This is a genomic window from Butyricimonas faecalis, from assembly GCF_003991565.1.
Lineage (GTDB): Bacteria > Bacteroidota > Bacteroidia > Bacteroidales > Marinifilaceae > Butyricimonas > Butyricimonas faecalis.
This window is the reverse complement of sequence record NZ_CP032819.1, coordinates 288358-346028: the sequence shown is the minus strand read 5'-3', so window position 1 is coordinate 346028 and position 57671 is coordinate 288358. Positions and strand designations below refer to the sequence as shown.

At 44.9% G+C, this 57671-nt stretch carries 47 protein-coding genes, 1 tRNA gene and 1 other RNA gene (2 of these 49 only partly in view); 19 read left to right on the top strand and 30 right to left on the bottom strand.

The genetic code is table 11. The features are described from left to right. Positions 1–54, top strand: the end of a protein-coding gene (locus D8S85_RS01430) for an OstA-like protein (protein ID WP_106624484.1). Its footprint begins 1512 nt before the window's first position; 54 of the gene's 1566 nt are visible here — the last part of the coding sequence; its start codon lies off the left edge, out of view; it ends in the stop codon at positions 52–54. A 49-nt stretch (positions 55–103) separates the two neighbouring features. Continuing rightward, complete coding sequence (locus D8S85_RS01425; protein WP_106624483.1) at positions 104–421, top strand: MGMT family protein; 318 nt, start codon at positions 104–106, stop codon at positions 419–421. 37 nt (positions 422–458) lie between these two features. Here the strand turns inward: D8S85_RS01425 and D8S85_RS01420 are convergent, their stop codons facing one another. Then, positions 459–1307 carry an aldo/keto reductase gene (locus D8S85_RS01420; protein WP_106624482.1) on the bottom strand — a complete coding sequence of 283 codons (849 nt, stop codon included), beginning with the start codon at positions 1305–1307 and terminating at the stop codon, positions 459–461. A gap of 126 nt (positions 1308–1433) precedes the next feature. On the opposite strand from D8S85_RS01420, the gene D8S85_RS01415 reads away from it, so the two are divergent. The 8 genes from D8S85_RS01415 to D8S85_RS01380 all read left to right on the top strand — a co-directional run bounded on the left by D8S85_RS01415 (position 1434) and on the right by D8S85_RS01380 (position 10748). Next, on the top strand, positions 1434–2252 hold the full coding sequence (locus D8S85_RS01415) for a helix-turn-helix domain-containing protein (RefSeq protein WP_106624481.1): 819 nt from the start codon (positions 1434–1436) through the stop codon (positions 2250–2252). Positions 2253–2865: 613 nt separating this feature from the next. Then, the gene (gene thiS / locus D8S85_RS01410) at positions 2866–3066 is read left to right on the top strand and encodes a sulfur carrier protein ThiS (RefSeq protein ID WP_127074730.1); all 201 of its coding nucleotides are present in this window, start codon (positions 2866–2868) and stop codon (positions 3064–3066) included. 87 nt (positions 3067–3153) lie between these two features. Continuing rightward, positions 3154–4902, top strand: a complete 1749-nt coding sequence (thiC, locus tag D8S85_RS01405) for a phosphomethylpyrimidine synthase ThiC (protein ID WP_106624479.1) — start codon at positions 3154–3156, stop codon at positions 4900–4902. Between the two features lie 77 nt (positions 4903–4979). After that, complete coding sequence (locus D8S85_RS01400) at positions 4980–6968, top strand: thiamine phosphate synthase (protein ID WP_127074729.1); 1989 nt, start codon at positions 4980–4982, stop codon at positions 6966–6968. 161 nt (positions 6969–7129) lie between these two features. Then, a complete protein-coding gene (locus D8S85_RS01395) occupies positions 7130–7894 on the top strand; it encodes a thiazole synthase (protein WP_106624477.1) in 765 nt (254 codons plus the stop codon). Between the two features lie 220 nt (positions 7895–8114). Continuing rightward, positions 8115–9224, top strand: coding sequence for a 2-iminoacetate synthase ThiH (gene thiH, locus D8S85_RS01390; protein ID WP_106624476.1), 1110 nt, complete (start codon positions 8115–8117; stop codon positions 9222–9224). A gap of 139 nt (positions 9225–9363) precedes the next feature. Next, positions 9364–9969 (top strand): recombinase family protein, encoded by a 606-nt coding sequence (locus D8S85_RS01385; protein ID WP_106624475.1) that lies wholly within the window; start codon positions 9364–9366, stop codon positions 9967–9969. 32 nt (positions 9970–10001) lie between these two features. Continuing rightward, complete coding sequence (locus D8S85_RS01380; RefSeq protein WP_106624474.1) at positions 10002–10748, top strand: HesA/MoeB/ThiF family protein; 747 nt, start codon at positions 10002–10004, stop codon at positions 10746–10748. A 30-nt stretch (positions 10749–10778) separates the two neighbouring features. On the opposite strand, the gene D8S85_RS01375 is transcribed toward D8S85_RS01380, so the two are convergent. From D8S85_RS01375 to D8S85_RS01355, 5 genes are all read right to left on the bottom strand, one after another. Then, positions 10779–12077, bottom strand: a complete 1299-nt coding sequence (locus D8S85_RS01375; protein WP_106625223.1) for a glucose-6-phosphate isomerase — start codon at positions 12075–12077, stop codon at positions 10779–10781. A gap of 19 nt (positions 12078–12096) precedes the next feature. Beyond that, a complete protein-coding gene (locus D8S85_RS01370) occupies positions 12097–12687 on the bottom strand; it encodes a bifunctional nuclease family protein (protein ID WP_106624473.1) in 591 nt (196 codons plus the stop codon). Between the two features lie 90 nt (positions 12688–12777). Beyond that, positions 12778–13989: an L-serine ammonia-lyase gene (locus D8S85_RS01365; RefSeq protein WP_106624472.1), complete on the bottom strand. Its 1212-nt coding sequence runs from the start codon at positions 13987–13989 to the stop codon at positions 12778–12780. 134 nt (positions 13990–14123) lie between these two features. Next, positions 14124–14470: RNase P RNA component class A (gene rnpB, locus D8S85_RS01360), an RNA gene on the bottom strand. A gap of 216 nt (positions 14471–14686) precedes the next feature. After that, a complete protein-coding gene (locus tag D8S85_RS01355) occupies positions 14687–15277 on the bottom strand; it encodes a YqgE/AlgH family protein (RefSeq protein ID WP_106624471.1) in 591 nt (196 codons plus the stop codon). A 73-nt stretch (positions 15278–15350) separates the two neighbouring features. Between D8S85_RS01355 and D8S85_RS01350 the strand changes: the two genes are divergently transcribed. From D8S85_RS01350 to D8S85_RS01330, 5 genes are all read left to right on the top strand, one after another. Next, on the top strand, positions 15351–15947 hold the full coding sequence (locus D8S85_RS01350; RefSeq protein ID WP_106624470.1) for a DUF4294 domain-containing protein: 597 nt from the start codon (positions 15351–15353) through the stop codon (positions 15945–15947). A gap of 70 nt (positions 15948–16017) precedes the next feature. Next, a complete protein-coding gene (holA, locus tag D8S85_RS01345; protein ID WP_127074728.1) occupies positions 16018–17028 on the top strand; it encodes a DNA polymerase III subunit delta in 1011 nt (336 codons plus the stop codon). Between the two features lie 375 nt (positions 17029–17403). Next, entirely contained in the window at positions 17404–18402 is a 999-nt protein-coding gene (locus tag D8S85_RS01340) for an IS110 family RNA-guided transposase (protein ID WP_106625029.1), read from the top strand. A 73-nt stretch (positions 18403–18475) separates the two neighbouring features. Then, entirely contained in the window at positions 18476–18967 is a 492-nt protein-coding gene (locus tag D8S85_RS01335) for a D-glycero-alpha-D-manno-heptose-1,7-bisphosphate 7-phosphatase (RefSeq protein WP_127074727.1), read from the top strand. A gap of 17 nt (positions 18968–18984) precedes the next feature. Next, a complete protein-coding gene (locus D8S85_RS01330; protein ID WP_106624467.1) occupies positions 18985–20394 on the top strand; it encodes an L-lactate permease in 1410 nt (469 codons plus the stop codon). Here the strand turns inward: D8S85_RS01330 and D8S85_RS01325 are convergent, their stop codons facing one another. The 15 genes from D8S85_RS01325 to D8S85_RS01255 form a co-directional block, all read right to left on the bottom strand. Continuing rightward, complete coding sequence (locus D8S85_RS01325; RefSeq protein ID WP_106624466.1) at positions 20395–21615, bottom strand: alanine dehydrogenase; 1221 nt, start codon at positions 21613–21615, stop codon at positions 20395–20397. 10 nt (positions 21616–21625) lie between these two features. After that, positions 21626–22048, bottom strand: coding sequence for a tRNA (adenosine(37)-N6)-threonylcarbamoyltransferase complex ATPase subunit type 1 TsaE (tsaE, locus tag D8S85_RS01320; protein ID WP_106624465.1), 423 nt, complete (start codon positions 22046–22048; stop codon positions 21626–21628). Positions 22049–22165: 117 nt separating this feature from the next. Beyond that, positions 22166–23614 carry a flotillin family protein gene (locus tag D8S85_RS01315; RefSeq protein WP_106625222.1) on the bottom strand — a complete coding sequence of 483 codons (1449 nt, stop codon included), beginning with the start codon at positions 23612–23614 and terminating at the stop codon, positions 22166–22168. 40 nt (positions 23615–23654) lie between these two features. After that, a complete protein-coding gene (locus D8S85_RS01310) occupies positions 23655–24230 on the bottom strand; it encodes a hypothetical protein (protein WP_106624464.1) in 576 nt (191 codons plus the stop codon). Between the two features lie 277 nt (positions 24231–24507). Continuing rightward, on the bottom strand, positions 24508–25818 hold the full coding sequence (locus D8S85_RS01305; protein ID WP_106624463.1) for a hypothetical protein: 1311 nt from the start codon (positions 25816–25818) through the stop codon (positions 24508–24510). 25 nt (positions 25819–25843) lie between these two features. Continuing rightward, positions 25844–26050 (bottom strand): hypothetical protein, encoded by a 207-nt coding sequence (locus D8S85_RS01300; protein WP_106624462.1) that lies wholly within the window; start codon positions 26048–26050, stop codon positions 25844–25846. A gap of 17 nt (positions 26051–26067) precedes the next feature. Further along, complete coding sequence (locus D8S85_RS01295; protein WP_127074726.1) at positions 26068–27450, bottom strand: RagB/SusD family nutrient uptake outer membrane protein; 1383 nt, start codon at positions 27448–27450, stop codon at positions 26068–26070. 12 nt (positions 27451–27462) lie between these two features. Beyond that, positions 27463–31104: a SusC/RagA family TonB-linked outer membrane protein gene (locus D8S85_RS01290; RefSeq protein ID WP_240648785.1), complete on the bottom strand. Its 3642-nt coding sequence runs from the start codon at positions 31102–31104 to the stop codon at positions 27463–27465. A 77-nt stretch (positions 31105–31181) separates the two neighbouring features. Further along, positions 31182–31670 (bottom strand): FecR family protein, encoded by a 489-nt coding sequence (locus D8S85_RS22205; RefSeq protein WP_127074725.1) that lies wholly within the window; start codon positions 31668–31670, stop codon positions 31182–31184. Continuing rightward, a complete protein-coding gene (locus D8S85_RS22200) occupies positions 31657–32346 on the bottom strand; it encodes a FecR domain-containing protein (RefSeq protein ID WP_127074724.1) in 690 nt (229 codons plus the stop codon). Before D8S85_RS22200 ends, D8S85_RS22205 begins: the two co-directional genes overlap by 14 nt. A gap of 433 nt (positions 32347–32779) precedes the next feature. Continuing rightward, complete coding sequence (locus tag D8S85_RS01275; protein WP_158641680.1) at positions 32780–33325, bottom strand: RNA polymerase sigma-70 factor; 546 nt, start codon at positions 33323–33325, stop codon at positions 32780–32782. Between the two features lie 258 nt (positions 33326–33583). Further along, on the bottom strand, positions 33584–33805 hold the full coding sequence (locus D8S85_RS01270) for a DUF2795 domain-containing protein (protein WP_009135471.1): 222 nt from the start codon (positions 33803–33805) through the stop codon (positions 33584–33586). Between the two features lie 160 nt (positions 33806–33965). Beyond that, a complete protein-coding gene (locus D8S85_RS01265; protein ID WP_106624457.1) occupies positions 33966–35753 on the bottom strand; it encodes a chloride channel protein in 1788 nt (595 codons plus the stop codon). A 19-nt stretch (positions 35754–35772) separates the two neighbouring features. Next, positions 35773–36885, bottom strand: coding sequence for a DUF4831 family protein (locus D8S85_RS01260; RefSeq protein ID WP_106624456.1), 1113 nt, complete (start codon positions 36883–36885; stop codon positions 35773–35775). Between the two features lie 4 nt (positions 36886–36889). Next, a complete protein-coding gene (locus D8S85_RS01255) occupies positions 36890–38425 on the bottom strand; it encodes an NAD(P)H-hydrate dehydratase (RefSeq protein ID WP_172726464.1) in 1536 nt (511 codons plus the stop codon). 118 nt (positions 38426–38543) lie between these two features. Between D8S85_RS01255 and D8S85_RS01250 the strand changes: the two genes are divergently transcribed. After that, positions 38544–40103, top strand: a complete 1560-nt coding sequence (locus D8S85_RS01250) for a peptide MFS transporter (protein WP_106624455.1) — start codon at positions 38544–38546, stop codon at positions 40101–40103. Positions 40104–40172: 69 nt separating this feature from the next. On the opposite strand, the gene D8S85_RS01245 is transcribed toward D8S85_RS01250, so the two are convergent. From D8S85_RS01245 to proS, 3 genes are all read right to left on the bottom strand, one after another. After that, on the bottom strand, positions 40173–41042 hold the full coding sequence (locus D8S85_RS01245) for a DUF3078 domain-containing protein (RefSeq protein ID WP_172726555.1): 870 nt from the start codon (positions 41040–41042) through the stop codon (positions 40173–40175). A gap of 128 nt (positions 41043–41170) precedes the next feature. Then, positions 41171–42391, bottom strand: coding sequence for a peptidase T (gene pepT, locus D8S85_RS01240; protein ID WP_205702827.1), 1221 nt, complete (start codon positions 42389–42391; stop codon positions 41171–41173). A 90-nt stretch (positions 42392–42481) separates the two neighbouring features. After that, positions 42482–43957, bottom strand: coding sequence for a proline--tRNA ligase (gene proS / locus D8S85_RS01235; RefSeq protein WP_106624452.1), 1476 nt, complete (start codon positions 43955–43957; stop codon positions 42482–42484). A gap of 213 nt (positions 43958–44170) precedes the next feature. On the opposite strand from proS, the gene D8S85_RS01230 reads away from it, so the two are divergent. Beyond that, a complete protein-coding gene (locus tag D8S85_RS01230; protein WP_127074722.1) occupies positions 44171–45382 on the top strand; it encodes a hypothetical protein in 1212 nt (403 codons plus the stop codon). A gap of 24 nt (positions 45383–45406) precedes the next feature. Beyond that, on the top strand, positions 45407–46900 hold the full coding sequence (locus D8S85_RS01225; protein ID WP_127074721.1) for an OmpP1/FadL family transporter: 1494 nt from the start codon (positions 45407–45409) through the stop codon (positions 46898–46900). Positions 46901–46957: 57 nt separating this feature from the next. Here D8S85_RS01225 and D8S85_RS01220 read toward each other — a convergent pair whose 3' ends face one another. After that, on the bottom strand, positions 46958–47569 hold the full coding sequence (locus tag D8S85_RS01220; protein WP_106624449.1) for a DUF4923 family protein: 612 nt from the start codon (positions 47567–47569) through the stop codon (positions 46958–46960). 56 nt (positions 47570–47625) lie between these two features. Beyond that, a tRNA-Thr gene (locus D8S85_RS01215) sits at positions 47626–47698 on the bottom strand. Positions 47699–47965: 267 nt separating this feature from the next. On the opposite strand from D8S85_RS01215, the gene D8S85_RS01210 reads away from it, so the two are divergent. Next, positions 47966–50785, top strand: a complete 2820-nt coding sequence (locus D8S85_RS01210) for a TonB-dependent receptor (RefSeq protein WP_106624448.1) — start codon at positions 47966–47968, stop codon at positions 50783–50785. Positions 50786–50796: 11 nt separating this feature from the next. On the opposite strand, the gene D8S85_RS01205 is transcribed toward D8S85_RS01210, so the two are convergent. From D8S85_RS01205 to D8S85_RS01190, 4 genes are all read right to left on the bottom strand, one after another. Continuing rightward, positions 50797–53370, bottom strand: a complete 2574-nt coding sequence (locus D8S85_RS01205; protein WP_106624447.1) for a beta-mannosidase — start codon at positions 53368–53370, stop codon at positions 50797–50799. After that, positions 53363–54997, bottom strand: coding sequence for a beta-N-acetylhexosaminidase (locus D8S85_RS01200; RefSeq protein WP_106624446.1), 1635 nt, complete (start codon positions 54995–54997; stop codon positions 53363–53365). The genes D8S85_RS01205 and D8S85_RS01200 overlap by 8 nt, the downstream gene beginning before the upstream one ends. Before the next feature lie 193 nt (positions 54998–55190). Further along, a complete protein-coding gene (locus D8S85_RS01195) occupies positions 55191–56435 on the bottom strand; it encodes an efflux RND transporter periplasmic adaptor subunit (RefSeq protein WP_106624445.1) in 1245 nt (414 codons plus the stop codon). A 3-nt stretch (positions 56436–56438) separates the two neighbouring features. Next, a protein-coding gene (locus D8S85_RS01190) for a TolC family protein (RefSeq protein ID WP_106624444.1) crosses the window boundary here: on the bottom strand, positions 56439–57671 show its 3' portion. It continues 234 nt past the right edge of the window; 1233 of the gene's 1467 nt are visible here — the last part of the coding sequence; its start codon lies off the right edge, out of view; the stop codon is at positions 56439–56441.

Genomic DNA, 57671 nt, shown 5'->3' with positions numbered 1-57671 from the left:
ATCTTCAAAGAAGCCAAAGAACCCGAACCTATTGAGAAAAAAGAGGAAAAGTAGAAGACCAAGAGAAAAATTTCATACCGTCACGACGTAACAAAAAGCGAACATGGACGAAACATTACGAGAATTTTTCAACGAAGTGTACGAGATTACCCGGCAGATCCCGTTGGGTAAAGTACTCACCTATGGCAAAATAGCCATATTGGCCGGACGACCACAACACGCACGATGGGTAGGACGAGCAATGGCTCTGGCACCCGATGACACGCTTCCCTGCCATCGGGTCGTAAACAGCATCGGAGAAACCGCACCGGGATGGACCGAACAACGCACCCTGCTGGAAAATGAGGGTGTTACGTTTTTGACCAACGGGTGCGTGGATATGAAAAAGCACCTGTGGGAGGTATTTCGACACCAGTATTAAGATCCTGTGTTAAAAATTTATATTCTATTCAAGTGGTTTAATCATGAATTTTGTGCAATCCGATTCCTTTCACGATCTGTAGGTCCATGTCATCGTAAATGGGGCTTTTGCCCGTTTCCAGTGCTGCAATGGCGGTCATTTCCTCCCCGGCAAGCGTGAAGTCAAGGATATTGAAATTCTCGACCATACGCTCTACACGCACGGATTTGGGAATCACCACGATATTCCGCTGGTTCAACCAGCGAAGAATGACGGCCCCCACACTCTTGCCGTGTCGAGAGGCAATCTCTTTCAACACCGGATGGTTAAATATGTCATTCTTCCCCTCGGCAAAGGGCGCCCATGCCTCGTGTTGGATACCCTCCTGCTGCAAGAAGGCGTTGGCTGCCTGCTGCTGAAAAAATGGGTTAGTTTCCAACTGGTTCACGGCAGGCTTGATCTCGTTATGCAGGAAAAGGTCCTGCAGGCGCTCGCTGGAAAAGCTCGTCACGCCGATGGCCCGCACACGTCCCTCCTTGTAGAGCCGCTCCATGGCCCGCCATGCGGCATAGTAGTTGCCGTAAGGTTTGTGCATCAAGTAAAGATCGAGGTAATCGAGGCCTAGTTTCTTCATCGAAAGGTCGAATGCCCGTAGCGCATTGTCATACTCGTAGTCCTGCACCCACAATTTGGTGGTCACAAAAAACTTCTCTCGTTCAATGCCGCTCCGACGGATCGCATTGCCCACTTGTTCTTCATTGAAGTAAGCCGCCGCCGTGTCGATCAAGCGATAACCAACCTCAATGGCGTTCGTCACTACCCGTTCTGTTTCGTTCTCTGGTATTTGGAATACGCCAAACCCAATGGCTGGCATCATCACTCCGTTGTTTAATCTCACGTCTTTCATATGATTTATGGTTTTAATTCATAATACAAATTTACCACATATCTATCATTTTATTATTACATTATTCGAGGTGATATTTTCACTTTTCGTGGTTTTTGATTATATTCGCATGAAATACCAACAAGAATGAAACAGGCAGAATTCGACGGCATCATTTTTACTGACACGTTGCTGGATTACAACTCCCAACAGTACACAGGACGGATCATTCATATCCTTTGCCAAGAGGGTAACATGGGGTTCACGTTCCAAGAAACCCGCTACAATATTGCGGCGGGAGATTACGTTATCCTGCCTAACCCGGCACTCGTGGAGGAATTCTCTGAATCTGCTGATTTCCGGGGAATACGGATGAATCTCTCGGCCACATTCGTGACCTCAATCGCTATTCGCAGCAATTACGGAATTATCGGCCACTTGGCGCTCTTGCAAAACCCGGTCATGCAACTTTCCTCCCGTGACTTTCACGTGTGCCGAGAAGCCATGCTATATATCCGCAAACGCTTGGAGGACAAGGAACACCTTTTCCAGGAAGAGTTGCTAGGCAGCCTGCTGACGGCACATATTCTCGATCTCTACGACATCCATGCGCGGGGAAAAGAAGCGATGCAGGTGTCGGAACATGCAGCCTCTCTGCTACGGAGATTTATCGAGTTATTATATAAAGGTGAATATATCCGAAACCGCAATCTTGACTTTTACGCCTCGGCACTTTGTATCACCCCGCATTACCTGTCGGAGGTATGCCGGAAAATAAGCGGCCGACCGGCCAGTTACTGGATTGATCGTTTTACCCTTCTGGAAATTACCCGCCTATTGCGACAACAGGAACTTTCCTTGACGACTATCGCCGAGCAATTAAACTTTTCTTCCGTTTCCTATTTCAGCCGTTACGTGCAGAAAAGACTGAATCGGGCCCCCTCGGACTACCGGAAAGACTTTTAGGCGACGCACTTGATAAGCATTGAACTCCTCCTTCCTTCGGGCACCTTCTCAATAAACAGAGGAGATGCTGGTAACCTTTACCAAAGACAGTGAGCAACTTAACTCTCACTCTGTTTATAGAGGGAGTACCCCCGAAAGTGGGGAGGGAGTTGAAATATGAGATTTTGATACACCCTCTAGTAGGCTTTGCGAAGATGGGACTGAATCTGCAATATAACTTTTCAGGGCCAACCATTGCAGGTATTGAAAATTATACGTAGTTTTGTCAGAAGATATTCTGAAGGGGTGCCTAAGAAGCAAGGGATTTTTCCCAACACTTCTGCCTGCTGTGAGAACAGCAGGTTAATACAACGGGCTGAGATTATACCCATGAACCTGATCCGGGTAATGCCGGCGGAGGGAAAGAGTTATAATACAAGCTGAATTTCGTTTGATAGGTTTCCCGGAAGATAATTCTAAAGTTTAGAAAAAACACCTCCCTAACCCCTCCTTACACAGGAGGGAAAACGGACGCAAGAGAGCGCTACCATGTTACAATGTAGTGTGTTTTCCCCCGTGTAAGGGGAGAGTCCGAGAGAGGAGTTTGAAAGATAAAAAATAAAATTAATACACAATGCAAGTATTTATAAATGACAAAGCCTTTGAATGTGTCCACGGCACGACGCTCACTGAAGTGCTGGAATCTAATGCAATCCTGACGGACAACGTTGCCATTGCCGTGGACTTTAACGTTATTCCCCGTCCTGACTGGGGAAAAACGGTACTTCAAGATGGTTGCAAGATCATCATTATCAAGGCAATACAGGGAGGATAAGGAAGAATGTAGAATTTAGAATGTAGAATTTAGAATGAATAGTTTCCCCATTCTACATTTTAAATTTTAAATTTTAAATTTAATAAAATGAGTCAAGAATTTACCATTTCAAGCGGCCCGCTACCCGGGTCGGAAAAGATTTACGTGAAGGGCGAAATGTTTGACATCGAGGTACCGATGCGCCGGATTAATCTCACGCCTACGATTGACACGGACGGAACAAAAATCGAAAACGAACCTGTCGTGGTTTACGACACATCCGGACCTTACACGGACCCGAACTACACGGTAGACCTGCACAAGGGCCTACCCAAGATTCGGGAACAATGGATCGCTGACCGGAATGATACCGTGCAATTGGAAGGACTGAGTTCCGAGTACGGGCGGGCACGCCAGAACGACAAGTCGCTCGACGCCTTGCGTTTCGAACACGTGAACACCACGCCGAGAGTGGCGAAACCGGGACATCGCGTGTCACAGATGTACTACGCCCGCCAGGGAATTATCACCCCGGAAATGGAATACATCGCTATCCGGGAGAACCAGATGGTAGACAAAATCCGGGAAGCCTACAAGAAAGAAAAAGGCGAACCGTTGGGTGCAAACTTCCCGGAATACATCACCCCAGAATTCGTGCGTCAAGAAGTGGCCGCCGGACGAGCCATTATCCCTGCAAACATCAACCACCCGGAGAGCGAGCCGATGATTATCGGACGTAACTTCCTCGTGAAGATCAACGCCAATATCGGAAACTCCCCCATCACCTCGTCTATTTCCGAGGAAGTGGAAAAAGCCGTATGGGCCTTTCGCTGGGGTGCCGACACGATCATGGACCTGTCGACCGGGAAAAACATACATGAAACACGCGAGTGGATCATCCGTAACTCGCCCGTGCCTGTGGGAACCGTGCCATTGTACCAAGCCCTAGAGAAAGTGCGGGGTAAAGTGGAGGACCTGACATGGGAGATTTACCGCGACACGCTGATCGAGCAAGCCGAGCAGGGCGTGGACTATTTCACAATTCATGCCGGATTACGTTGGCACCACGTGCCCCTGACACTGAAACGCCTCACGGGGATCGTGTCCCGCGGAGGAGCTATCATGGCACATTGGTGCACGACCCACAAGCGAGAAAGCTTCCTGTACGAGCACTTCGAAGAAATCTGCGAGATACTTGCCAAATATGATGTCGGAATATCCATCGGTGACGGCTTACGCCCCGGTTGTATCGCCGACTCGAACGACGAGGCTCAACTTGCCGAACTGAAAACGCTGGGAGAATTGGCACGGGTGGCCTCTAAACATGACGTGCAAGTGATCATCGAGGGACCGGGACACGTGCCTATGCAGAAGATACGGGAAAATATGCGACTGGAACAAGAGTGGTGCGACGAAGCCCCATTCTACACCCTTGGACCGCTCGTGACGGACATCGCCCCCGGTTACGACCATATCACCTCCGCTATCGGTGGTGCCATGATCGGCTGGTTTGGGACATCCATGCTCTGCTACGTCACCCAAAAGGAACACCTCGGCCTTCCGAACCGGGACGACGTGAAGGAAGGCGTGATCACCTTCAAGCTCGCCGCTCACGCTGCCGACCTTGCCAAGGGACACCCCGCCGCTTATTACCGGGATTACGCCATGAGCAAGGCCCGTTTCGAGTTCCGCTGGAAAGACCAGTTCCACCTCGCACTGGATTCTGAAAAAGCCCTACGTTTCCACGACGAGACTCTACCTGCCGAGGGACACAAGGAGGCACATTTCTGCTCCATGTGTGGTGAACACTTCTGCTCCATGCGTGCTAGCGAGAAGTTGAGAAAGAAATTAAAATAATGGAAAATTTAGAATGTAGAATCTAAATGGAAAACTATTCATTCTAAATTTTACATTCTAAATTCTAAATTAATATCATGTTGATCATTATCACCCCTCCCCACACCCAGCCGAACGAAGAGCGGATCGTGAACAGGCTCTTTGAAAGCGGTCTGCATCTGCTGCACCTGCGAAAACCGGATGCAGATCAGGACACGCTGGAACATTATATCCAAGCTATCCGCCCCTGCTTTCGGGAACGTGTTGTCCTACACGATCACTTTAAACTAGTGGAAGAGTACGGGTTAAGAGGGATCCACTTGAAATACAACGAGGCAAGGATGTTCACAGAACGGGAGCGATTCGAGCACGTGAGCGTATCGTGTCACTCCTTCGAGGAAATTGATGCCCTGCCTTTCGAGCCAAACTACGTGTTCTTGAGTCCGATATTTGACAGTATTTCCAAACAAGAATACCCGTCGGCATTTAACCCGGAATTCCTGAAGGAAAACCTGCAAAAACGACAAGTACCCGTTATTGCCCTAGGGGGAATCACTGGAGAAAAGGTGACGGAATGTCGCCGACTGGGATTCCGAGGTGTTGCCTTGCTGGGACATGCGTGGGAAGAGCCGTTAGAAACCGTTGCCCGGTTTACCGGTATATTACCCGACGAGGTTTTAAGCATTGCCGGGTTTGACCAAAGTTCCGGGGCCGGGGTGACGGCAGACATCAAGACGTTCGAAAGTTGCCGGGTATATGGACTTGGAATAAGCAGTGCCATCACCTTCCAGAACCAAAACACGTACCTCGGGACAAAGTGGCTCACACCAGAGGATATCATCCGCCAATGCGATGTTCTGTTCCGGGAATTCAATCCCGCTTACGTCAAGATCGGGTTGATCGAAAGCTTCAACACACTGGAAAAAATCGTGAAGTACCTCCGGGCAACGCTCCCAAAGGTTAAGATTATCTGGGACCCGATACTGAAAGCCAGCGCAGGCTTCCAGTTCCACGACGGGGAAAACTTCGAACAGTTGCAGGATATACTTCGACACATATACTTGATCACCCCGAACACGAACGAGTTGAAAACGCTTTTCGGGAACCACCCTAACACGGCAAACTTACAAGCGCTTGCCCGTACTCTGCACCTCAATATTCTCTGGAAAGGCGGTCATAACGACGGGGCGTTGGCCACCGATCGGTTGATCACCCCGGACAACACGTACTCCTTCTCGGTGGCACGGGCAAAGCACGGGAAGCACGGTACAGGATGCGTTCTCTCCTCGGCCATTGCCTCGTATCTCACGCTCGGCTATCCCCTCCCCGATGCCTGTCGGCAAGGGCAGCATTACGTGGCCGGGTTTATCCGCTCCAACGATACAAACTTGGGGATGCATAACCGCATGGAAAACACGACCCCTGAAGTTGACTTGTACCACGTTCCCCTGCAATACATTACCGACCACAAGGAAGGAGTTTCTATTCCCGAACAAGTGGAGGCCGTGTGCAAGGGAGGATGCCGCTGGGTGCAACTACGGATGAAAGAGGCTGACCGGGAAGAGATTATACGCACGGGATGTGTAGTGAAAGAAATTTGCCGACGACACGGGGCCTTGTTCCTTGTCAATGACAACGTGGATATCGCCTTAGAACTGGACGCAGACGGAGTACACTTGGGAAAAGAGGACATGAATCCCCTCGAAGCCCGTCGAATTCTAGGTTACTCAAAGATCATCGGCGGCACATGCAACACGTTTGAAGACGTAGTAGACCGTTTTCGTCAACAGGTAGACTACATCGGTTTGGGACCATTCACGTACACCACGACGAAAAAGAGACTCAGCCCGATCCTCGGTCTTGAAGGTTACCAAAAGATCATGGACGCTTGCAGGAAAGAAGGTATCCATCTCCCCGTACACGCCATCGGTGGCATCCGGGAGAACGACATTCAACCAATACTAAACACGGGTGTAACAGGCATCGCTCTATCCTCCCTGCTTAAAAACAACAAGGATATGGCGAGGAAAACAAAGGATATAATAGAACAATTGAAAATAAAAGAACTCCCTCCCCCTTCGGGGTGAGAGTGTCTAACAAGTCAGTCCCTTTGAGTTACTCTTCATCTTTTGGAAGAGTCACCAGCACTTTCTCTGTTTATAGAGGAGGTGGCAGCGAAGCTAACGGAGGAGTTCTATCTAAAATCATAAATCATAAAATCATAAATCATAAAATCATAAATCATAACATGGCTTTAAAAATAGCAGACAAGGAGTTTACCTCACGCCTATTTACCGGAACCGGCAAATTCGCATCCAACCAACTTATGGAAGATGCCATCTTGGCATCTGAATCACAGCTCGTAACTGTCGCACTGAAACGTGTAAACATGGACGGTAAAGACGATGATATTCTGGCCCACCTGAAAGCACCTCATATCACCTTGTTACCCAACACTTCCGGCGTGAGAACCGCCAAGGAAGCTGTGTTCGCCGCACAACTGGCAAGAGAAGCCCTCGGTACGAACTGGCTAAAACTGGAAATACATCCCGACCCCAAGTACCTATTGCCCGACCCGATTGAAACCTTGAAAGCGACTGAGGAGCTGGCAAAATTGGGATTCGTGGTATTACCCTACATCCAAGCCGACCCGGTACTTTGCAAACACCTTGAAAATGCCGGAGCCGCCACCGTGATGCCGTTAGGCGCACCGATCGGTACGAACAAAGGACTGGTAACCCGTGACCTGTTGGAGATCATTATCGAACAAAGTAATGTCCCCGTCATCGTGGACGCCGGAATCGGAGCCCCTTCCCATGCCGCCGCTGCTATGGAAATGGGTGCTGCCGCCGTGCTGGTGAATACTGCCATCGCCGTATCACCGAACCCGGTAGAAATGGGACGGGCATTCAAATTGGCCGTGGAGGCCGGACGCATGGCATTCGAGGCAAAACTCGCCAAGCAATACCACCACGCACAAGCAAGTTCTCCGTTAACGGCATTTTTGGATTAAAAATGAGTTCTCAAAGTTTATAAAGTAAAGGATCCCCGCAGGGTGCCTGATTGATAAACTACCTCCTCTAACCCCTCCTTACACAGGAGGGAAAACGGACGCAAAGATGCGCTCCAATGTAACAATACAGCACATACCCCATGTGTAAGGGGGAGTTAGAGGGGATTGTTAAAGCATTGGCCCCATGCAATTGGAATCTAAAATCTAAAATTTAAAATGAATGACTTCATTCTATGATACCCTAAAAACCTACGACTGGGAGGATGTGAAACAAAACATCATGGATAAGTCGAAAAACGATGCTATCGCAGCAATAAACAACCCACATCGCACGTTAGATGATTTTATGGCGTTAATCTCCCCGGCAGCCACCTCGCTGTTAGAGGATATGGCCGTAGAGGCTAATCGCCTGACCTTGGAAAGATTCGGGAACACAATCCAGTTGTATATTCCCTTGTACGTTTCCAACTACTGCACGAATTTCTGCGTGTACTGTGGCTTCAATCACGATAACGATATTCACCGGAAGATGCTTACGCTTGAAGAGGTTCAGGCAGAAACCGATGTCATTACCGGATGGGGATTCAAACATCTACTACTTGTGTCGGGTGAGGCACCAGCCGTGACCACGGTGGATTATTACGAGAAAGTGATCCGCGCGGTACGGGATAAATTCTCTCAGATCGCCCTTGAAGTGCAACCTCTCAACACCGAGGATTATGCCCGCCTGCATGAAGCAGGATTGAGTTTCGTATGCGTGTACCAAGAAACATATAACGAGCAACAATATCCGAAATATCATCCCAAGGGACGAAAGGCTAACTATCGCTACCGTCTGGAAACTCCCGACAGAGTATGCACGGCCGGAGTACAAAAAATGGGTATCGGGGCATTGCTCGGGTTGGAAGACTGGCGTACCGACTCGTTCTTCACGGCCCTGCATTTGAAATACCTGGAGAAGACCTACTGGCGTTCCAAGTACTCGATCTCTCTTCCTCGTTTACGACCACACGCCGGGGCCTTCATGCCGAAAGACCCGATCAACGACAAGCAGATGGTACAACTGATATGCGCCTACCGTTTGCTGGATCAGCAGGCAGAAATTTCCATATCCACGCGGGAAAGCCGGGAATTCCGAGATCACGTGATGCACCTGGGTGCTACATCCATGAGTGCCGGGTCAAGCACGGAGCCGGGCGGGTACGTCGTTCCTCACAAAGAACTGGAACAATTTGCCATCAACGATAGTCGTACCCCGCAAGAGATGGTCGAAGCCATCAAGGCTCAAGGGTATGAACCCGTCTGGAAGGATTGGGATGCATGGATGTAATTAACAATAATAGGGTTTGGTGACACGCTAAACCCTATTATTATATGTTTGATAACTTCTTTTAACCTCTGGAAAACAATAAATGTTCTTCTCCTTTTGTTACGTTTGTCTTTTCAATACTTTAAAAATCATTTTAACTATGGTAGTTGCATATTTGCGAGTCAGCACAAATAAACAGCATTTGGAAAACCAGCAACAGGAGATCAAAAAATTTGCAGCCCACCGGGGACTTCATATTGACAAATGGTATCACGATGTTGTCAGTGGAAAAGTAAGCAGTAACGACCGGAAATTAGGTGATCTCCTGGAATCTTTACATGAAGGAGATTGTCTTATCGTCACGGAGGTTTCGCGATTGAGCAGAACATTAATTGACATCATGAATATCATCAATACCTGTATTCAACGTAAAATTGTTCTTCATAGTACGAAAGAAGGATACACTTTCGAGAATAACCTGAACAGTAAAATCCTAGGGTTCGCATTCGGGCTAGTAGCGGAAATCGAACGTAATCTTATATCCATCCGGACAAGAGAGGCTCTCGCGGTAAGAAAGGCCGAGGGTAAGAAGCTAGGGCGCCCGCAGGGCAGTTGCCCACAATTGAACGTGTTGATACAAAATAAGGAGAAAGTTATTGAACTCATGGATAACAGCGTGTCTTACAAAAAAATAGCTAAGAAATACAAAGTATCCATCTGCACGGTCAATCGATTTGTCAAACAACACATTAACGAAAACAAATAACAAGAGTAGAACAAATAGAATTTTTATCACAAATGCCACTCACCAATCAAGAACAAGAACGTTATAATCGACACATTATCTTACACGATATTAGAATTCAAGGACAAGAAAAAATTAAAGCAACGAGTATTCTAGTCGTGGGAGCCGGGGGATTAGGCTCACCCATATTATATTACCTCACGGCAGCAGGAATCGGCCATATTGGTATCATGGACGATGATGTTGTTTCTGAATCCAACCTACAACGCCAAATATTATACGACACCACTCACGTGGGAACCCCAAAAGTCACTGTCGCCACCACGAAATTGCAACAATTGAATCCCTTCACCCGAATTACACCCTATTTTACCCGATTATCGTTGGATAACGCCCTCGAAATTATTCCCGAATACGACATTGTCATGGACGCTACCGATAATCTGCACGCTCGCTACTTGATTAATGATGCTTGCGTGAAGCTGGGGAAACCGTTCGTTTACGGTAGCATATGCGAGTTCCGCGGGCAGGTATCCGTGTTTAATTACAAGAACGGCCCCACTTACCGCGACCTTTTCGAGTATAATGAAGAGATCAAGAATTTCTCGCAACCGCTAGGTGTCATCGGGGCATTACCGGGAATTGTCGGTTCTTTACAGGCAAACGAGGCGATTAAGATCATATTGGAAAACCCCGGCGTGCTTTCCGGAAAATTATTGACTATTGACATATTGAATAACACCTACCTCACTTTTGCCATCCAAAAGAAGGAACGAGGGGAGGAATCTTTGTTTAAATAAAAAAGTGAACTGGCGATGCCAGTTCACTTTTTATTTCTTCTCGTATCCCGGCTTACCGAGCAGCATGAACATATTATTCTTATAGGCTTCCACGCCCGGTTGGTCGAAGGTATTCACCCCGAGGATACCACCGGAAATACCACAAGCCAGTTCGTAAAAATAGAATAGTTGTCCCAAGTAATATTCCGTTAATTCCGGGATAATGATCCTAATATTCGGGACACCACCATCCACATGGGCAAGTTGGGTGCCCAACTCGGCCATCTTGTTTACCTCATCGATACGTTTTCCGGCCAGATAATTCAGTTTATCGAAGTCATGAACATCATGAGGAACTTGTAACCAGTATTTCGTTTTATCGATAGAAAGAACTGTCTCGAAGAGAATGCGACGTCCCTCCTGTATGTACTGTCCCATGGAGTGCAAATCTGTCGTGAAGTCAACACTGGCAGGGAATATACCCTTATTCTCCTTTCCCTCGCTTTCCCCGTAAAGCTGTTTCCACCATTCGGCAACATAATGCAGTTTTGGATTGAAATTTACAGTGATCTCGATCACGTACCCCTTTTCGTAGAGGGTGTTCCGAACGGCAGCATAAGTGGCGGAAAGCTCTGCCCCGTTACCTTTTTCATACATCCGCATATCCACGGCACCCTTAACCAGAGCCCGGACATCAAACCCAGCAATAGCCACGGGCAGCAAACCTACGGGAGTCAGCACGGAATAGCGTCCCCCAACATTGTCCGGGATAACGAAAGTCTCATATCCTTCCCGATCTGCCATGGTTCGCAAAGCTCCCTTTTTCTCGTCAGTAATAGCAACGATTCTCTCCCTTGCAACGGCAAGCCCCTCCTGCTCGATCAATTGATCTTTTAGTAAACGGAAAGCCACGGCAGGCTCGGTAGTGGTACCTGATTTGGAAATCACGCATATACCGAATTTTTTATCCTTGAGGAACGCTTGTAACTCGTATAAATAGTCTTCGCTCACATTATTTCCCGCAAAAACAACCTTCATACCGGAACACGCATCGAAACTACTGGACATAGCCTCGATCACCGCCTTAGCTCCCAAGTAAGATCCCCCGATCCCCACGATGACAACAACATCAGTTTGCTCCCTTAACTTGCCAGCACAAGCGGAAATACGATTCAGTTCATCATCCGTGATGCACACAGGCAGGTCAAGCCAGCCCAGAAAGTCTCTTCCTTTACAAGTTCCATCTTCTAAGCCCTTTAGAGCCTTTGTTGCTTTCTCTCGTTGCACGGCAATCTCTTGTTCCCCTACAAACGGCAACACCTTCGAATAGTCAAGTTTTATGCGGTCCATTGTTTTCATGTTTTATATATTATTCCCCTTTTCTGGCTTTCAGCATATCTCTGAAACGAGAGGCACTCTCGTAATCCTCGTTTTTCACAGCTTCATCCAATAAATGGGTTAACTCCTCTATCGTGAAATTATATTCGGTTGTCTCGGGTTCCTCTGCTTCAACAGACTTTTGCCCGCTAAACTCTCCCGCAGCCAAATCAGAAATTGGAATGGCAGTTTTAGTAACTACGCTGGCCGCTATATAAATCGGACAATTATAACGCAAGGCAAGGGCAACGGCGTCAGAGGTACGCGAATCAATTTTCAGAAACTTCTCTCCATTCCTAAAACGTAGTTCCGAATAAAAGATACCGGATTCCCAATGATATATATAGACCTCCTCCAAAACCACTCCCAGGTTATCTGCCAGACTTTTCATCAAATCGTGTGTCAGGGGACGCCGCGAGTGCAGATGTTCCATCTGAATGGCAATGGATTGAGCTTCAGCAACCCCGATAATGATAGGGATGCGGAAGGCATCATTTTCTTCCGCCAGAATCAATGCGTACGCACCGGTTTGCGATATACTACTATAGGATAACCCGAAAACTTTTAACTTAATCCTGTCCATAAGCCTTGTATCACTTTAGGTCTACGATTTTCTATTCTTAATTGTTACAATTAATGTACCATTCCGGCTCAATGCTCCCGGATTTCAACGTTACGATTTTTTCAATGGGGCCCTATAAATACGGGCGAGCCCTCCGAGACTTGTCTCGCGATACTTGGCCTGCATGTCGCAACCAGTCTGCATCATGGTTTCTACCACGTCATCGAAAGACACCTTGTGCCGACCATCCGAGAACAAGGAGTATATCGCACACTCCCGCGCTTTCTGGGAGATAAAAGCATTTCGCTCAATACAAGGGATTTGCACGTACCCACCCACGGGATCGCATGTTAAGCCCAAGTTATGTTCGAAGCCCATTTCCGCGGCATACTCAATCTGCATCGGGGTACCTCCCAAAATCTGAGCTGCCGCACCGGCCGCCATAGCACAAGCCGTTCCCAACTCACCCTGACACCCAACCTCGGCTCCGGAAATGGAACCGTTGGTTTTCACAATGTTGCCGATTAATCCGGCCGTGGCCAATCCTTTTATAATCCGCTTATCACTAATCTCCTGATCGTGTTTCAAGAAAAACAACACGGAAGGTACGACCCCGGCAGACCCGCACGTGGGAGCCGTTACGATCTTACCTCCTGCCGCATTCTCCTCGGCTACTGCCAAAGCGGCAGCAAATACCATTCCCATATGGCGTAGAGTTCCTGCCGATTGCTGGGCTCGCACGTGGTAGGAACAAGCCTTACGTGCCAACCGCAGGTTACCGGGTAACACACCCTCGTTTTCTAACCCGTTATGGATGCTGGCAACCATCACTTTCCAAACTTCTTCAAGGTAATCGAAGATTTCCGGTCCCTCATGCAATTCAACGTACTCCACGAAAGAGCGTCCCTCGATCTTACACCAGTTCAATATATCCGCCATTTTCGTATCAGGATAAACCTCATCCTCCTTGAACGTTTCCTGTTCATCCCACAATGCACCTCCACCAACACTGTATACTTCCCAACGATCAACAACCTCCCCATTTTTCAAAGCCTCGAACAACATCCCGTTCGGGTGATGCGGTAGGGATTTCGTGGATTCCCATATGATTTCCGTATCATCCGGTCGATTGATCATTTTCTGGATAGCAACATCCGTCCCATGGCCCACTCCCGTTAGGGCCAAACTCCCGTACAAGGTAACCCGGTAGCGCTCGGCATCCGGATTCTTTTCCTTGAAATAATGTGCGGCACGTCCCGGTCCCATCGTGTGGCTAGAAGAAGGTCCGTACCCAATTCTAAATATTTCTCTGATTGATTTCACGTTCTAAGTTGTTGTTATAGATTTTATTAATTTCTTAATTTATGGTTTTAGATCAGGTAATTTCCATGCACTACTAATACTTTTCTGAATCATAAATCGTAATTCATAAATCGCAAATTAATTGGTTTGCAATAAAAAAAGGCAGGCTTGTAAGCCGGGTTCTGTACCTTTCGGTTTCTATCATTTATCTACTCCGCAGATCTCTCCACGGCTCTAGCGACCTACCCCCTGGCATCGGTCGGGCAAACCTAAGCGCCAGTGTACATGGTCTTGCAACTCGTGAGGTGTACGGCTATCCCGATCGCTCGGAATACCGGTGAGCTCTTACCTCACCTTTTCACCCTTATTCCGCTAACGGAACGGTTATTTTCTGTTACACTACTGCCCCCTCTCGGAGACCTTCCCGTTAAGAAGCACGATGCCCTGCGTTGCCCGGACTTTCCTCTCTCCCTCGCGGGACAGCGATAGAACGGCCTGCCTTTATATTTTAGATTTAATGATTTTAGATTTTAGATTCCAACCGCACAAGACTAACGCTTTAACTCCCTCCCTCTAAACTTCCCCTTACATAGGGGGAGAACACGCTACATTGTAGCGTTCCTCGCGTCTATCTCTCCCCCTGTGCAAGGGGGAGCCGGTGGGGGTAGTTCCCTCTAAACTCCAAACTCATCAAATCGTCTTCATTCTCAATTTTCAATTAATTAAGAATCGGATCTTCCGGGAAATTCGCCCACAGCTTATATCTTCCTCCCAGAGAACTCATGGCCTGTTCCCATAAACCCTCGTTCGGGATGGTAAACAACGTGTTGGTAGGAATCGCTCCCACCATCCAAGAATTCTCCAACAGTTCATTCTCCAACTGACTATCCGTCCAACCACTATATCCTGCAAAGAAACGAATCTCACCTTCTAATATCTTTCCGGCTTTCAACATCTCCGTCAAAGCCTTAAAGTCACCTCCCCAATATATTCCCTTCGCGATCTCTTCCGAGTCCGGTATATCATTTCTCCGGTGGATGTAATACAACTGATTACGCTCCACGGGGCCACCAATATACACGGGAAAATATACACCTTCGAGTTCTTTTACCAACTCGGAAGTCGTGTAAGGTAACGGCTTATTCAATACAAAACCCACGCTCCCACTCGGGTCATGCTCCACCATGTAGACCACGGAACGATTAAAATACTTACCTTCCAGAAAAGGTTCTGCAATCAACACCTTTCCCACCTCAACACGGTCATCGTTGTGACGTATCTGAAACAGATCCTGAAATTCCTTTTCCACTAATTAATATTTTTACAAATCAAATATATCTACTAACTTTGTATTGATAAAGCGTTAATGCAAAGATATAAAAATGTGCAAAATATTTATCATATCACTCCTATCTTTATTTATTAACAGCTTTGCAACAGCGCAGAGTGTTGTCCCGTCCATGATCATGGGTAGGGATACCATACCCCATGTTCTTCTCCATGAAGTAGATGTGGTTGCCCGTTTGAAAAATCCCCGGAAATATGCCCGCCAGCAACAACGCAATTTAAGGATGATTCATAACGTGAAGAAAGTGTTCCCATACGCGAAAATAGCCGCCGCCAAGATCAACGAGATCGAGTATAAACTCGCACAAACGGACTCCGAGGCAAAACGGAAGCAAATTATCAAGCAAGAGTACAAGGAACTCATGCACACCTTCAAGCAACCGTTGATGAAATTAACCGTCACACAGGGAAAGATTCTCGTTCGCCTAATCTACCGGGAGACGAACAACACGTCGTTCAATCACATCAAAGAATACAAGGGAACGGTAAATGCCTATTTTTGGCAATCACTGGCTCTGTTGTTCGGGAATAACCTGAAAGCCGATTACGAACCGAACGGACGGGATCGGGAAATCGAGCAGATCGTACGCACGCTTGAAAAAGAACACTCGTCTCACATCTCCCGGCGATAAATCCTGTTCCCGGCGCTAAAATTACTATTCTTTGATATGATCGGAATTTAAAGTTTATTACTTTTGCCTTATGAAATACGAAGAGATAGTTGCAGATTTAAAAGTAGGAAAATATGCCCCGATTTACTTTTTATCGGGAGAGGAGTCCTATTTCTTGGACGATATAGCGGCACGGATCGAGAAGAATGCCCTCACGGAAGACGAGAAGGCGTTTAACCAAACAATATTATACGGAAACGATGTCTCCATGACTACCGTGACCGACACAGCCCGTCGTTTTCCCATGATGTCACAACGTCAGGTTGTCATTGTCAAGGAAGCCCAGAATATTCGGGACTTTGAGAATTTACTGCCTTATATTGATCATTTGCAACCGACAACAATCCTCGTGTTTCTATATAAAAACAAGAAACCGGATAAACGTAAAGGGGTATTCAAGAAATTAAGCAGTTCTTCACACTGCGTTTATTTCGAATCGGCCAAACTTTATGAAAATAAAATTCCAGACTGGATTATCTCGTACTGCAAAGACAAGAAGTACATGATTTCGTTAAAAGCCGCAGGCATTCTAGCGGAAAGCTTGGGTAACGATTTGAGCAAGGTGGCCAATGAACTGGACAAACTCATGCTCTTGCTTCCCGGAGGCGGTGAAATCAAGGAAAATCTAGTGGAAGAACACACGGGTATTAGCAAGGAATTCAACACGTTCGAACTCACGGCTGCTATCATACAAATGGATCACCTGAAGGCAAACCGTATCGTGAATTATTTCGAAGCCAACCCCAAGAACAACCCGTTGGTACTCACGATCAGTATGTTGTTCCGGTATTTTCTAAACCTGCTGACGTACCACTACCAGAAGAAAACTACCCCTAACCAGCAGGAAATGGCCCGGCTGCTAGGGATTAATCTCTATTTTCTAAAAGATTACACGGAAGGAGCGAAAAGATATAACGCCATGAAATGTGCCAACATTATTTCTTGGTTACGGGAATATGACCTTAAATCAAAAGGTGTCGGTAACGCTAACATTTCTGACGGGGAACTATTGAAAGAACTGATATTTAAGATAATGCATTGAAATTCGCTTGTGGTGAATTTCAGACTACAGGTTAAATGAAAGAACTACTCCCTCCTTACACAGGAGGGGGAAACGGACGCAAAAAGACGCTGTAATGTTACAACATATTCTCCCCCTGTGTAACCTTAGCTTTGTATCATGAAAAGTAAATGGAATAAAAAAGTAATATTTATATTTGTAAAGTATGAACTAATTTGAAAGAAAGGAAACCGAGGTGTGAACCGTGAGCTGTGTTTGAAAACAGCTTCATCCCCCTATTTGGACACCTTGGCTTTCTTGAACGGGGACCTGTATAAGAAATTAACTTTCTTGTTGTTAAGGTTTTTAGGTGACGTTCAATATCCTTTCCCTCTTCAAATTGCTAAACACAAAGATATGGAAAACTTTTATTTTATCGGGGTAGACGTTAGTAAAAAGAAACTTGATTTTTGCGTGTTGCTAAACGGCACGATAGTTCTTGAAGAAGTAGTAAACAATAACATCCCGTCGATACGTCGTTTCCTGGAAACGTTCTTGGTTGATTTTAAAACCTCGATCGATAACCTGCTAGTCTGTGCCGAGCACACGGGGCAGTACACCTTCCCCCTGTCAATCGCTTGCCAGTCTCTCTCTTGTGGTTTATGGCTTGAAAATCCAGCGCAGATCAAGTATTCTTCGGGCTTCTCACGTGGGAAGAATGACAAGGTCGATGCTCACCGAATCGCTCGCTACGCCTCTCGTTTCAGTGACAACGCTCGTTATTACCAGCGTCCTCGGGAAGAGATCGAGCGCCTCAAGCAGTTAAGGAACGAGCAAGACCTTTACAAGTCGGACTTGGCCAAGTACAAGGGGCAACTCTCCGACCAACGAGAGTTCATGCTTGATCGAGTCTATCAAGAGAAGGCTCAAAGACTGGAACGGTTGATAGAAGAGCTGGAAAAATTGATCAAAGATATCGATCTACTCGTCGAGACAATTATCCGTTCCTGCCGTGTTCTCTGGCGGCAGCGGGAGTTGTTGCTATCAGTCGAGGGGGTTGGGCCGAGTGTCGCCCTTTGCTTGATCATCGAGACTGAAGCGTTCACGCGCTTCGATGATCCCCGCAAGTTCGCCTGTCATGCCGGGGTAGCACCTTTCCGTTACACCTCGGGAAGCAGTCAACATTCCAGGAACAAGGTATCCCAGCGGGCGAACAAGCAAATCAAGACGTTGTTACACATGGCTGCCTTGTCGATCACGGGAAGGAAGTCTGGTGAGTTAAAGGCGTATTACGAGAGAAAGGTTAAGGAAGGAAAGAACAAGATGACGGTCATTAACGCGATCAGGGCAAAGCTGATCGCGAGAATGTTTGCTGTCATCAAAAAAGATCAATTTTATACCCCTGTTTATTCATGAAATATTTGCATAAATCATAAGAATAGGGGGAGTTAGAGGGGGTAGTTTAGAAATTAAAAGATAAAAATTGAAAATGAAAAAGGCTATATTTTTGGATCGAGACGGAACCATCAATTCTGATGAAGGACATTACTACATATACAAAATTGAAGACTTTGTTTTCAATCCCGGTGTCATTGACGGTATTCGTCGACTGAACGAAGCAGGTTATTTGATTATTGTCGTTACCAACCAAGGTGGAGTTGCCAAAGGAGAATACACGGTAGAAGACGTTGAAAATCTTCACGCACACATGTGCAAGGAACTGGAAAAACACGGGGCTCACGTGGACAAAATATACTATTGTCCCCATCACAGCAGCATCGCCCCTTGCCCATGCCGAAAACCATCACCTTACATGATAGAACAGGCCATCCGGGAATTTGACATTGACAAATCCACCTCATGGTTAATCGGGGATGGTTCCCGGGACATCGAGGCCGCCGAGGCTGCCGGAATCCGAGGAATTAAAATACCTAAAAACAGCGACTTAACCTCCGTTATTGATTCCATTCTCAAGCAATAAAAAGATAAACGTACGCCATGTTCGAAATCTTGTTTGCCTTACTACCCATGGCCATACTAATCATATCCATGGGAATATGCAAATGGCCCGGGGACAAGAGTAGCCTGCTTACCCTCGCCATCACTGTTATTTTAGCCGTTTTCGCCTTTGGAACACCTGTACAAGAAATCGGTTCAACATTGATAAACAGTACAGCACGTGCCTGCATCACCATTCTTTCTGTCATTTGGATGGCCGTGTTCAGCTATAATATTCTGTTAGATTCCGGTAAAATTGAAATACTAAAAAAACAGTTGGCAGCTATCTCCACGGATAAAAGTGTACAAGTATTACTAATCACGTGGGGATTCGGCGGGTTATTAGAAGGGATGGCCGGTTATGGAACCTCGGTAGCCATCCCAGCCGCCATACTTGTAACACTTGGATTTCGCCCGTTGTTTGCCGTGCTCGTGAGCCTCATCGCCAACAGCGAACCCACGACATTCGGGGCCGTCGGCATAGCGGAAACCGTTCTCATGGAAGAAACCGGCTGCCCGTTACCGGAATTATGCAAGGCAACCATCCAACAACTATATCCTTTCATATTCTTAATCCCGATCACGTTGGCTATATTGGCTGACAGACGTCGCCAAGCATTAATAAAAAACATTTTACTCGGTACCCTTGTCGGGGGCACATCTTTCCTCGCTCAATACGTTACTGCCGTATATCTCGGTCCGGAAATGCCGGCCATTCTAGGCAGCATTTGTTCCATCATTGCCATTATAGCGTGGAGTAAATGGAGTGGAAGGGGTAAAAAAGATACCCTCCCCACGCAACATTCGTCCCGACAAATATACAAGGCATGGAGTGTTTACGGCCTTATCATTTTCTTTATATTACTAGCCATTCCCTTCAATTTTAGGGCTACGAGTTTATTGCTTTTTGCCGGAGCTTTTATCGGGGGACAGATACAGGGGGTAAGCACAAGCAGGCAGTTCAAATTATTAGGCAAAACCCTCGTACAAATCCGCAGTACCGTTATCATGGTCATTGCTCTAGTCGGTATATCCGCACTCATGGAACTATCCGGAATGGTACAATTACTTGCCGACACCCTAACCACCTTCTCTGGGAAGTATTACGCTTTCTGGTCTCCTTTAATCGGGGAAACAGGGACATTTATCACGGGTAGCGGAACCTCCGCAAACATCCTTTTCGGAAAACTACAAGCAGGAATTGCCGCCAACATGAACATTGATCCCTCTTGGCTTGCCGCGGCCAACACGACAGGCACTACCGCCGGGAAAATCATCTCCCCCCAAAGTATTGCCATCGCCGCCTCCGCGTGCCAGTTACAAGGCCAAGAAGGAGAAATCCTAAAACAAGCCTTTCCCTACGCACTCGTGTATGGTATATTATTGGGAATTATCGTATTTATGGGGTAATCAGAAAGCCGCTAACAACAAATCAATATCCCTGGAAACCAACCCATAACGATCGGCAATCACTCGTTTGGTCAACACTCCGTTATAAACGTACACCCCGTGTCGCAAGCCCTTATCATTTTTTATGGCGGCATTAAAACCTCCCGTCTGGGAAATCTTATCAAACAAAGGAGTGAATAAATTACTATAGGCAATAGAAGCCGTACGAGCCACCCTCGACGGAACATTCGGAACACAATAATGGATTACCCCGTTATACACATAAGTCGGATTCTCGTGGGTAGTCGGACCAGACGTTTCGATACACCCGCCATGCCCAATGGACATATCCACGATTACCGCCCCTTGTTTCATCAGCCTCACCTGTTCTTCAGACACGGTGACACCCAAATCATCATCAAAAAAGCGCAATGCCCCGATCAGCACATCGGCCGACAATAACGCCCGTTCCAAAACCGGCTTATGAAAAACAGAAGTATATACCCGTTGCCCCAGACAATGATTTATCCGGCGTAAACGTTCCAACGAATGATCAAAAACCTTCACCTCTGCCCCCAAAGCCAACGCCGTGCGAGCCGCGTATTCACCCAAAGTCCCGGCACCTAATATAACGACCTCCGCGGGCGTGATTCCCGTCACCCCGCCTAGCAAAATCCCTTTCCCTTCCCGGGAATTACTTAGATACTCGCTAGCGATCATAATGGCCGAACTTCCTGAAATCTCGCTCATCATTTGCACCACGGGATACCCCCCGTTTTCATCTTTCAGAATATCAAACCCGACAGCCGTCACCTTCTTCTGCATCATCTCTACAACAGCCTCTTTTCGTAACTCAAAAAGCTCGATGGGGGACAAAATAACCTGTCGGTCATGCATCATCTCCACGTCTCCTTGCGTCACTGGAGTCGGTTTAAGAATAATATCCGCCGTGTACACTTCCTCACAAGTATCCACCATCTGGGCTCCCGCATCAGCATACTCCCGGTCATGGTAATGTGCCGCCTCTCCGGCTCCCCGTTGCACCATTATCGTGTGCCCCATGTCAACCATGACAGACACAGCCTCAGGGGTTAAACACACCCGGTTCTCCCGTCGCTCGGTCTCATTGGGTAAACCAATTGTCAATCGTTTCTGCCGGTATTCCGCGAATACCTCTTTTTCTTGATATAAAAACCACTCCCGATCAATCTGGGCTCCCGATAATTTACCCGAGTTATCCATAACCTGTATTTTATAGTTTTTCTTCAATCACCAACTCTCTCCGGCCATCTGCCAACTCAGAGAATTTACAAATCAACGTGTTTTCCGGCAACAGAGCCTCCACCATCTCCGGCCACTCGATAAAACAACGATTCCCGCTATAAAAATATTCCTCGTAACCGAAATCCATTGCCTCCTCGATACTCTTCACCCGATAGAAATCGAAATGAAAAAGCGACTCTCCCGTTGCTGCCAAATACTCGTTCACGATAGCAAACGTTGGGGAATTTACATCATCCTCTACTCCCAAACATTCGGCCACAGCCTTCACGAAAGTGGTCTTCCCCACTCCCATAGGCCCGTATAGAGCATATATTTTGTTGTCCCCGGTACTTTCCAAAAACTCCTTTGCAACCCGCTTCAAATCATCAACACTGTCAATTATCCAGCGCATAAACTTTTCTCTATTTTTATGAATCGATTAATTACCTTTGTCATATACACGATTGAAGTATACCACAAAGGTAATTATAAGTAAACGAAAAAACGAAACTAAAAGTTAGAATCTCCCCTACTTCTCAACCTCTTCAACAATCTCACCTTGTTGTCCGGCATCCGTGATTTTATCTTCCGTGGCGGCTCCTTTCAGGAATGTTGGCAAATTCATCCCTGCCATGTTGAACAAATCATTCAACGGTGGAACCGATTTCATCATCCCGGAAATAAAATTAGCCGTGGATGTATTCCCGTTACCGGCATTATTACCATCCCAAACTGTAATTTTGTCAATCTTTATATTCTTAACAGCCTCCACTTGCGTTTTCACCAATTCCGGTAACTTATCGGTAATTAACATCATTACCGCCTTATCCGGATCTCCGGCCGCGGCCTTCACGATCTGTGCATATCCTTCCGCCTGTTTCGTCAACACCTCGTACAACCCTCGTGCTTCGGCATCCATCTTGGCAAAGATGGCGTCAGCCTCTCCTTTTGCCAACCGGCGCAAACGTTCGGCCTCGGCTTCTGCATCAATAATAGCTTTCTCTTTATCAATCTGTGCAGGAACCACGATATTGGCCGCCTGCGTGGCTTTCTCTCTCTCGGCACGGGCAATTTCAGCCTCTTTCTCTGCCATGTAAGCCTCTTCCAAAGCCTTCGCCGCTTGTACCTTCTCTGCAGCAATAGCCTTACGGGCTGCCTCGGCCTCCCTCTCCCGACGGATGGCGTCCGAGTCGGCAATCAATATCTTCGCGTTATTCTCTCCTTCCACCGCGGTTGCATTAGCTTCTGCCGTCCGAATACGAGTATCCCGCACAGTTTCCGCGATACGAATATCTTTATCCCGATCCGCCTCGGCCTTACCAATTTCACCGAACCGATTCTGCTCGGCCACACTTTTCTTGGCATCATTGATCGCCTTCGCTGCCGCTTCTTTTCCCAAGGCCTCGATATACCCGGATTCATCCCGCAAGTCAGTCACATTCACGTTAATCAATTTCAAACCGATCTTCCGCAACTCCGCTTCCACGTTGGCACTCACGTTAGCCAAGAACTTATCCCGGTCGGAATTGATTTCCTCGATATCCATCGTGGCTATCACCAAACGCAACTGCCCGAACAGAATATCTTTCGCCAAATCCTGAATATTTTCCTGCCGTTGTCCCAACAAACGCTCTGCCGCGTTCGTCATGCTATCCGGCTCGGTAGAAATACCCACCGTAAAACGACAAGGAACATCCACCCGAATATTTTGTTTACTCAACGCGTTCGTCAAATTACACTCGATAGAGATCGGCGTCAGATCCAAAAATGAATAACTCTGGAACACCGGCCAAATAAAAGCAGCCCCACCATGAATACAACGTGCAGAACTCACTCCCCCGGTCGCGTTCTTACCGGTCAGCCCATACACGACAAGAATCTTATCTGACGGACAACGTTTATAACGGGACAAAATCGCCGCAAACGTAACAAACAACACCGCCACGACGGCTACAATCAAATACAAACTTCCTTCCATACTTTCCATATATTCCTAAGTATTAATAATAAATAGTCATTCAAAAACGCTCCACGAGCAAGGTACTGTCGTTAACCACCTCCACCACTTTAATCGGGGCTCCCGTCTCCAATTCCTCGCCTGCTGTCAAGGCATCAAATTCCCGTATGGCACCTTGTATCGAAATCTGTACCTTTCCCTCTCCCCGTTTTTCTCCCGGAATCTTCAGGTACACGTTCCCTTTACACCCCACAGCATTTGCCACATGGATCGTTCCGCTTTGCTCCATGCGACTCATAAACCTGAAAATAGCCATCACCGCCATCACGAGCAGCACGCCAACCACGGCCGACACGAGAATCAACACGAACTGATTCGCTATCGCTTTCTCAAAAGAGATAATCGACCAACCGAACCCCAGCAGGAAATTGATGAAATTACGGAACGTAAACAACTGAAAAGGACCGCTATCCCCGTCTGCCGTCGTATCCGCGCTCACGTCAACATCCATCCCTCCATCTGTATCCATCCCGATAAAAGTCATGATAGTCTGTATAACAAATACCAAACTGGCAAATAGCGTGATGCACCACACCGATTGCATAAATAATCCCAGAGAACTCCACCATTCTTCCATTGTATCAAATTTTAATTAGACAATACCCATCCCCCATCCTCATGCACCTAACTACACAAATATAAGCATTTTTACAAGATTTCCCGCTCTTTATTAAAATTAAATACACATTCTCTTTGACAACTATTTATTCAGAAAAAACAAGTTTAAAAGCAGAAAAAAAAGAGAAGTAGCATCGCACCTTCTCCTTTTACAAAAGAAATGGGGATTACCAAACTACCCCCTCCAACTCCTGCTTACACAGGGGGAGGGTTGATTCGGTAATCCTCATTCCCTTTTAATCCGCGATCCGTGAAAACCTGTAAGAAAGCGTGTAGTTCCCCTTCATGGGAATATTCTTGTCAAAATTACGATCCCCGGAATAGAACGGATCACTGACATAATCATAGGTCTCTTGCAAAAAGTCCTTGGGAACATATTGTACAATCCTCACTTCCAAGATATCTCCGTCCTCCAAAATTCGAAAATCAACCTCTGCCGGGGCATAATTCTGGTAGTCCGGAGAAAAGTTCAGATTTACCTTACTGAAATCCGTCCTCAAAACAGAACGATGTAATCCCCATTCATTCATTTCCGACGGTAAATAAATTTGTTCATTCACAATATCCCGAACCGTCACCTCTGCCCCATCACAAAAATAGTTGACCAGATCACCCGTGAGCTTATCCGTCCGGATAACATGCTTACCCCCCGTTTTCTCGAATACTAAAATATCGCTCGCTACACATTCGGGCAGATTCTTCACACCCTCCGTATCTCCGGCCATACTGGCTGTACTTGTCACGTAATCCTTGCTCGAAAACTCCTTGAATTTCCATGATCCGACAAGATCATCAAAACCAACAGGTCCATTTATCGTGATATATGCCCGGTTATTAGAAAGTGAAATCATAAAATTATCTGTTTCCACGAGGCGAAGAATAACTTTATCTTTTCCCTCCTCCTTCTTCAAGAACTTCAGCTTCACCCGAGCCATATAGTCATCCTTCTGGTAAACAAACTGTTTCTCCCCTCCTTCTATTTCATAGTGGGTTCCCAATACAGCCGTGGAGGCCGGATCAATTTCAAAAGGGATGGAAATATCGTAAGAAGGCTTCGTGTACTTGCTGCCTCCGATATGCAACAAAGCAGCGACCTCCATTTCCGTGTATAAATTATACTCCGTGGAAAGAAAAGACGACGTGAACGGACTTTTAGTCTCAATCGGAATCATCGTTTGCCTGTAAATACCGGGTACATATCCGGCAACCTCTTGCAATGTCAAATGAATCTCCCTTCCCTCGGTCATATTTGTCACCGGGGTGATCGTTATGATGGCCGAATCCAACCCGGCCTGCACGACAAATTCATGAGCAGAAAGCGAATAATCAATCCCTTCCTCCCCGGTTCCCGCCACGGTAAAAGGAACGGTAATATCTGCCTGTGCGGGCTCCGACAAACGAACCTCCACATTCAAAGATTCACTGGCCGGGAGAATATAATAAGGCCTTCTAAAAGAAACATCCGGTCCTTTATTACCATCGTCCGAGCAACCTGTCATCCCAACCCAGCAACTAACCACTATCAATATAAACAATACTTTTCGCATGATCTTCTGTTTTATAAATTCACAACTATTCTTCACCCGCCCGATCTGCCACGGCTTGATCGAAAATGGCTCTTTCCGCCTCAAGAGCGTCTTGTTCCTCGTAAGTTAATCGTGAAGTGGGAATAACGATATTTGTATCAAACACATCCTCTATACGGGGTGTCAACTCGTCGCTATTATCACAAGCCGATAATAAAAGAGAAAACAAGAAAATACATAATATATACTTCATACCTTACAATTTTTAAACTATTCATAACCTTCATTCTGCACCAAATTCGGATTAACACGTAAATCCTGTTGCCATAAAGGGAACGTGTACAAATATTTCCATGTCGTGTATTTTATCCCGTTATATCCTACCCAAAACTCCGGACGTCCGTTCCGTTTCAGTTCAAACCAACGATCACCCTCCATGTACAACTCCTTACGCCGTTCATTCAATATCGAGGACATCAAAGGGGTCAAAGCCTCACCTTCCGCGTCAACCGTCACTAAAGCAGAATCGTCAACTGCCGGCAAAGAAGACCTTGTCAGAGGCACGTAATCCGTGATCCGTTTTGCCCGCAAATTATTCAAATACAACAAAGCATTGTCCTCATCCTGCAAATGAGCGTAACTTTCCGCCAGGATCAAACACATCTCCGCGGAACGAATTTGCATATTCAACCTTTTGGTATTCAAAAATGTCTTATCAAAAAACAACTTGTAACGAATATCCTTTTCTTTCTCCGTAAACAATTCCGCGAATTTAAGACTCACGGGTCGACGACGCGAATCCGTGGAATAACGGGCTTGGAAAGCCGTAGACAAACTCCCCCGGTTATACGAACATAAAATCACGTTTCCCGGTTTCGTCGCTAAAGGCGGTGTTGACTGGATCATAGCCTTATACTCCTCTCCTTCAATCAACGGGTATTTATCTAAAAGCTCTTTGGCCGTCGACACTGCATTTTTCCAATCTTGCGCCCAGAAATACGTTTTCGCCAAATAAGCCTTGGCCACGTCAACCGTGAATATATATTTCTCGTCCACCTGATTCAAAGAGATAGCCTTTTTCAAATCTTCAACGATAAAATCCACGGTCTCCTGTATATTTCCTCGCCCCGGTTTTGCCTCCATGTCGAAATGATCCACGATCGGGACTCCCATAATCTCGGTTGCCCTTTGTTTTTCGTAAGGCTCGCACAACTCCCGCATCATATTATAATACACCACCGCACGCAAGGTATAGGCTATTGCCGTGATCTTTTTATCCAACTCCGAATCCTTTCCTTTCACATTATCCAACACGACATTCGCGTCCTTCACGACCTGGAATAAATTATTAAACCGGTATATGGCTGAACTGATATAAGACCCCACGTAAATTGGAGTATTTTTAACCGATGTAGAAAGACTGGCATTCAGATTATCGGAAAAACACTCCCAACGAAGCACATCATTAAAATTTCCCAGAATCTTTTCGGATGTACCGGCCTCTATGTTATACAAATGCGTGTGTAACAAAGACGCGTAGTCCTCCGTTGTTTCCGGCAATATCTCCCCGTAAGTCTTCGTCTTCAGATATTCATCACAGGACACGCAAAACCCGGAAAGAACCAGTAAAACATAAACAATATATCTTTTCATAACCTGCTATTTTTAAAAACCGATATTAATTCCCAATGCTATCGAACGCGTGATCGGATAAGTCGTCCCGGGAGTCTCCGGGTCAATACCCGAATAATTCGTGAAGGTGAAGAAATTACTCATCATGAACGAAAAGCCCAACGACGACACCCCCACGTGGGTCAACCAGCGTTTCGGTAAATTATAACTCAATGAAATATCCCGGATTCTCAAATAAGAAACATTCTCCAGAAAACTACCCAATGTAATATCCGAGGAGGTCGGGTTATATTGATCCAGGTACAATTTATTCCCGAAAGGATCAATAATTCTGGGATACTTGGCATCAATGTTATCCTTCGTCCAGCGATCCGTCATCTCCTTTCTCACGTTCAAGTGATTACGATACAGATCACTATAAGCCGTCTGTGGTCTCTCCTGCGCGTAATACGAATAGGAAACACTCTCGTAGCTCACGGGAGAAGAAACCTGGTTTCTAATCTTTGCCCCGAAAGAATAAGAACCTCCGACACTGCATGACAAATTCTTATAACCGAAACGCAGGGTAAACCCTCCCGTGATCGGGGCGATGGAGGTACCCAAATAATAACGGTAATTCACAATAGATTTCAAATCAGAAGCCTCTTTCACCACGGCGTCCGGACGCAATTTATACATATAAATCCCGTCATAGGGATCAATCCCCAGTTCCTTTCCACCAAAAATTGATTCCAACGGGTAACCGACATACTTCCCTTCACTGATAGTTCCCGATGGAGAAGAAAACTTTGACAGCACGTTTCTGTTCCAGGCAATATTTCCCGAGAAACTCAACCTATAATCCCGCCGATCGATAACCTTCACGCCTAAAGTTGCCTCCACCCCTTTATTCTCTATATCCGACGCGTTATAACTCTGAGCATTATACCCCGTCGAAGAAACAACCCGTACGCGGGAAATCACATCCGTACTCTTCCGCCAATACCCCTCAACTAACCCGGTAACACGGTCACCAAACAAACCAAAATCCAAAGCCACCTTCACATCCCTTGTCTTTTCCCAACGCAAATGAGGATTCGGAGCCTTATTAATCGATCCCATGATCAGATTATTCCAATACCTGTTGGCGTTATACTTGATCACAAGTTCCTTCAAAACTCCCTGCACGACATTCCCCGTAAATCCGGTTGCCACCCGAAGAGTCAAGCGGTTCAACACCGGACGTAAAGATTGCATGAAATCCTCGTCATCCACGTGCCAAGCAAACCCCAATGACCACGTCGGGTTAAACTGTTCCTTACTACCGAAATTATTCGAACCATCCGTGCGGAAAGAGGCATTCAGGATATAACGTCCCAGGTAGCCATACTCCGTGGATACGTAAAAAGAAGCATACTTATTCTCCGACCGGGACATTCCTGACAATCCATCAATCAAGCCCGTGTACCAGCTCGATCCGTAACTATTATCACCTTCCGGTGGTTCAGGCATACTCGCCAATCCCGTTTTCTCATCATACCCGTAACGTTTCACCGCGACACGTTTACTTTTAGAACCGCGTAACTCCGCCCCGGCCAACACGTTAAGATAATGATCCTCAAACGTGTTCGTGTATGAAAAATGTCCGCGCACGTTATATTGTTCCCCGTCCGTAGTCGACTGGGATATAGAACCGTATAGATTCTGGGTTTTATTATTCGTGTCAAAACTCAACCGATCCACGAAAGCGGCATACGACTCTCGACCCAAAATACTTTCCTCCCGGTTATTCGTGTAGCCATAAGAAGCCAACCCGGAAAAAGTCAACGATTTAAAAATTTCAACATCCAGGCTGAATTGTCCGGACACGGAAAACTTCTTTCCTTCACTCGAAGTCTCCTCCATCTCCCGCAATATATTAAACCCGGCCGTGGGTTGATTTTCCGGTGTTATCGCACCTTCATTAATAGACGTCAGATTAAAATAAGTCATATCAGGCCGGAAACTGCCGTCCTCGTTATACGGACGCTCGTACGGATTAGCAAAATAAGCGTATTTAAACGGATCAACATTCATACTAGGCCCGTCAGACACAAGATTCGACACCCGTAAACCCATTCCCATCTTTACCCGTGTCGACGGGGATGCATTCACTTTCAAATTCACCGTGTACCGATCGTAACTATCCTCTTTCAACAAACCATCCTGATGAGCGTATCCCACCGAGGCATAATAAGCCAGCGAATTTCCACCCCCGGAAAAAGAAAAGTTATGCGTCATATCGAAAGAATTTCTGAATATCACGTCAAACCAATCCGTGGAATGAGACGCCAGATCACGGATATACGCGTCCTGCTCGCTTGCCGTCATCGGTTCAAAACCCTCATCGGTCCATAACATCCCGTTACGCCCGAGCTTGTTGGAACGCAACATCCCGACAACACCGACTACCGGGTAATGAGGCGCGTTCGACGCGTATTGATCTGCCGCGAACTCATCCCACAACTCCTGTTCCCACGCCAACTTTTCCGAGGCATTCATCAACCCGGCATCCCGTTGAGGCTTCAAGCCGAGTCCGAAATGAGCCGAATAATTCATTCTCATTTTTCCCGGAGCCCCCTGCTTCGTCGTTATGACAACGACACCTCCCGCGGCCCGGGAACCGTAAATAGCGGCAGCGGCAGCATCTTTCAAGAACGTGATATTCTCGATATCATTCGGGTTAATACCCGCTATTCCATTCACGAAAATCTCGTTAAAGTTTTCCGACTTCACCTGATCCAGCGAGATTTCAGGCAACTCGTCCTGCACGGGTACCCCGTCAATTACCCACAAGGGTTCCGCGTTACCGGTAATCGTGTTGGTTCCCCGAATCCTAACTTTAGCTGACGAACCGGGGCGTCCCGAATTTGCCGTCACGGCCACCCCGGCCACCAGACCTTGCAACAAATTATCCACGGACACCGGAATCCGATTTTCCAGCTCCTCCCTTCCCAACACGGCCACGGACCCCGTCGCGCGTCGCTTGGTCGTCGTCCCGTAACCCGTGATAACCACCTCCTCCAATTCGTCCACATTCTCTTCCATCACGACACGCACCTCTTTACGGACATCACTGACAGCAACCTCCTGGGATTTCATACCGACAAAAGAAAATACAAGGACAACACTCTTCCGGTTCATCACAGGCAACGTGAAACGTCCCGCCGTATCCGTCACGACACCCGAAGTCGTTCCCTTGATCAACACGGTCACTCCCGGCAAAACATTCCCGCGGGTATCCCGCACGACACCCTTCAGCAATTCCTGTTCAACAGTCTGACGCCCTTCTTCCTTCACCCGCACGATGGCAATAACGCCATTCATCAACTCGTAAGTATACCCGCTACCTTGCAATATACTTGTCAATAAATCACCTAAACTGACATTTTCCAAATGCAGGGAAACATTACCCACGCGTTCCAAATCATTTCCATTGTAAAGGAAACCTTTTCCTGTCAACCGTTCCACCTTCTTAATACACGTTTTCAAATTGGCATTTTCCACCTGATACTCGGCGATTTGTTGAGCTTTTATCCCGGAAAATCCATTCAAATGAAACGCGAAAAGAAAAATCAGTAAATACCTCATGGCAAGAAATGTCCGATTTCCTCTCAAAGGAATGACGAATTCCCTACACCTTGTCTTTTTTTTCATAACTTTGTAGAGTTTACTTTGTTAAACATTACTCGAGATTGGCAGAGGGTTGTGGTAAGCTATTCTGCCTTTCTCCTTTATTTATCTATATAAATCACTTTTCCATCCACTGTAATTTCTAAATCGGAAACCCGCTTTATCAAATCAATGATAATCATCATATCATCGAACCGGGGCAACTTACCGGTAAAGAGTTCCTGCCGAACCTCGGCATTCGCATAAAAAACCTGCACGTTATACCATCTTTGCAATATCATAAAAACTTCCTCCACCGTGTGATTATCAAACTGGAAAAAGCCCTCGCGCCAAGAAACGAACACGTCGGTATCCACGTTCCGAATTTCCATCTTCCGGCTCTCCCGGTGGAACAACAACTGTTCGCCCGGTAAAAGATCCCGCTCGTTCCCCGGATTCATACAATCCGTCAACCGCACGTGCCCGCTGCAAAGCGTGGTTAACGCTAACGGAGAATCCGCGTAGGCCGAAATATTAAAAGAAGTTCCCAACACACGCACGCTAAACTCATCCGTCCTCACGACAAACGGTTTATTTTCATCTTCCGTCACGTCGAAATAAGCTTCCCCCCCTCAACTCGACTTCCCGCGTATCGCCACCGAAGGCCACCGGATAGCGTAACTCGGACATCGCGTTCAGCCAAACCTTCGTACCATCTGATAGCGTCAAGGAATATTCTCCCCCTAACGGGGTGCGAATCATGTTATATTCATCGATTGTCACACTATCCTTTTTCTCTTCGTAATAAACCACATTCCCCTTTACTTGGATATTGGAACCTCTTTCCCGAAATTTCATTTCCATCCCTTCGTGCAGATACACTTTTTGACCATTTGCCAAAATCAATTCCGCGTGTTTTCCCCCGGCCGACAAAACAACCGGCACCTCCTCCCGCACTTTCCCCGTGCGATTCATCAGTAAACAAACAAATACCCCGAACAAAACCAGCACGGCTGCAACGTATGGCAACTTCTTTTTCATGCTTCGATTCAAACCATCGGGATACAAACGGTGTTGATTTCGCCTAAAAGCCTCCTCGACATCCACGCTCTCGTATTGCCTGTATTTATGTTTCAACTCAATAGCAGAAGACAATTTCTGATAAAGCACCCGATTCTGGTCACTCTCCCGTAACCATTCTTGCAAGACAAGGTTGTCCTCCTCGGTCAAAGTCCCCAAAACAGACTTAACAATGATACTCCTAATCTTCTCGTTATCCACATTCATACCATCTTACATTTTTCATACATACACACGAAACGAGAAAACGTGCAAATCATTTTCCTGTTTTTTTGAAAAAATAATTTTTACCATTCACAACGAAACATAAAGCACAGATATACAATAAAATACACCCAAAAATCTATACAAAAACACCTTAATTTCACAAACTCCATACCTAAAACACAAGAAATGTAACAAAATGCTATTAAAATGCCATCAAGTTCCCATCATCAAGCCACCCGCTCCCATTCCGCTCCCATTCTCCTCCCATTCCGCTCCTATTATTATAACAAAATATTATACTTGTATTGCAAATATTAACATGGTAATTCATAGTTGATACCTACTTGATCACACGCTAAACGCAACTTGGTAACTTTATTCAAATAGTCCTGACATGTACCTTTTTATGAACCTTCAATGAAAAAAGATGAAGTCAAAAATCACACCAATAGCAAATCACCCCTAAAACATAGAAACTGACAACATTATTTTGGAGTAACTCTTTGCCCCTTCTCAACTGACTCCTGACGGTTTCCTCTGATATTTGAAGCATATCAGCAATTTTTTGATTTTCTTCCCCGTCCAGCTTCAATAAAAAAATCCGGCGACAACGTTCAGGCAGTTTCTGGATGGCTGCATACAACTCTCTATACACCTCTTCCTCCATCATCTCCCGCAAAAAGTCCTCGTCAGATTGTTTCTCAAAACCCTCGATAGAAACAGAATGGGTATCCCTTAAATAATTTAACGAACGATTGCGCACGGCACTATACATGTAAGCATGAAAGGATTTGTCATTTACCAACCGTTTGCGGTCTTCCCACAAACGACAGAAAAAATCCTGCACAATATCTTCCGAGACCTCCCTGTTTTTCGTGAATTTTTTAGAATAAAGTAATAAAGGAGTGTAAAATTCATGAAATAAAGCCGCGTATGCTTTCCTGTCCCCCTTCGACACTCGCTTTACTAATATTCCCATGGATTCCATCATAAATCTGTACTATTGTATCACACCCGTTATTAAAATCGGATCTGTTCAAAATCACCCAACACCGTTGTTAATTTTATTAATTTCTCGCTGCAAATATCAAATTTATAAATAAAAATGACAATCCCCATATATGATGAAAAATAAAGGTTTACCCCCTAATAATGGGGAAAGTTTCAAATTGTTATATAAAACAATGAACCACCCCTCGCGGAGTGGTTCATTGTTTTTTTTACCTACCTGAATAAATTAGTACTCGTCTTCGTTGAAGAAAAAGTCATCTTTACTCGGATAGTCCGGCCAAATATCTTCAATACTTTCAAATATTTCTTCATCATCCTCGATATCCTGAAGATTTTCGATCACTTCCATAGGTGCCCCGGAACGAATGGCGTAGTCTATCAACTCATCTTTTGATGCTGGCCAAGGCGCATCTTCCAATTTTGAGGCTAGTTCTAGTGTCCAATACATAGTTATATCGTTTTTAATGTAGTTTCTTATTTTTGCCGCGAATATATAGTTTATTTCTAATAATACAACCTCTTTTTTTTAATAAGAAGTTATTTAGAAACAATACATCTTATGTATCGCCCTAAGTAACGCAAAACGATCTAAATGGTTACACTAAAAATTATTCGTCATCCGAGAAGTGGATCAACACTTTCCGATACGTGTTGAATATCTTTGCTTTAGAAACAAAGCCGATGTATTTGTGATCTTGAAGAACAGGCAGGTTCCACGCTTTCGTGTCTTCGAATTTTTTCATAACCACCTCCATGGAATCGTTGATGTCGATCACCACGGAAGGCGTCGTCATGAAATCCCGCACGTAAGTTTTCGAATACAATTCCTGGTTAAACATCACGTTGCGAATGTCATCCAACAAGACGATCCCCAGTAATTGCTGGTTGGAATTCAAAACAGGAAACAGGTTCCGGCTTGATTTGGAAACCACTTTTACCAGATCACCTAAGGTCGCGTCGACCTCGATCGTTTTAAAATCCGTTTCCACCACCTTGTTCAATTTCATCAAGGTCAACACGGCCTTATCTTTGTTGTGTGTCAATAAATCTCCCTGCATGGCCAAACGACGGGCATAGATGGAATAAGGTTCCATCCCCTGACTGGTCAAGTAGGAAATAACCGAGGTCAGCATCAGAGGCAGGAATAAGGCGTAGCCTCCGGATATCTCGGCGATCAAGAACATGGCTGTCAACGGGGCTTTCATGACCCCGGACATCGTTCCCGCCATGCCTGCCAAGACGAAATGACTGGGTTCCACGATACGGATTCCACTCATGTTAATCAACATTGCCAACAAGTAACCGGCAACTCCGCCCGTGAAGAGGCTTGGTGCAAAAACACCACCAACACCCCCACTACCATTGGTTAAGGCCGTGGCAATCACTTTGACGAATGTCAAACCGACCACGAAAAGAATCATCATCCATGCACTATCTCGAAAATCGAAGAAATAGGTATTATTCAATAATTTGTCGGAATGCCCGGCCATCATGTCATCCAAGGCCGTGTAACCTTCACCATAGAGGGGGGGGAAGACGAAAATGATGACACCTAACAAGATGCCGCCGAGAGCTATTCTTTTCCACGTATGTTTGATACGCCCCAAGAATTGTTCCACCCGAAGATTCATCCGAACGAAATACACGGACAAGATCCCGGCAAAGATTCCCAGTATCACGTAGTAAGGGAAATTGGCCATCACGAATTTATCCGTGATCTGATAGGAGAACACGAAACCATCGCCCATGAGGAAGAAGGTGACCACGTACGAGGTGATGGCCGTGAACATCAACGGTACCAATGAAGCCATCGTCAAGTCAAGCATCAAGACTTCCATCGTGAAGACGATTCCGGCAATCGGGGCTTTAAAGATCCCGGCAATGGCCCCTGCCGCACCACAACCGATCATCAGGGTCATCACTTTGTAGTTCATCCGGAAGAGACGTGCCAAGTTCGAACCGATGGAAGCTCCCGTCAACACGATGGTGGCCTCCGTTCCTACCGACCCTCCGAAACCGATGGTCAGGGTACTGGCAATCATCGAAGTGTAGTTGTTGTGCGGCTTGATGATACTGTTGCGACGGGAAATGGCGTACAACACTTTCGTCACGCCATGGCTGATCTCTTCTTTCACGAAGAATTTTACAAATAGTGTTGTCAGCAATATTCCGATAAAAGGATAGATAAAGAAAAACAAGTTTCCACTGTCCACCTGCATCCGTTCCGTGAAAAACATGTGGGTAAAATGTACCATATTTTTCAGCACGACTCCCGCCAGTCCGGTAACAATACCGACGAGGATGCTTAACATGACAATAAATTGCTTTTCCTTGATGTAGCGGACGCGCCACACCAGAAATTTCCCCAATATCCCCTTTTCGTTAATTGCCGTCATGATTCAAAAGTGTATCAAACTATTTTTTCATTATACCTTTTATTGAACCATATCGCGGGTAGAAATCAATGGAAATACCTTCATTATTGATGACATCCAAAGGGAATTGTTTGATAAATCCGAGTTGTGGTATGACACAACGAACGGTCATCACGGTCTCTTTCCCTTTCAACAAACACAGGTCGGCAACGGCCGGTTCGCGATAAGAGAGAGAGGGAACCGGACGGGTGTTTCCACCCTGTTGGGCATCTCTTTTCGGAACGTAGATATTTTTTAATTCAACGATGTAGGGGATAGCAGACACGTTGTTCTTGGCCGTAATCCCGTCGTTCGCGGAGAAACGGAACAAAACGGTTGACTCGTCGGCTTTTTCCGGGACAAAAGAGATGGTTTTAACCACTTCGCGGGTTTCTCTTTTTCCCATGAACAAACTCATGTAATTTGCCTCAAGCGCATCGAGCGCTTTTAGGGCCTCCGCCGTGGCCGAGCCTCCGGCTAGTAATTCCAGTCGCTTTTCGCGAATATTGAATATCTCTGACGTAATCTCGTCCACGTAATCTTTGTGTTCTTTTAATACATGACGTTCAATCGGGTCCCATACCCGGCGAATCTCGCCCTCGACTTCTATCTCCGTGAAATTGGAGTCAAGTACTTCCTTTTGAGTGGAGCGAATACCGAAATACACGTAATTAATGCCTGAACCCACACTTTTCTCCTTTTCCTCGTAAACGATATTTTCGTCAGGAGTCCGGTTCGTACTACCACTTCCCACGCCGGCTAAAAAGCCTTCGGGAGTTACATTCAATAAAATAGAGTTATATTCTCCAACGGCGTTCACGGTATAAGAGGCTTTCGGATCAGGCAAAGCCCGCGGAATGAATTTGATGTTTTTGATTGTCCACTCTTCGCCTTCACTCGTGATCTCCGGTGAGATACCTAACTGTTGTTCGGCATATTGCCTGAAAGGCCCCGGTATCAAACGAGTACATTCCATGGTGACGACCACGTCATAACTGATTTTTGGCAAGGTATAATCGATTGACACTTGTGTGGTCAATTCTCTCTTTTTTTGTCCCGAAACAGACAGGGATACGAGTCCCACTAATCCAATTATAAAAAACAACTTTTTCATTTTTCTATCGCTGTTTAGCCATATTATATGTTTCCATTTTTTTCCACACCAAGCCCAATTTTTCGGCAATGTCCCCGGCACGCGTTCCTCTCATCCCTTGCTCTTCCGCCGCCAAATCGCCGGCCAGACCATGGGCATATACCCCGATGATAGCCGCGTCTAACGGAGCATGACCGCTTGCCAGTAAAGCCGCAACAATACCCGTCAACACGTCTCCCGCCCCTCCTTTGGCCATTCCCGGGTTGCCTGTCATGTTAAAATAGCATTCGCCCTCCGGGGTGGCTATAATCGTATGTGCACCTTTTAGCACGACGTATATTCGGTGTAGACGTGCAAAGGTGCTTAATTTATTTAATCTATCAAAATCATTTACACTTTTTCCTGCTAATCTTTCAAATTCTTTCGGGTGAGGAGTCAGCACCGCTCCCTCCGGAAGAAGTTCCAGTAACCCGGGATTCGACGCCAACAGATTCAAGGCATCCGCGTCCAACACGATTTTTCCTCGCCACACGGATAACAGTTGACGAATTCCTTCTGCCGTGACGGGTGAAGTCCCGATTCCCGGACCAATCCCCACCGCCTGGACACGGGACAGATCGTCCACGCCGGAAAAATAGAATTCATTCCGATCGACCTCAACCAAGGCTTCCGGCACGGAAAGATGAATCATTTCTTTCAACTTGCGGGGAACATGCATGGAAAGCAATCCTGTTCCGGACCGGATAGCCCCCTTGGCCGATAAGACGGCAGCCCCCATCATGGAATAAGAGCCCGCTATTAATAAGGTATTACCCAATGTTCCTTTATGAGAAAATTTTCCCGGAATCAATAACCGCGAGGCAACCGCGTCTTCTGTCAGATAATAATAGGTAGCCGGATACTCCCGCAATATCACCGGATGCAAGCGGATATCCAATATTTCCCAATGCCCCACGTAAAGTACATTTTCCGGGAACATAAAGGCTAATTTGGGGAATTGAAACGTGAAGGTGTAATCAGCTTTTATGATCGCCCCGTTATTTTCCCCGTTATTCTCGCCCATCAAACCAGAAGGGATGTCGATGGCCACAACCGAATGGGGCAAATCGTTTACCCGATGAATGACATCTCCCAAGAATCCCGTTACCGGACGATTTAGTCCGGCCCCAAAAATGGCATCTACCAGCACGCTATTTTCATCCGGTTGCCAATTATCCGCATTTTTCACCTCGATACAACATCCTCCCATATCCATGAAGCGTTTCCTGTTCACGGCACAATCCGGGGAGAGATTATTGTCCCCATGAAAATCGAAAACCTTGACATTCAATCCTTTTTGAAATAACAATCTTGCCACGACATAGCCGTCTCCCCCGTTATTTCCGGAACCGGCCAAAATGTTAAAAATATGGCTATGGGGGAAAAAAATCAATAATTTTTCTGTAAACACGGAAGCCGCCCTTTCCATCAAATCCAACGATGTTACCGGCTCATTCTCAATCGTATATTTATCCAATTCCCGTAAATCCGAAGTCTTGAAAATTTTATTATTCTTCAACATGCCTATAGGTTTCAAACGTTTTCAATGATTAAAGATAAAAAAATAATTTATATTTGCAGACTATTAGCGTGAACAAAAAAATTTAATTATTTACCAATACAAATTAAAAACAAAAGTTATGTTCAAAAATCATCCTAAAGGGTTGCTCACCGCGGCTCTAAGTAATATGGGAGAACGTTTCGGCTATTACATCATGAATGCCGTATTAGTGTTGTTCCTATGTTCTAAATTTGGTTTGAGCGAAGCCGCCAGTGGTACCATTTATTCTTTCTTTTACGCTGGTATTTACATTTTAAGCCTTGTCGGAGGTCTTATTGCAGACCGCACGCAAAACTACAAAGGGACTATTAAGACGGGTCTTGTAGTTATGGCAATAGGATATATTATCCTATCCGTTCCAATCCTCGCGACATCGCAAAATACAACCTGGTTATTGACTCTTACTTGTGTTGCCTTGTTTCTTATTGCATTTGGTAACGGTTTGTTTAAAGGTAACTTACAAGCCATCGTGGGTCAAATGTATGATAATTTTGAAGCAGAGGCTGCAAAACAGGGTCCGGATGCTCTCAAGATCGCAAAAGACAAGAGAGATTCAGGTTTCCAGATTTTCTATGTATTCATCAACGTGGGTGGTTTAATTGCTCCGTTCATTGCTCCGGTTTTACGCCAATGGTGGTTGGGTGCAAACGGGTTATCTTATAATGCACAGCTTCCGGCACTTTGCCACGAGTACATTAATAATGCTGCAGCCATGGCACCCGATGCTCTTGCCAACTTACAGCAACTTATGACTGCTGCCGGTGGAGCGATCAACGATATGACAGCTTCTTGTCTTCAATATCTGCAAATTTTCAATGAAGGTATTCACTATTCATTCATTGCCTCTGTTGCAGCCATGCTTATTTCTCTTGTCATTTTCTTTGTTTCACAAAAAACATTCCCGAATCCGGCAAAGAAAGCTACCGCACAGAGTGTAACCTACACGCCAGAGGAAAAAGCTGCTATGGCTAAAGAAATTACACAAAGAATGTACGCCTTGTTCGCTGTTTTGGGTATCGTTATTTTCTTCTGGTTCTCATTCCACCAGAACGGAATGTCCCTTTCATTCTTCGCCCGCGATTTCGTAGACTCTTCTGCAGTCGCTCCTGAAGTATGGCAAGCGATCAACCCGTTTTTTGTTATCGTCCTCACGCCGATTATCATGGCTATTTTTGGATTCCTTGCAAGATGCGGTAAAGAGATTTCAACCCCTAAAAAGATTGCCATCGGTATGTTCATCGCAGGTTTGGCATTCTTGTTCCTTGCTGTTTTCTCCATCATGAAAGGTTATCCTTCTGCAGATGCATACAGAAATCTTCCTATTGCAGAACAAATGGCAACAAAAGCTCACTGGTGGGTTCTTATCGTTACTTATTTCTTCTTAACCGTTGCAGAGTTATTTATCTCTCCGCTTGGATTATCATTCGTATCAAAAGTTGCCCCCAAGAGTATGCTTGGTTTGTGCCAAGGTTTATGGCTTGCTGCCACGGCCCTCGGTAACCTTCTACTTTGGATCGGTCCCCTTATGTACAACTCATGGCCAATTTGGCAGTGCTGGTCAGTATTCTTGATCGTATGTCTTGTATCTATGGGCGTTATGCTTGGTATGGTAAAATGGCTTGAAAGAGTGACAAAATAACCTATTTATCAAGATATAAAAAAAGAGTTCAGAAATTCTGAACTCTTTTTTTATATCCTCAATCGACTCTTAAAAATTTATCTGAAATCCTACTCCCAATACTTCCTTAAATTGTACTCTCGGACCCGCGGTTCCGTCTTCTTGAGCGATCTTTACGTCATTGTCATACAACAAGTTTGTAGATAACGTTGTTGAAAACCATTTGTTGATGGCCATATTTAGTTGTACCTCCCAGCGAACATCTATGTTCTGAGGGTCTTTCAAGTAATTGGCATATAATTCCAAACGAGAATAAATTTTCATGTTCGGCAAAAATTCGTGATTCACTTCAGCCTTCAAGTTTGCACCGAATTCAGACAACAAATGCTTTCCTTTATCTACACCGAAAGCTCCTTCATCCGATAAACGACGGTTAGCTACAATAGTTCCCCGCCAAAAAGCCGGAGTAAAAGAGGCTGTAAATATTTTACTCGGGCTCCATGTAATACCGGTACCAAATATCAAATATCCCGGAGCCATAAATTTTGAAATAAAGTCTGAATCTTCAATATTGTAATCATATCCTTTCGCGAATTGCGTGTTGAAGTTCAATAGAGCACTCCAATAAAGTGTTTTGTAGACCTGATACCCGTATGTGGAAGCGAAGTATATCTTATCATTTGTTTTCCGGGCATCCTTACCGTCATTTTTCGTCAAACCGTATCCCAGTTCCAAACGATTTTGCCATAACTGGCGATCGCGTTTAAAATCGGCACTATAGGTTATCTGGCTATCAAATGCCAAGGCGGATTCACCTCCGGCAGACCAACTGCTCAGACTGACTTGGGTTAATTTTAACCCGAAAAAACCGGCTTTTGTCCACGCCGTATCTCTTACCGGTTGCGCGCTCAGTTGTCCTAAAATCAATGAAAATAGGGCAATAATAAAAAATCTTTTCATCATACTCACGTTAAATTATTTAGGTTTAAATTATAATATCTTTTGATTGATACATGGAAAAATAACCCGTATTTATTATAAAAAAAGCAGGTTATTTCCTAACCTGCTTTAGAAGAAGTTTTTTTCGCTTACATTTTAGCACATAGTTCGGAGATTTTCACAATCACATTGACGATTTTTTCCATGGAAGAGACGGGTATATATTCGTATCGTCCATGCCCGTTATGTGCCCCATTGGATAAATTCGGTGTGGGTAATCCCATAAATGATAATTTCGAGCCATTCGTACCCCCGCGAATAGGAACAATCAAAGGTTTAATTCCCAGTTCTGCCATGGCCTGTTTGGCTATTTCCACGATATATCTTACCGGCTCCAAGCATTCTTTCATATTTGCATACTGGTCCTTCATTTCCAGAAGTACCGGTAAATCATATTTCTTTGAATATTCCCGGACACCGTTTTCAATGACATCCTTTCTCCATTCAAAACGTTTTTTATCAAAATCACGAATCAATATTTCCAGCAAGGTTTCTTCGACCGTCCCTTTGATGGAATAAATATGAAAGAATCCTTCGTAACCGGAGGTGTATTCCGGAGCATCCTTTTTAGGGAGGCTGGCCATGAATTCATTCGCCACCTTGATGGAATTGACCATTTTATTCTTGGCATATCCGGGATGGAAATTACGTCCTTTAAATGTCAAACGGGCTAAGGCTGCATTAAAGTTTTCACACTCCAGCTCACCGATCTCTCCGCCATCCAAAGTATAGGCGAATTTAGCCCCGAATTTTTTCAGATCGAAATGATCAACACCTTCTCCGATTTCCTCGTCCGGTGTAAAACAAACTGCTATACGTCCATGCTTGATTTCCGGATGTTGAATCAAATATTCCATCGCCGTCAGAATTTCGGCAATTCCCGCTTTGTCATCTGCACCTAAAAGCGTGTTACCATCCGTAACGATCAAATCCGTACCGACATAATTCATCAGTTCCGGGAAATCATCCGGTGACAACGTGAATCCCTTTTCCTTGTTCAACAACACGTCATTTCCCCTGTAATTTTCGATAATTTGAGGTTTCACGTGTTTACCCGTCATATCGGGACTGGTATCCATATGAGCGATAAATCCTATTGAAGGACTCTCTCTATCAGCATTCGCAGGCAGAAATCCCATGACATACCCGTAATCATCCACGGCAACATCCTGCATTCCTATTTGCTGCATCTCCTCGCAAAGAAGATAGGCAAACTGCAACTGTCCCGGGGTACTCGGAACTAAACCTGTCTCCCGATCCGATTCCGTGTGAATCTTAGCATACCTGATAAAACGCTCAACTACTGGCAACATAAAATAATTTAAGATTTATGATTTATGATTAAGTGATTTATAATCCCGTAACGTGAATCACGCAATCATAAATCACCCAATCATCAATTAGTAAGCTCTCGCTATCAACACCCTCTTATGAGAAGGTTTACCTGTTACCATACATTTACCCTCCTCGTCGGGAGAATCGAATGGGATACAGCGGATGGTTGCTTTCGTTTCGTTCTTGATCAGTTCTTCCGTTTCCGGGGTTCCATCCCAATGACACAGGAAGAATCCACCTTTCGTGTCCAACAAAGTTTTGAATTCCTCGTAAGAATCCACTTTCGTGATCAATTTAGAACGACGTTCCAAAGCCAACTTGTATATATTTTCCTGAATTTCCTCCAACAAAGTCTCGATGTGCTGTTCCACGCCTTCCAATGGCAACGTTTCTTTGGTCAAAGTATCGCGACGAGCCACCTCAATCGTACCGTTCTCAAGATCGCGCTCTCCCATAGCCAGACGTACCGGAACTCCCTTCAGCTCGTAATCGGCAAATTTCCAACCCGGCTTTTGCGTGTCACGATCATCGAATTTCACGCTGATTCCCGCGGCCTTCAATTTATCCATCAACCCGCTAACTGTTTGACGAATTTTTTCCAATCCTTCCAGACTTTTATAAATAGGCACGATAGCCACTTGTAGCGGAGCCAATTTCGGGGGTAATACCAAACCGTTGTCATCGGAATGTGACATGATCAGCGCTCCCATCAAACGGGTTGAAGCTCCCCATGAGGTTGCCCATACATATTCCTGTTTTCCTTCCTTCGTGGTAAATTGTACGTCAAAAGCCTTCGCGAAGTTCTGTCCCAAGAAATGAGAAGTTCCAGACTGAAGAGCTTTTCCATCCTGCATCATCGCCTCGATTGTTAACGTATCCAATGCCCCGGCAAAACGTTCCGTTTCACTCTTATGGCCCATAATTACCGGCATAGCCATCCATTTCTCGGCAAATTCGGCATACACTCGAATCATTTTTTGAGCCTCCTCAACCGCTTCCTCTTTCGTCGCATGAGCCGTGTGTCCTTCTTGCCACAAGAATTCGGCAGTACGCAGGAACATACGCGTACGCATTTCCCAACGCATCACGTTAGCCCATTGATTACAAAGGATAGGAAGATCACGATAAGACTGTATCCAATTTTTATATGTATTCCAAATAATCGTTTCGGAAGTCGGACGAATAATATATTCCTCTTCCAGTTTAGCAGCCGGGTCCACAACTACCCCACCGCCATTCGGATCATTCTTTAACCGATAATGAGTTACAACCGCACACTCTTTTGCAAAACCCTCCACGTGATCAGCTTCTTTTGAAAAGAATGATTTCGGAATCAACAATGGGAAATAAGCATTCGTATGTCCCGTTTCCTTGAACATTTTGTCCAGTTGTTGTTGCATTTTTTCCCATATGGCATAACCGTAAGGTTTAATCACCATACATCCTCTTACAGCTGAATTCTCTGCTAATCCGGCTTTTACGACCAGATCATTGTACCATTGCGAATAATTCTCTTCTCTTGAAGTTAAAAACTTAGCCATCTCATTATTTTTTGATAAAACTGCAGCAAATTTAAAACAAAAACTAGGAAATCCGATTATTATTTTCTATTTTTATAACATAGAAAACAAAAACAAGCCGTATGGCGTGCTTGTAATAGGACAACAACGAATGAATGGTATGCATTTTGTTAGAAGTAAATAAACCAATAGTCAATGAATTTGTCATACAAGAAAGGAATTAATATTATTACTATGAAGATAGCATTATATTTTTCAGCATTAGCAGCCTTATTAGGGGCCTGCGCTTCCTCGCAAAACTTCACGCTAGCGCAGGAAGATGATATCTACTATGTTCCTGGTAAACGTTCCCTCTTCGCTCAAGAAGTTAAAGACAAGACTGGAGTGGACATTACCTCGAATACTTCTTCTAGTTCTCAAATCAGCAAAAACACGACCAATGATAAAGTTTATCCGAAGGAAATAGATAACAGTGTAAACCCGAAATCTTATTCCATCGGAATGGCTCGTTATGCAACCGAAAAACAGGTGCAAAAAGAAGAGGCCAGAACCGGACAAACGGTTAACCGAGTTGCAGTCCCGGCCAATGACGGGTACTGGATCGGAGGCTTTAAAGGCAGTGAAAATGATTTGGAAGAATGTGCGCGGATCATGAATCGTTACCCGGAAGGTTTCGCCTATTTCGGAAACGGGTACGAGATTGCCCAGAATCTTTCGTTTAGTTCCGATTGGAACGTGTACACGATTGACGGTCGCTACTGGTGGTTTCCAAGCAGCTCGAACGTGGGGCTATATTCTCAATTAATTTTCGGTAATTACCCTAAATACATTTGGACCGTGATCTGGAACGATCCTCGTTTTGATAGTTTCGCGTGGAGCAACAACGTAAGTTTCGGCTGGAATCGCTGGGGATGGGGAGCCTCGTTCGGTTGGGGTAACTCTTGGGGATGGGATCCCTACTGGAACAATTATTATGGCTACGGCTATAACCCGTACTGGGGACATTTTTACGATCCATGGGGATGGAATCCTTATTGGAATCACTACTATGGTTATAACCCGCACTGGGGACACCGCCCCGGACACGGACATAATAGACCCAACTGGGGTAACCATCGTCCAGATTGGGGAGGCGCCAGCAAACCGACAGCAACAACTCGGTATGCACCTAGAAAACAATACACAACGAATAGAAATGCCCGATCATACAGCACCTATTCAAAGACATCAAGAAGTTCCGCAACACAATCCAGATCAAATAGCAACCGCTACGAATCGGGCTCAAACTACAATCCATCGCATAATAACTCCAACAATTCATCAGGAAGTTATTCAAGAGGAAGTAATACCGGTTCATACGGAAGGAGTACCACAACTCGTTCTAGCAGTGGAAGTAGCAGTAACGGAGGACGTGTTGAACGTACCAATACCGGACATCGAAAATAAATTTACAGAATCAATATTTAGGATATGAAGATTGTATGTATACTAACACTAATGCTCTTTTTCTCCCTTTTTGCCTCTGCACAAAATGAAGAAGATGCAATTAGATTCTCTCGGATCTTTCCTTTCGGAACAGCTAGATCCGCTGCCATGGGTGGTGCGTTTGGTGCTTTGGGAGGTGATTTGTCCACCTTAAGTACAAACCCGGGAGGAATTGGTGTATTTAGAAAATCAGAGGCTAGTTTCACGTCAATGCTTGACTTTGCTCATGCAAAAACAGGAAAGTTTGATTATGAAAAAAACATGTATTTATTGGGAGATTTAGGTTTTGTTCTGTCATTCACACCCATGAGTGACAAGTGGAAAAACGTTAATATCGGTTTCAATTACACCAATCTAAATAATTTCAATAAAAACATATATCAAGGTAATTTTATATCTAAAGGTTCTTCCCTGATTGATGTGTGGAAAGCGGAGGCAGATGGAAAACCTACAAGCGATTTAAATCCATTTACCACAAGATTAGCTTATGATGCCTACCTTCTTAATTTACCGGAAGGAAGTAAGGACAATATATACGATATTCCAATAAATAACACTCACTCCGTAGAAGAGTTGAAGTACACGAAAGAGAGAGGGTATCAGGCTGAATACGCTATTTCTGCCGGAGCGAATTACGATGATAAATTTTATTTTGGTGCCACATTAGGAATTCAATCCCTTCATTTCAAATCTTATTCACATTACACGGAATGGGTTGTAGGAGATGGTATTGATAGCAAATTAAAAGGCTTCACTTTTGATCAAGATTTCACTACCAGTGGTACCGGCGTAAACTTTAAATTCGGAATGATTTATCGTCCTATACCGGCAATACGCATCGGAGCAGCTATTCACACTCCAACATATTACAATTTAGACGCCTATGCCATGAATTGGGTTTCATCGGAGTTTGTAGAGCTTCCGTTTGAAGGAGCTGATCTAGGAAACGATTTGAAGTACGGAATGTATCAAGAAGCCGATTATTCCTACAAATTAAAAACCCCATGGAGAGTGATAGGAAGTCTTGCAACTGTTCTCGGACAAAGAGCCATTATCAGTGCTGATTATGAATACATTGATTATACTTCAGCTAAATTCACCAATAGTGGTTCCGGTAACGAGTATGTCGCGACGAATGATGCCATAAAAACTATTTATAAAAGCACTCATAATTTCCGTTTCGGAGCCGAGTATCGATTCAATAGTTTATTTTGCGCACGAGGAGGTTATGCTTATTCTGCCTCGCCCTATACGAAAGGGGAAATGAATGAAAAGAATAACGTTCAAACAATCACGGGTGGTCTGGGATTAAATTTCGGTGTATTCTACGCGGACCTTGCTTATCTTCACAAGAATTCCAAGCTAAACGGTCTATTCTATTACTATGAAACTTCAAAAGGGGAAGTAATTGAATCCCCCGAATTTCAGACAAAATTCAAAGACAACGAATTCAGGCTAACATTAGGAATCAGATTTTAATAAACAAGAACGGGGACTTTTGATTAGGTCCCCGTTCTTGTTTTGCCATCAAGCAAATTATTTTTTCATCTCAAATCCTAAAAGAATCTCATCATACCCATCCATTAGTGAAGTGGTCGTTTTATTTGATTTCTTCAAAGCAGAGGATAATACACTGATAAAGTTCATAAGCTTTTCCGTATTGAAAAGTAATGACACCTGTTCTCCCGATTTCACCAACTGCACTTCCACGCTTTTCACCGTGATCGTTTGTGCCAACATATAACGTAATGTCAACACTCTTGTTTTCTCGTCCAAAGAATACGTTCCCTTCAATACCTTTTTCCCAACTGTATTCGTAAACGTACTATCACTGCTAAACGTGTAGCTGAAATTTCCCGGAACAATCCCCAGCTTCGTGTAAATATTCACCATCTTTTTCTCCAATGCCGAAGTTATCAATGAACCACTCGCTTCTTTCAACAAATCTCCACTCGTCATTTTACAAGCAGGCTCCACGTACTTCCAAGTTCCTTGAAGATCCGAAAATTTAATCACATTACCTGTTACAAGATTCACCACGTCCTTCACCTTCGATGAATTCAAAATGTCCTTTAATGATTGGGCTTGTACCAATTGTACTCCTCCAAAACACATCAACACACAACAAATTGCAATAACTCGTTTCATAAATATAATGTTTAATTTAAATACAAAAGCCTGTCTATCAGACAGGCCTCTATTCGAGCCAATTTGGGGACTCGAACCCCAGACCTACGCATTACGAATGCGTTGCTCTACCAGCTGAGCTAAATTGGCGATAACGGGTGCAAATGTACGACTATTTTTGTAATTTGAAAACGATAAACCAATTTTTTTCAACTCAAAACCGCACATTTTTTATACCCGCATAGTTACATTTTAATTATCAATAAGATGAAAAGAGGATTGCCAACCATTATTTTCTAACAGACTTCTAAATATTTTGTTAAAATAGTATTTAAAGAAATCATAAACCTTTTTTTTATCATGGTACATCCATATTATATGTCTATTTTTGTTTAAATCAGAACAACAACATATAATATGCAACTTCATATCTACAAAATAATCTTCCTTTTATTCACGCTGGCCATGCCCGTGACAATATATGCTCAAACACAAAAGAAAGACACGACTAGAAAAAGTACAACCACAATACCCGAAAAAAAGATTACCAAATACACGCTAAAAGGTATCGTAACAGGAGAGACTGATGACGAAACTTTGCCAGGTGCACACATTTATGTTGGCGAAGATAAAAAACCAACAACCGTAACCAATGCCATGGGAGAATTCTCCCTAACAGACCTCCTTCCAGGAGAGCTGGTCATTACCGCTTCCTTTGTCGGTTATCAAGCTACAAGCAAAAAATATCTGGTAAAAGCAGACACCAATGTCGGAATAATTAAATTACTTCCGGAAGTATTAGAAGAAGTCGTTATTACAGCCAAACCACCTTTGATCATTCAGAAAGGCGATACAACAGAATTCAACGCAAATGCATTGAAAGTCCCGGAAGATGCCGAATTGGAAGACCTGTTGAAAAAACTACCCGGCTTTCAAATTGTCGACGGGAAATTAATGGCAAACGGGGAAGAAGTCAAGAAAATCTATATTGACGGAACCGAATACTTCCTCAGCAATCCGATGGCTGCACTCCAGACACTTCCGGCAAGTCTCGTTAACAAGATAAAAATGTTTGACGGGAAAAGTGAAGAAGCTGACTTTTCAGGATACGACGATGGAAAAAGATTCCGGTCATTAAACATTGAAACCAAGAATCCCAACCAGTTGAAAGTATTCGGTAAAGCCAACCTTGGACACGGCATTTCAGAAAACTTAGAAAATTCATTTAAAGACAATAACTACAATCTAGGCGTTTCAGCTAATGCCTTTAATAAAAAGCAAAAATTCTCCATACAGGGAAGCTTACGTAACACCAATCAAGGTTCCGAACTTCCTAATGCACAATACCACGGGAAAGGTGGGAACAATCGAGGAAAAAATTACTCCATGGACTTCGCCAACACGTTCAGCAAAGGTACTGATATCGGGGGTAGTTACAATGGTAGCAACAACGAATCTTATTCTGCTAGCTCCCGTATTCAGGAATATTTCCCTTCTGAAAGCTTCCAGAGTAACATTTACAATTCAGAATCACATTCCTGGTCTGAAAGTTCAAGTCATAACGTGAATACCCGTTTTAACTACTCCATGAACAAGAAAAACAGGTTCTACTTCACCCCCTCTTTTTCATTTAGCCAATCAGATAGCCGATCATTGAACATGAATAGCAATATTCAAGATAACGATACGATAAATATCACGAACAGCAAAAATCAAAGTCATAGTGAAAATCGTTCTTTCGGGGGTAATTTCTCGTGGATGCACGCTTTCCAGAAAACAGGCCGAACATTAACTCTAAACGGAAATATAAACATCAGTAAAAACAAAAACAATAATACACAACAAGATAGCAGTATTATAAATAAAAGAGACACGTTACGTAATCTTATTAACACTTCCGAAGGAATATCAAACTCATACACGGCATCTATTTCTTATTCAGAACCATTAACTGAAAAAGCCCGATTATCATTCAATTACTCATTCAGTTACAACAAGAATAGTTCGGACAAAGAAAGCATGTCATATAAAGATGCACTTTTCACGGAAGTCATCGGTATCGACACGGCCTTAACCAATAAAACCAGTACCATAAGAACAAGTAATAACCTGGGCATCCGTTATGGATACAATCAAGAAAAATTCTATTTCAATGCCGGAGGCTCAATCAATTTATCGAGAGAAGAAAACAGATACGAATACTTGAATGCACCGGACTCAAACGTGAGAAATAATTACCTGAATCTTTCTCCTCAAATAAATTTCAGCTATAGATTATCCCAAAGATCTAGCATGACTTTTTACTATAACGGGAATACAAATTCCCCTAGAGCCGAGCAATTACAAGACATTCTTGATGTGAGAGACCAATTAAATATTTCAACAGGAAATCCCAATTTGAAAAAAACATTCTCACAATCGGCCTCAATGTCCTTTAGCCGAAATATTGTAAGCGAAGAGAATTTCAGTTTCTTAAACGTAAATATCAGTTTCCGAAATTCATTCAACAATATTGCCACGGCAACCCAATTTATCTCAAAAGACACGGTTATCAACGGTTACCAGATATTGCAAGGTGCACGACTCACACGTCCCGTAAATTTGAACGGACAATGGGGACTTTCCATGAACACCAGTTATTCCTTTGAAATCAAGTCCTTAAAATTAAGATTAAGTCCTTCTTTATCTTACAATTATTCTCGAACACCTTCAATCTATGACAATATAAAGAATTTGACGAATTCCCATAACGCATCATTCGGCCTAAACATTAGTAGTAACGTATCCGAGAATTTGGACTATAACGTATCTTCTCGCACCTCTTACTCCAATTTGACAAGCACGACCACGGATGGCTCCAGTTCTTTCTCTCAAACAGTCAACGCAAATGCCAAATGGGTGTTCTGGAAAGAATTCATCCTTGCCGGAGATTATTCATATAGCTACACGCTAAGTAAAAAAGGCGGAAACGTGAACCAATCCAACAGTCTTCTAAACATGGAGATCGGGAAAAAATTCTTGAAAAGAAAACAACTTCAAGTCAGATTCAAAGCAATGGACATCTTACGTCAAAGAAACCTACTGAATTACAGCATTCAAGACCTGTACACACAAACCAGCTACAGCACGAATGAGCGGAATTACTACATGTTAACCGTTTCCTACCGCTTTAACTCCATTGGTAAAAAGAAAGAAAGAAGAGGTCCGGAAGAAACACCGCCTCCCGGATTCTTTTAAAAATTTAATACTCAATACATACAACGCAGCCTTATCCGTTCCCGTATCTGAGCTGGGGATAAATCCGTCTCAACCTTTATTTTATAGCTCCTTCCCGGAATTATATCTATATAATTATCCGAAAAGAAAGTCGATACTCCCGGAATATAGAACATGACATTACAAGCCAATTTATTTGAAGAAACCTGAATAAACTTCTCACCATTCTCCTCCATGGCCTGTATAGAGAAATGAGGTACCGGTAAATCTAAATCCTTATGATACACGCAATAAACATTCTTTTCATCCAAGACCTGACCACCTTGTAAACGTACCACAAGTACCACCTCTTTCTCCGAACTTCCCACAAGCAACGAATCCCGGTTCAATTTCCACAAAACAGTCGAAGTGTTCGCCGGTATATTTGCTCCTCTTTGAGTCAAAAAAATGAGATTACCATAAAAATCAAGAACCTTAATACTCAACATCCCACGAGTATCCTCCAACCTATCACTCACGGCATAAACAGCTAACGAATCCCCCTCCCATTTCGGAGCTACGATCACCTCCTTAAAGCAATCCCGCATCACGTAATGTGCCGCTTTCCATTCATGGTAATAATCCGTCGTCGACCAACTGGCAACAGGCCAACAATCATTGATCTGCCAAATCAGGGAACCCATGCAATATGGCATATTCCGACGATGTGCCTCGATAGCCATTTTCGTAGACAACCCTTGTAACACGTGGGTCATGTAAATAAACTGTTCAAAATTCTCCGGAACCCGGTAATACATTTTCATATAATCCAGAATACGCCCGTTACCGATATAACTCCTCTGGTGTGATTTCATCACCTCCGATTCTATATCGTAATCCTCCGGCAGGGCATACTTTTCTATTGTACTCATCGCCGGGAAGGACTGAAAACCGTATTCACTGCAAAAACGGGTAGTCGCCTCGTCAAAACTCTCCAATGGTCGAAAACCATGCCATACCCCCCAGTAATGCTGATCGCCCGAAGTCGTTCCGTCCAATCCATGCTGATCCGGTTCCGATCCCGCCATCGGCGAGGAAGGCCAGTAATCATCCCCATCCGTGTAATCCTTCACCACATCGGGCAGAATCTCGTGAAAAACGGTATAGTAGGCCTTGAAAACTGTATCCTGTTCCTCCTTCGTGAAAGCATTCTTCCACCCCCATCCCCCCGGCGCACCGTGTCGCCAAGCCAAAGCGTTTTCATTATTCCCACACCACAAAGCAATACAAGGATGATTCCGTATTCGTGTAACATTGTCAATAGCCTCCTGACGCACGTTATCCAAAAACGCTTGATTTCCGGGATACATCGCACAGGCAAACATGAAATCCTGCCACACCATGATCCCGTACTTATCACAGAATTCATAAAAGGCATCATCCTCGTATGTTCCACCACCCCATACCCTGATCATATTCATGTTGGCATTCGCCGCATCCGACACCACTTTCTCGTACAAATCTCGGGTCACACGAGGTAGAAACACGTCATTCGGTATAGCGTTAGCCCCCTTGGCAAACACGGGTATACCATTCAACTCGAAACCGAAAGATTCCCCCCATTGATCCTTTTGTCGAACTAATTTCAACGACCGTAAACCCGTAGTCACCTTCTTTTCCGCCAAGACACCTTCCTCGCTGGTCACCTGAATCGTGAAATCGTACAGATTCTGTTTCCCCAACCCGTTACTCCACCACAAGCGGGGATTCCGGATCACATAAGGTATAGATATCTTATTCTCACCCTTTTTCAATTCCTTTTGCTCCTGCAGCAACACTTTCCCCGCGCTCACAATCGCCATCGTGACATTCTGTTGCTTATCCGAATTCACACAAACCTCCGCGATCAGTTGAGCCTCTTCCTTTGTCACGGAAGGCTGGTGAACAAACACATCCTCCACCTTCACGTCATTCCAAGCCTCCAATACCACCGGACGCCAGATACCGGAAGTCACCAAACGAGGTCCCCAATCCCAACCATAATGGTAAGGAGCTTTACGAGTGTACACGCTAACCCGGTCATCTCCCATCTCTCCCCGTACACTCTGATCATTATCCGCGGGTAACCTCAACCCGTAACGTTCCATTTCCTCCCGTCCCTTAAGAGTCGGGGAAGCAAACACGACGTGCAACTCGTTACGTCCGACCTTCAGTTTACCCGCAACATCAAACCTCCACGTCCGGAACATATTGTCCGTACTTCCTAATTTCTCCCCGTTCAAATATACATCGGCGTAAGTATCCAACCCCGTGAACGTGATCCGTTGATTGACCTTTTCCCCTATTTCCTCCAAAACTGTGAACTCCGTCCGGTACTCCCAATCCTTCTTGTCAATCCATTGCAACTGCAACTCATTCATCCGGTAAAAAGGATCTTCAATCTTCCCGTTGGCCAACAAATCCGTGTGTACCGTACCGGGTACCGTCGCGGGTAACCACGTCCCCGAATCCCTTTGCCGGAATTGCCAACCGGAATTCAGTTCCGTACGAATCTCTTTTTCGGTTGAACACCCGATTATTCCCCAGGTGATACACCCAAAAAACAGCACCCAAACTATTTTATTCATCAGATTTTGGTTCTTGTAAAATATGTTTCGCGAAATTATAACCTAAAGCCTCGTAACGTTGAGTCAACAACTTCGCCCGATTCAAGAAATTGGAATACTCCCTATCAGCCTGCGGGGTCCATGCCACCTCTGCCAAAGCAGCCATACGCGGCAATAACATATATTGAGCATGACTAAAAGTAGTAATATACTCCGCCCACAAATTAGCCTGCACCCCGATGATCTTCTCTCCTTCCTCGGCAGTCAAACCCTCTGTCGGGTCCAAACTGTACACTTTCGCTACATCCACAAAACCACCGATACCAAAAGGTTCGTTATCAATATCTTGAGATTGATAATAATCAAAATAAGCGTAATCATTCGGCACCATCACCACCTCGTTTCCTCTCTTTGCTCCTTTAATACCACCCGTTTTTCCTCTCCACGACATAACGATCGCTGTCTTAGAAACATCCCCCTCCAATATTTCATCCCAACCGATAATTCTCTTGCCCTTCTCCTTCAAATACGCCTCGATCCGGTGAACGGTATAATTTTGCAGTTCCCCTTCTTCCTTCATTTTCTCCTGTTTCATCCGGGCCTGACACTTCTTACACTTTTTCCAAGCATCCCTCGGACACTCGTCACCCCCGATATGGATGATCTCTCCGGGAAACAATTCCGCAACCTCATCCAACACGCCTTCCCAAAACTCAAACGTTTTCTCGTTACCGGGGCAAAATACTTCCGGAAACACGCCCCACATCTGACACACCTCGTAAGGTCCACCCGTACATCCCAATTCCGGATAAGTAGCCAAAGCGGCAAGCGCATGCCCGGGAAGCTCTATTTCCGGAATAATCGTGATATACCGATCGGCAGCATACTGAATAACCTCTTTAATCTCTTCCTGTGTGAAAAAGTACGGTCCGTATGGAGTACCGTCATATTTTCCGGTATTTTTACCAATCACGGTCTGTTTCCGTTGACTTCCAATCTTCGTGAGTTCCGGGTATTTCTTTATCTCGATACGCCACCCCTGGTCATCCGTCAAATGCCAGTGGAACACGCTCAACTTATGCAAAGCCAACATATCGATAAAAGTCTTCACCTCATCCACCGTGAAAAAATGACGACACACGTCCAACATTGTTCCCCGGTACCCTAACCGAGGTTCATCTTGAATCTGTACATTTTGAATCCGAATCCGATCCATCTTCTCCCCTTTCTCCACGCCCACGGGCATCATCTGCCGTAAACTCTGCATGGCATAGAAAACAGCTTTCGAACTTCCGCCTTTTATATGAACGGCATTCTTCTCCACCGTTAAATCATAAACATCCGTTTCCATAGATGGATCGACAACAATATTAATCGCATTTTTCCTAGCCTCCCCGTTCTCCACGGTCAAAGTCTTCCCGAAAGATTTCTCAACCAATGTGCTCATAAAAGTACAAGCCGGTTGCAAATCATCCGCCCCCTTCACCACGTTAATCACTGTTTTCGGGGATAAATAAAAACCGCCATCCGTCACGGTAATACTTTTAGGTTGAGGTATAATATTCACCTCTTGATTCGGTTCGCTGGCACATCCGCCAAGCAACATAATACACAATACTACGATTGAAACGAAACTGATTTTTTTCATAAACGCATTTTTAAACACAACAGCCAAGGTAAGTTAAAATTCGTTCATACACAAATATTTTCGACAAAAACACCTAGATTAAATTATTTACGATTTATGAATTACGATTTCAGATTCCAACTACACGGATTAATATCTTTCAATCATAAATCGTCAATCAAAAATCATAAATTTACAAGCTTCCCTTGGCAACTCACCTCACATACAGCACCTCCTTATCCCTGTATCTTCCCATATCCGAGATAATCACCTTCTCCCCGACCGTCAACCCCTGCAACACCTCCACGTATTCGAAACCACTCTCGCCTAGCATGACCTTTCTCTTTTCCACCCGCTCCCCGTTCACAACCCACAGGTCATAATCTCCCCGCCCCATATAATAAGCTCCTGTTGGCAAACGCAACGTCTCATCCTTCATGGCATGAGTGACGTGTATATCCACTTTCAGCCCTGAACGCAATCGAGTATTACTCTGATCATCCAAGAACACGACAAACTTGATAACCCCGTTATTCACCGAAGGAGTGACATTCCCCACGGTACCCGAAAGCTTCTCGCCACCGATCACCACGTTCACCCGGTTCCCCGCGGTAATCTTATCCGCGTAACTGTCTGCAATCTCTCCCTCCACCTTAAAACTCGACAAATCAGACAATATAGCCAAATTACTTCCCTGCGAAATGGAAGCCCCGACCTGATCGTTAATCCAGGTCAACGTGGCGGAACGAGGAGCCATCACCTGTGCCTCCCCGAGCGTCTTGAACAACAAATCCATGTTTCTCTTGGCAATCTTGTAATCCAACTCCAGCGAACGAATCTCCGACTGTGAAGTGCTCTTTTTATTCTCGTATTTACGTTTCAATTGCTCCAGTTGCATCTGCTTCACCGTGTAATTCAATTCTGCCTCCCGCACCTTTTCCCTCGTACTGGCCCCGATACTATCCAAATAGCGCTCGTTATTCAACGACACCAAAGTTCGTTTCAACATCATCTCGTCAATGTCCACCTGCATCTTCATTTCCGCCAAATCACTCGCTATCGTTTTACGCTGCAAATCCAATTTATTCAATTGCATCTCCAACGACTCCTTCTTTGTCTCATACTCTGTCCGTATCGTTTCCAAATCCAACTGCAACAACGGTTCATCCTTCCGAACCCGGTCACCTGACTTCTTGTACACTTCCAACACCTTCGAAGACACCGGAGAAGTGATAACCTCTTCCGCAAAAGGAACCACCTTCCCCGTGGCATACACGGATACCTCCACGGCCCCCTCGTCCACCACACCGAAATTCACCTCTGCCCCCCGGATCTTGGGTTGAAACATATTCACCAAAAAAGAAAACACCCCCACGCCTATGACCACGATCATAGAAACTTTCACGATCATCTTCCGCTTACGTTGTCTTTTTATCTCCGGAGATATTGCCTGATCCATAATCTAATATTTTTCTTGTTGATAAATTATATCTTCTCTCTTCTCGAAATCATACAAAGTCAACCCGCGTAAAGTATAAAAATACACCCATGACGAATACAGCTGACTCACATAAGTACGCCGGGCATTATCCTGTTCCGTCTGTGCGGCATTCAAATCCAATACGCTGATCTGCCCCAACACGAAAGTCTCGTATGCCGTCTTGTAACGTTTCCGGGCGACAGTATCCGCCAAACGCACGATCTCGTTCAACCGATTCTGTTCCTGGTATTGTTTGACCGCTGTCATCACATTTTGTTCGAAATTCAATGTTTCCTTCTCCACCTGCACCCGTGTAATCTCGGCTTGCGAACAAGCCAACTCCACCTGTCCTCGTCCTTTTCCCCAGTTCAATATCGGAATACTTATTCCCAAACTGACCGCCTCCCGGTTACGCAAATTCCGGTAGGTTTCCTTGAAGGACTTGTCACTTCCCGTGAACCCGATAGAAGCGTAAACGTCCGCCTTGAACCCTCTCCCCGCTTTCGCCTGTGCCACCTGCTGACGTGCTTGCAGCATCCGGCAAACCACGTCATAACGGAAAGGATTATTCCTGTTCGCCAGCTCCATGACCTGCTTAAACGTCACCTCGACTTCCGGACACTCTTCCGGCATATCGGGAATAATCACCACCCGTTCGTTATACCCCAGATAATTACGCAAAGCAAACATCTTTTGCTCGTAAGCCTGTTCCGTCTGAATCAGTGAAGACGAGGCATTCAAGTAATTCAACTTCAACTGCAACAAATCATTATCGGAAATCAATCCCCTTTCCCGTTTTCCCCGTGCTATCTGCATCAGTTTTTCCGAATTTTTCAAATTCTGCCGATCAATATCCACGTTAATCATTGCCAGCAACAAATCGAAATAATACGATATAGCTTGTATCGCCACGTTTTCCATGTTCACGGCAAACTGTTGCTGAGCTTGCTTGTACTTCTCCGGCTCGATCTTCATACTCCACTTCAAGGGATTTGCCGTGATCAACGGTTGCGAAAAAATCACGTTAAACGGCACGCTCATATACTCCGTCGTCTTGTCTCCATCCAACTGATCCACCCGCTCCACCTGTGACTGTAAGGACAACGCTCCTCCCGTCAACGGGATATTCTGTGTCACCGACAACGCCAACTGCTCCGAAATCGAATTACTGGAAATATACTTATACGTCCCATCCTCTTTCAAATAACTCGATAA

Excerpts from the sequence above, each read along its gene's own strand:
- D8S85_RS01425 (WP_106624483.1), top strand. The coding sequence starts at position 104 with ATGGACGAAACATTACGAGAATTTTTCAACGAAGTGTACGAGATTACC.
- D8S85_RS01420 (WP_106624482.1), bottom strand. The coding sequence starts at position 1,307 with ATGAAAGACGTGAGATTAAACAACGGAGTGATGATGCCAGCCATTGGG.
- D8S85_RS01415 (WP_106624481.1), top strand. The coding sequence starts at position 1,434 with ATGAAACAGGCAGAATTCGACGGCATCATTTTTACTGACACGTTGCTG.
- thiS (WP_127074730.1), top strand. The coding sequence starts at position 2,866 with ATGCAAGTATTTATAAATGACAAAGCCTTTGAATGTGTCCACGGCACG.
- thiC (WP_106624479.1), top strand. The coding sequence starts at position 3,154 with ATGAGTCAAGAATTTACCATTTCAAGCGGCCCGCTACCCGGGTCGGAA.
- D8S85_RS01400 (WP_127074729.1), top strand. The coding sequence starts at position 4,980 with ATGTTGATCATTATCACCCCTCCCCACACCCAGCCGAACGAAGAGCGG.
- D8S85_RS01395 (WP_106624477.1), top strand. The coding sequence starts at position 7,130 with ATGGCTTTAAAAATAGCAGACAAGGAGTTTACCTCACGCCTATTTACC.
- thiH (WP_106624476.1), top strand. The coding sequence starts at position 8,115 with ATGACTTCATTCTATGATACCCTAAAAACCTACGACTGGGAGGATGTG.
- D8S85_RS01385 (WP_106624475.1), top strand. The coding sequence starts at position 9,364 with ATGGTAGTTGCATATTTGCGAGTCAGCACAAATAAACAGCATTTGGAA.
- D8S85_RS01380 (WP_106624474.1), top strand. The coding sequence starts at position 10,002 with ATGCCACTCACCAATCAAGAACAAGAACGTTATAATCGACACATTATC.
- D8S85_RS01375 (WP_106625223.1), bottom strand. The coding sequence starts at position 12,077 with ATGGACCGCATAAAACTTGACTATTCGAAGGTGTTGCCGTTTGTAGGG.
- D8S85_RS01370 (WP_106624473.1), bottom strand. The coding sequence starts at position 12,687 with ATGGACAGGATTAAGTTAAAAGTTTTCGGGTTATCCTATAGTAGTATA.
- D8S85_RS01350 (WP_106624470.1), top strand. The coding sequence starts at position 15,351 with ATGTGCAAAATATTTATCATATCACTCCTATCTTTATTTATTAACAGC.
- holA (WP_127074728.1), top strand. The coding sequence starts at position 16,018 with ATGAAATACGAAGAGATAGTTGCAGATTTAAAAGTAGGAAAATATGCC.
- D8S85_RS01340 (WP_106625029.1), top strand. The coding sequence starts at position 17,404 with ATGGAAAACTTTTATTTTATCGGGGTAGACGTTAGTAAAAAGAAACTT.
- D8S85_RS01335 (WP_127074727.1), top strand. The coding sequence starts at position 18,476 with ATGAAAAAGGCTATATTTTTGGATCGAGACGGAACCATCAATTCTGAT.
- D8S85_RS01330 (WP_106624467.1), top strand. The coding sequence starts at position 18,985 with ATGTTCGAAATCTTGTTTGCCTTACTACCCATGGCCATACTAATCATA.
- D8S85_RS01325 (WP_106624466.1), bottom strand. The coding sequence starts at position 21,615 with ATGGATAACTCGGGTAAATTATCGGGAGCCCAGATTGATCGGGAGTGG.
- tsaE (WP_106624465.1), bottom strand. The coding sequence starts at position 22,048 with ATGCGCTGGATAATTGACAGTGTTGATGATTTGAAGCGGGTTGCAAAG.
- D8S85_RS01315 (WP_106625222.1), bottom strand. The coding sequence starts at position 23,614 with ATGGAAGGAAGTTTGTATTTGATTGTAGCCGTCGTGGCGGTGTTGTTT.
- D8S85_RS01310 (WP_106624464.1), bottom strand. The coding sequence starts at position 24,230 with ATGGAAGAATGGTGGAGTTCTCTGGGATTATTTATGCAATCGGTGTGG.
- D8S85_RS01305 (WP_106624463.1), bottom strand. The coding sequence starts at position 25,818 with ATGCGAAAAGTATTGTTTATATTGATAGTGGTTAGTTGCTGGGTTGGG.
- D8S85_RS01300 (WP_106624462.1), bottom strand. The coding sequence starts at position 26,050 with ATGAAGTATATATTATGTATTTTCTTGTTTTCTCTTTTATTATCGGCT.
- D8S85_RS01295 (WP_127074726.1), bottom strand. The coding sequence starts at position 27,450 with ATGAAAAGATATATTGTTTATGTTTTACTGGTTCTTTCCGGGTTTTGC.
- D8S85_RS01290 (WP_240648785.1), bottom strand. The coding sequence starts at position 31,104 with ATGAAAAAAAAGACAAGGTGTAGGGAATTCGTCATTCCTTTGAGAGGA.
- D8S85_RS22200 (WP_127074724.1), bottom strand. The coding sequence starts at position 32,346 with ATGAATGTGGATAACGAGAAGATTAGGAGTATCATTGTTAAGTCTGTT.
- D8S85_RS01275 (WP_158641680.1), bottom strand. The coding sequence starts at position 33,325 with ATGGGAATATTAGTAAAGCGAGTGTCGAAGGGGGACAGGAAAGCATAC.
- D8S85_RS01270 (WP_009135471.1), bottom strand. The coding sequence starts at position 33,805 with ATGTATTGGACACTAGAACTAGCCTCAAAATTGGAAGATGCGCCTTGG.
- D8S85_RS01265 (WP_106624457.1), bottom strand. The coding sequence starts at position 35,753 with ATGACGGCAATTAACGAAAAGGGGATATTGGGGAAATTTCTGGTGTGG.
- D8S85_RS01260 (WP_106624456.1), bottom strand. The coding sequence starts at position 36,885 with ATGAAAAAGTTGTTTTTTATAATTGGATTAGTGGGACTCGTATCCCTG.
- D8S85_RS01255 (WP_172726464.1), bottom strand. The coding sequence starts at position 38,425 with ATGTTGAAGAATAATAAAATTTTCAAGACTTCGGATTTACGGGAATTG.
- D8S85_RS01250 (WP_106624455.1), top strand. The coding sequence starts at position 38,544 with ATGTTCAAAAATCATCCTAAAGGGTTGCTCACCGCGGCTCTAAGTAAT.
- D8S85_RS01245 (WP_172726555.1), bottom strand. The coding sequence starts at position 41,042 with ATGAAAAGATTTTTTATTATTGCCCTATTTTCATTGATTTTAGGACAA.
- proS (WP_106624452.1), bottom strand. The coding sequence starts at position 43,957 with ATGGCTAAGTTTTTAACTTCAAGAGAAGAGAATTATTCGCAATGGTAC.
- D8S85_RS01230 (WP_127074722.1), top strand. The coding sequence starts at position 44,171 with ATGAAGATAGCATTATATTTTTCAGCATTAGCAGCCTTATTAGGGGCC.
- D8S85_RS01225 (WP_127074721.1), top strand. The coding sequence starts at position 45,407 with ATGAAGATTGTATGTATACTAACACTAATGCTCTTTTTCTCCCTTTTT.
- D8S85_RS01220 (WP_106624449.1), bottom strand. The coding sequence starts at position 47,569 with ATGAAACGAGTTATTGCAATTTGTTGTGTGTTGATGTGTTTTGGAGGA.
- D8S85_RS01210 (WP_106624448.1), top strand. The coding sequence starts at position 47,966 with ATGCAACTTCATATCTACAAAATAATCTTCCTTTTATTCACGCTGGCC.
- D8S85_RS01205 (WP_106624447.1), bottom strand. The coding sequence starts at position 53,370 with ATGAATAAAATAGTTTGGGTGCTGTTTTTTGGGTGTATCACCTGGGGA.
- D8S85_RS01200 (WP_106624446.1), bottom strand. The coding sequence starts at position 54,997 with ATGAAAAAAATCAGTTTCGTTTCAATCGTAGTATTGTGTATTATGTTG.
- D8S85_RS01195 (WP_106624445.1), bottom strand. The coding sequence starts at position 56,435 with ATGGATCAGGCAATATCTCCGGAGATAAAAAGACAACGTAAGCGGAAG.